This is a genomic window from Polaribacter sp. KT25b (assembly GCF_900105145.1).
In the GTDB taxonomy this organism is placed as follows: Bacteria; Bacteroidota; Bacteroidia; order Flavobacteriales; family Flavobacteriaceae; genus Polaribacter.
The window spans coordinates 2,380,001-2,437,671 of the sequence record NZ_LT629752.1 but is presented as its reverse complement, the minus strand read 5'-3'; the positions used below and the strand labels follow the sequence as shown (position 1 = coordinate 2,437,671).

Annotated in this window: 46 protein-coding genes and 1 pseudogene (1 of these 47 cut by a window edge); 33 read left to right on the top strand and 14 right to left on the bottom strand. The window is 28.3% G+C overall.

The window, feature by feature from the left end; translation table 11 throughout:
- On the bottom strand, nucleotides 1-254 hold the 5' portion of the coding sequence (locus tag BLT70_RS10525; RefSeq protein WP_091894206.1) for a putative quinol monooxygenase. 43 nt of this gene lie to the left of the window's left edge; the window shows 254 of its 297 coding nt (coding positions 1-254); the start codon lies at nucleotides 252-254; its stop codon lies off the left edge, out of view.
- 4 nt (nucleotides 255-258) lie between these two features.
- Nucleotides 259-1,119, bottom strand: coding sequence for an S-adenosyl-l-methionine hydroxide adenosyltransferase family protein (locus tag BLT70_RS10520; protein ID WP_091894204.1), 861 nt, complete (start codon nucleotides 1,117-1,119; stop codon nucleotides 259-261).
- Between the two features lie 129 nt (nucleotides 1,120-1,248).
- Between BLT70_RS10520 and BLT70_RS10515 the strand changes: the two genes are divergently transcribed.
- The 7 genes from BLT70_RS10515 to BLT70_RS10485 all read left to right on the top strand — a co-directional run bounded on the left by BLT70_RS10515 (nucleotide 1,249) and on the right by BLT70_RS10485 (nucleotide 6,331).
- The gene (locus BLT70_RS10515; protein ID WP_091894203.1) at nucleotides 1,249-2,202 is read left to right on the top strand and encodes a PhoH family protein; all 954 of its coding nucleotides are present in this window, start codon (nucleotides 1,249-1,251) and stop codon (nucleotides 2,200-2,202) included.
- Complete coding sequence (locus tag BLT70_RS10510; RefSeq protein ID WP_091894201.1) at nucleotides 2,199-2,816, top strand: hypothetical protein; 618 nt, start codon at nucleotides 2,199-2,201, stop codon at nucleotides 2,814-2,816. Before BLT70_RS10515 ends, BLT70_RS10510 begins: the two co-directional genes overlap by 4 nt.
- A gap of 8 nt (nucleotides 2,817-2,824) precedes the next feature.
- Complete coding sequence (locus tag BLT70_RS10505; RefSeq protein WP_091894199.1) at nucleotides 2,825-3,259, top strand: hypothetical protein; 435 nt, start codon at nucleotides 2,825-2,827, stop codon at nucleotides 3,257-3,259.
- Nucleotides 3,256-4,203 (top strand): phosphoribosylaminoimidazolesuccinocarboxamide synthase, encoded by a 948-nt coding sequence (locus BLT70_RS10500; protein WP_091894197.1) that lies wholly within the window; start codon nucleotides 3,256-3,258, stop codon nucleotides 4,201-4,203. Before BLT70_RS10505 ends, BLT70_RS10500 begins: the two co-directional genes overlap by 4 nt.
- 11 nt (nucleotides 4,204-4,214) lie before the next feature.
- Nucleotides 4,215-5,402 carry an enoyl-ACP reductase FabV gene (gene fabV, locus BLT70_RS10495; protein ID WP_091894195.1) on the top strand — a complete coding sequence of 396 codons (1,188 nt, stop codon included), beginning with the start codon at nucleotides 4,215-4,217 and terminating at the stop codon, nucleotides 5,400-5,402.
- Between the two features lie 85 nt (nucleotides 5,403-5,487).
- On the top strand, nucleotides 5,488-5,967 hold the full coding sequence (locus BLT70_RS10490; protein ID WP_091894193.1) for a hypothetical protein: 480 nt from the start codon (nucleotides 5,488-5,490) through the stop codon (nucleotides 5,965-5,967).
- Nucleotides 5,960-6,331 (top strand): glyoxalase, encoded by a 372-nt coding sequence (locus BLT70_RS10485; protein WP_091894191.1) that lies wholly within the window; start codon nucleotides 5,960-5,962, stop codon nucleotides 6,329-6,331. Before BLT70_RS10490 ends, BLT70_RS10485 begins: the two co-directional genes overlap by 8 nt.
- Before the next feature lie 57 nt (nucleotides 6,332-6,388).
- Here BLT70_RS10485 and BLT70_RS10480 read toward each other — a convergent pair whose 3' ends face one another.
- Nucleotides 6,389-7,201 (bottom strand): TerC family protein, encoded by an 813-nt coding sequence (locus BLT70_RS10480; protein WP_091894189.1) that lies wholly within the window; start codon nucleotides 7,199-7,201, stop codon nucleotides 6,389-6,391.
- 126 nt (nucleotides 7,202-7,327) lie between these two features.
- Here BLT70_RS10480 and BLT70_RS10475 point away from each other — a divergent pair, with 126 nt between their 5' ends.
- A complete protein-coding gene (locus BLT70_RS10475; protein ID WP_091894187.1) occupies nucleotides 7,328-8,980 on the top strand; it encodes a serine hydrolase in 1,653 nt (550 codons plus the stop codon).
- Here BLT70_RS10475 and BLT70_RS10470 read toward each other — a convergent pair whose 3' ends face one another.
- The gene (locus tag BLT70_RS10470) at nucleotides 8,981-9,760 is read right to left on the bottom strand and encodes a sulfite exporter TauE/SafE family protein (RefSeq protein ID WP_091894185.1); all 780 of its coding nucleotides are present in this window, start codon (nucleotides 9,758-9,760) and stop codon (nucleotides 8,981-8,983) included.
- 54 nt (nucleotides 9,761-9,814) lie between these two features.
- Here BLT70_RS10470 and acs point away from each other — a divergent pair, with 54 nt between their 5' ends.
- The 3 genes from acs to BLT70_RS10455 all read left to right on the top strand — a co-directional run bounded on the left by acs (nucleotide 9,815) and on the right by BLT70_RS10455 (nucleotide 14,670).
- Nucleotides 9,815-11,722, top strand: coding sequence for an acetate--CoA ligase (acs, locus tag BLT70_RS10465; RefSeq protein WP_091894183.1), 1,908 nt, complete (start codon nucleotides 9,815-9,817; stop codon nucleotides 11,720-11,722).
- Nucleotides 11,723-12,058: 336 nt separating this feature from the next.
- Nucleotides 12,059-13,825 carry an ABC transporter ATP-binding protein gene (locus BLT70_RS10460; RefSeq protein WP_091894181.1) on the top strand — a complete coding sequence of 589 codons (1,767 nt, stop codon included), beginning with the start codon at nucleotides 12,059-12,061 and terminating at the stop codon, nucleotides 13,823-13,825.
- Nucleotides 13,826-13,905: 80 nt separating this feature from the next.
- Nucleotides 13,906-14,670, top strand: a complete 765-nt coding sequence (locus BLT70_RS10455) for a DUF6503 family protein (RefSeq protein ID WP_091894179.1) — start codon at nucleotides 13,906-13,908, stop codon at nucleotides 14,668-14,670.
- Here BLT70_RS10455 and BLT70_RS10450 read toward each other — a convergent pair.
- The 5 genes from BLT70_RS10450 to BLT70_RS10430 all read right to left on the bottom strand — a co-directional run bounded on the left by BLT70_RS10450 (nucleotide 14,667) and on the right by BLT70_RS10430 (nucleotide 19,859).
- Nucleotides 14,667-15,329 carry a PolC-type DNA polymerase III gene (locus BLT70_RS10450; protein WP_091894178.1) on the bottom strand — a complete coding sequence of 221 codons (663 nt, stop codon included), beginning with the start codon at nucleotides 15,327-15,329 and terminating at the stop codon, nucleotides 14,667-14,669. The genes BLT70_RS10455 and BLT70_RS10450 overlap by 4 nt on opposite strands.
- Nucleotides 15,330-15,331: 2 nt before the next feature.
- Entirely contained in the window at nucleotides 15,332-17,248 is a 1,917-nt protein-coding gene (locus tag BLT70_RS10445) for a DUF294 nucleotidyltransferase-like domain-containing protein (protein WP_091894176.1), read from the bottom strand.
- A 25-nt stretch (nucleotides 17,249-17,273) separates the two neighbouring features.
- Nucleotides 17,274-18,050 (bottom strand): hypothetical protein, encoded by a 777-nt coding sequence (locus BLT70_RS10440; protein WP_091894175.1) that lies wholly within the window; start codon nucleotides 18,048-18,050, stop codon nucleotides 17,274-17,276.
- On the bottom strand, nucleotides 18,047-18,592 hold the full coding sequence (locus BLT70_RS10435; protein WP_091894173.1) for an NUDIX domain-containing protein: 546 nt from the start codon (nucleotides 18,590-18,592) through the stop codon (nucleotides 18,047-18,049). The genes BLT70_RS10440 and BLT70_RS10435 overlap by 4 nt, the downstream gene beginning before the upstream one ends.
- Before the next feature lie 178 nt (nucleotides 18,593-18,770).
- Nucleotides 18,771-19,859 (bottom strand): M42 family metallopeptidase, encoded by a 1,089-nt coding sequence (locus BLT70_RS10430; RefSeq protein WP_091894171.1) that lies wholly within the window; start codon nucleotides 19,857-19,859, stop codon nucleotides 18,771-18,773.
- Between the two features lie 151 nt (nucleotides 19,860-20,010).
- Between BLT70_RS10430 and BLT70_RS10425 the strand changes: the two genes are divergently transcribed.
- The 16 genes from BLT70_RS10425 (at nucleotide 20,011) to BLT70_RS10350 (ending at nucleotide 39,921) form a co-directional block, all read left to right on the top strand.
- Nucleotides 20,011-20,901 carry an ATP-binding cassette domain-containing protein gene (locus BLT70_RS10425; RefSeq protein WP_091894169.1) on the top strand — a complete coding sequence of 297 codons (891 nt, stop codon included), beginning with the start codon at nucleotides 20,011-20,013 and terminating at the stop codon, nucleotides 20,899-20,901.
- 103 nt (nucleotides 20,902-21,004) lie between these two features.
- Nucleotides 21,005-24,661, top strand: coding sequence for a M1 family aminopeptidase (locus tag BLT70_RS10420; protein ID WP_091894167.1), 3,657 nt, complete (start codon nucleotides 21,005-21,007; stop codon nucleotides 24,659-24,661).
- Nucleotides 24,662-24,665: 4 nt separating this feature from the next.
- On the top strand, nucleotides 24,666-25,328 hold the full coding sequence (locus tag BLT70_RS10415; RefSeq protein WP_091894165.1) for a lysoplasmalogenase: 663 nt from the start codon (nucleotides 24,666-24,668) through the stop codon (nucleotides 25,326-25,328).
- A 95-nt stretch (nucleotides 25,329-25,423) separates the two neighbouring features.
- Nucleotides 25,424-26,506 (top strand): esterase-like activity of phytase family protein, encoded by a 1,083-nt coding sequence (locus BLT70_RS10410; RefSeq protein ID WP_157691887.1) that lies wholly within the window; start codon nucleotides 25,424-25,426, stop codon nucleotides 26,504-26,506.
- Nucleotides 26,507-26,548: 42 nt separating this feature from the next.
- On the top strand, nucleotides 26,549-27,058 hold the full coding sequence (locus BLT70_RS10405; protein ID WP_231962683.1) for a hypothetical protein: 510 nt from the start codon (nucleotides 26,549-26,551) through the stop codon (nucleotides 27,056-27,058).
- A gap of 102 nt (nucleotides 27,059-27,160) precedes the next feature.
- Nucleotides 27,161-28,036, top strand: a complete 876-nt coding sequence (gene dapA / locus BLT70_RS10400) for a 4-hydroxy-tetrahydrodipicolinate synthase (protein ID WP_091894161.1) — start codon at nucleotides 27,161-27,163, stop codon at nucleotides 28,034-28,036.
- Nucleotides 28,037-28,378: 342 nt separating this feature from the next.
- Nucleotides 28,379-29,263: an outer membrane protein assembly factor BamD gene (locus BLT70_RS10395; protein WP_091894159.1), complete on the top strand. Its 885-nt coding sequence runs from the start codon at nucleotides 28,379-28,381 to the stop codon at nucleotides 29,261-29,263.
- A gap of 6 nt (nucleotides 29,264-29,269) precedes the next feature.
- On the top strand, nucleotides 29,270-29,590 hold the full coding sequence (locus tag BLT70_RS10390; RefSeq protein ID WP_091894157.1) for a DNA-directed RNA polymerase subunit omega: 321 nt from the start codon (nucleotides 29,270-29,272) through the stop codon (nucleotides 29,588-29,590).
- 2 nt (nucleotides 29,591-29,592) lie between these two features.
- Nucleotides 29,593-30,801 carry a bifunctional phosphopantothenoylcysteine decarboxylase/phosphopantothenate--cysteine ligase CoaBC gene (gene coaBC / locus BLT70_RS10385; RefSeq protein ID WP_091894155.1) on the top strand — a complete coding sequence of 403 codons (1,209 nt, stop codon included), beginning with the start codon at nucleotides 29,593-29,595 and terminating at the stop codon, nucleotides 30,799-30,801.
- An 87-nt stretch (nucleotides 30,802-30,888) separates the two neighbouring features.
- Nucleotides 30,889-31,779, top strand: coding sequence for a DUF4835 family protein (locus tag BLT70_RS10380; protein ID WP_091894153.1), 891 nt, complete (start codon nucleotides 30,889-30,891; stop codon nucleotides 31,777-31,779).
- A 61-nt stretch (nucleotides 31,780-31,840) separates the two neighbouring features.
- Nucleotides 31,841-33,493 (top strand): DNA repair protein RecN, encoded by a 1,653-nt coding sequence (gene recN, locus BLT70_RS10375; RefSeq protein WP_091894151.1) that lies wholly within the window; start codon nucleotides 31,841-31,843, stop codon nucleotides 33,491-33,493.
- Nucleotides 33,494-33,539: 46 nt separating this feature from the next.
- Entirely contained in the window at nucleotides 33,540-34,352 is an 813-nt protein-coding gene (locus tag BLT70_RS10370) for an enoyl-ACP reductase (protein WP_091894149.1), read from the top strand.
- Nucleotides 34,353-34,522: 170 nt separating this feature from the next.
- The gene (locus BLT70_RS10365; protein ID WP_091894147.1) at nucleotides 34,523-35,602 is read left to right on the top strand and encodes a choice-of-anchor J domain-containing protein; all 1,080 of its coding nucleotides are present in this window, start codon (nucleotides 34,523-34,525) and stop codon (nucleotides 35,600-35,602) included.
- 224 nt (nucleotides 35,603-35,826) lie between these two features.
- Nucleotides 35,827-36,219 (top strand): hypothetical protein, encoded by a 393-nt coding sequence (locus tag BLT70_RS10360; RefSeq protein WP_231962681.1) that lies wholly within the window; start codon nucleotides 35,827-35,829, stop codon nucleotides 36,217-36,219.
- A gap of 3 nt (nucleotides 36,220-36,222) precedes the next feature.
- Nucleotides 36,223-37,188, top strand: coding sequence for a glycosyltransferase family 2 protein (locus BLT70_RS10355; RefSeq protein ID WP_091894143.1), 966 nt, complete (start codon nucleotides 36,223-36,225; stop codon nucleotides 37,186-37,188).
- Nucleotides 37,189-37,542: 354 nt separating this feature from the next.
- Complete coding sequence (locus tag BLT70_RS10350; RefSeq protein WP_091894141.1) at nucleotides 37,543-39,921, top strand: polysaccharide biosynthesis tyrosine autokinase; 2,379 nt, start codon at nucleotides 37,543-37,545, stop codon at nucleotides 39,919-39,921.
- Nucleotides 39,922-40,122: 201 nt separating this feature from the next.
- Here the strand turns inward: BLT70_RS10350 and BLT70_RS10345 are convergent, their stop codons facing one another.
- Together BLT70_RS10345 and BLT70_RS17155 are read right to left on the bottom strand one after the other, a co-directional pair.
- Complete coding sequence (locus tag BLT70_RS10345) at nucleotides 40,123-42,603, bottom strand: glycoside hydrolase family 2 protein (protein WP_091894139.1); 2,481 nt, start codon at nucleotides 42,601-42,603, stop codon at nucleotides 40,123-40,125.
- Between the two features lie 135 nt (nucleotides 42,604-42,738).
- Nucleotides 42,739-42,912, bottom strand: coding sequence for a hypothetical protein (locus BLT70_RS17155; protein WP_157691886.1), 174 nt, complete (start codon nucleotides 42,910-42,912; stop codon nucleotides 42,739-42,741).
- Between the two features lie 39 nt (nucleotides 42,913-42,951).
- On the opposite strand from BLT70_RS17155, the pseudogene BLT70_RS10340 reads away from it, so the two are divergent.
- The 4 genes and pseudogenes from BLT70_RS10340 to BLT70_RS10330 all read left to right on the top strand — a co-directional run.
- Nucleotides 42,952-45,111 (top strand): annotated as a pseudogene (locus BLT70_RS10340) (GH92 family glycosyl hydrolase); the annotation flags it as partial.
- Nucleotides 45,109-45,885 carry a discoidin domain-containing protein gene (locus BLT70_RS17595; protein ID WP_368086354.1) on the top strand — a complete coding sequence of 259 codons (777 nt, stop codon included), beginning with the start codon at nucleotides 45,109-45,111 and terminating at the stop codon, nucleotides 45,883-45,885. The pseudogene BLT70_RS10340 and the gene BLT70_RS17595, both read left to right, overlap by 3 nt.
- A 5-nt stretch (nucleotides 45,886-45,890) precedes the next feature.
- The gene (locus BLT70_RS10335) at nucleotides 45,891-46,895 is read left to right on the top strand and encodes an isoaspartyl peptidase/L-asparaginase family protein (RefSeq protein ID WP_091894137.1); all 1,005 of its coding nucleotides are present in this window, start codon (nucleotides 45,891-45,893) and stop codon (nucleotides 46,893-46,895) included.
- Between the two features lie 201 nt (nucleotides 46,896-47,096).
- Entirely contained in the window at nucleotides 47,097-48,422 is a 1,326-nt protein-coding gene (locus BLT70_RS10330; RefSeq protein ID WP_091894135.1) for a sugar MFS transporter, read from the top strand.
- 297 nt (nucleotides 48,423-48,719) lie between these two features.
- Here BLT70_RS10330 and BLT70_RS10325 read toward each other — a convergent pair whose 3' ends face one another.
- The 3 genes from BLT70_RS10325 to BLT70_RS10315 form a co-directional block, all read right to left on the bottom strand.
- Entirely contained in the window at nucleotides 48,720-49,904 is a 1,185-nt protein-coding gene (locus BLT70_RS10325; RefSeq protein ID WP_091894133.1) for a hypothetical protein, read from the bottom strand.
- Nucleotides 49,905-50,109: 205 nt separating this feature from the next.
- The gene (yidC, locus tag BLT70_RS10320; RefSeq protein WP_091894132.1) at nucleotides 50,110-51,987 is read right to left on the bottom strand and encodes a membrane protein insertase YidC; all 1,878 of its coding nucleotides are present in this window, start codon (nucleotides 51,985-51,987) and stop codon (nucleotides 50,110-50,112) included.
- Between the two features lie 167 nt (nucleotides 51,988-52,154).
- Nucleotides 52,155-53,768 (bottom strand): CTP synthase, encoded by a 1,614-nt coding sequence (locus BLT70_RS10315; RefSeq protein ID WP_091894130.1) that lies wholly within the window; start codon nucleotides 53,766-53,768, stop codon nucleotides 52,155-52,157.
- Between the two features lie 225 nt (nucleotides 53,769-53,993).
- Between BLT70_RS10315 and rpmH the strand changes: the two genes are divergently transcribed.
- Nucleotides 53,994-54,155: a 50S ribosomal protein L34 gene (gene rpmH, locus BLT70_RS10310; RefSeq protein ID WP_026775082.1), complete on the top strand. Its 162-nt coding sequence runs from the start codon at nucleotides 53,994-53,996 to the stop codon at nucleotides 54,153-54,155.
- Between the two features lie 109 nt (nucleotides 54,156-54,264).
- Nucleotides 54,265-57,120: a carbamoyl-phosphate synthase large subunit gene (gene carB / locus BLT70_RS10305; protein WP_091894128.1), complete on the top strand. Its 2,856-nt coding sequence runs from the start codon at nucleotides 54,265-54,267 to the stop codon at nucleotides 57,118-57,120.
- Nucleotides 57,121-57,671 lie beyond the last annotated feature (551 nt).

Sequence of the window (57,671 nt, the reverse complement as noted above, 5' to 3'; positions counted from 1 at the left end):
TTATCATTAAAAAATGTTTTAGTTTTTGCCCAAACATTTTTAAACAATTTAGAGTTTTTATAGTTTTCTAAATTACTTTCATTTTCCCAATAAGAATAGGTGAAAAATATTTCTGGATTTGTTTTATCTTGATATAATTCTAGTAAATTACATCCTTCAGAATTTCTTATAAGTTTTTTCTTTTCTTCGAATAATATTAAAAATTCATTAATATGTTTTAAGTGAAAACTCATTTTAACAATTCTAACAAACATATTTTTAGGATAAAGATGTGTATTCTGGTTTAGATTCTGTGAAAAAATCAATAATTATAGGGTCTCTATATTCTAGTCCTAATAAACTACATGCGCCACCAACGGTTTTTAAATTACTTCTGTAAATAGCAATTTCTAAAAAACCAGCAGAGTTAAATATGGCTAATTTATTGCCATCAAACTGTTTTATGTTTTGAGAATTATCTCCAGTAATTTCATTGTATTTTGTAAAGATTTTGGTAAATAAATAACGTGATGCTGTTATCTTATAGTTACGTCCTTTACCAATTTCATTAAACATTTTTTTACTGATGTTGCTAATTACATTTCCGTAATTATCAATATAGACGACACCACCAATAATTTGTGTTTGGTTCTGATTTACTTTGGGTTGTATTTCTACTAACTTTTTAAATTCTCTAATTTCTTTACCAATAACGGTTAAATTTCCTCCTCTGGCAATAAAACAAGCAACTTGAACAAAAACATCTAATACAGGAAAACTACTTTCAACTCGAGTATGAATGTTAATTTCTACAATTCTTGTTGGTTGAATTTCTGAAGCTATCATTGAAATAATTCCGTTGTCTGGACAAACAAAAAAATGATTGTCTAGTTCAATAGCAATATGTTTGTTTTCATCACTTAATTCTGAATCTACACCAACAATATGAATTGTTCCTTCTGGAAAACTTTTATAAGAATTTTTTAAAATATAAGCAGTTTCAGTAATGTTAAAAGGCGATATATGATGTGTAATATCAACAATTTTAGCATCTGCAAGCTCAGAATATATAGCACCTTTTACAGCACCAACAAAGTGGTCTCTGGTTCCAAAATCTGTAGTTAATGTTATAAAAGACATTGAATTTTTGGCTGTTAATTAAATGTGTAAAAGTTGTTGATTATTTTACGCAAATCTAATCAATTTACTAGTTTTAATTACTATTTTTAATTTAATAATTCTTACTAATATTCTAATAAATTTAAACATTTGAACGAACGCATTTTAGAGTTAACAGAAATAAGTCCAAAAGAATTTTTTGGCACACAAAATAATACGATTGAGCAGTTAAAAAAATACTTTCCAAAAATAAAAATTGTTGCTCGCGGATCTAAATTAAAAATTTATGGAGAATCCTCCGTTTTAGATGAATTCGAAATTCGTTTTGATCGTTTAATAAAGTATTTTAATAGATATAATAAGTTAGATGATAATAGCATTGAGCGCATTTTAACATCAAACGGAAATGAAGAAAAATCTGTTGCATCAAAATTTGCTAAAGACATTTTAGTACATGGTGTTAATGGCAAATTGATAAAACCACAAACAGAAAATCAGCGTAAAATGGTTGCTTCAATGGCAAAAAACGATATGTTGTTTGCTGTTGGTCCTGCAGGAACAGGAAAAACATATACTGCTGTTGCTTTAGCTGTTAAAGCTTTAAAAGAAAAAGAAGTTAGACGAATAATTTTAACAAGACCAGCAGTAGAATCTGGAGAAAATTTAGGGTTTTTACCAGGAGATTTAAAAGAGAAATTAGATCCTTATATGCAACCTTTATATGATGCATTAAGAGATATGATTCCGCATGAAAAATTAGAAGCTTTTATAGAAAAAGGAGTCATTCAAATTGCGCCTTTGGCATTTATGAGAGGTAGAACTTTAGACAACGCATTTGTAATTTTAGATGAAGCACAAAATACAACTCATAACCAAATGAAAATGTTTTTAACCAGAATGGGAAAAAGTGCAAAATTTATTATTACTGGCGATCCTGGGCAAATAGATTTACCAAGAAAACAAGTTTCTGGTTTAAAAGAATCGTTGTTAGCTTTAAAAGATATAAAAGGTATTGCACATGTGTATTTAGATGATAAAGATATTGTAAGACATAAATTAGTAAAAGAAATTATAGCAGCATATAAAAGTATAGAAACAGAATGATAAAAATAGAAAAAGATAAATTAGGAATTCAAGATTATTTTTATATCGGGTATTTATATCTTATTATTTTAGGAATTGTAAGTGATGCTATTTTTTATGGCATTTTTGGAATTTCTTATTTAAGCTACACAACTATTTTAGATGCATTAATTTCTCCTTTAAGTTTGTTAGCAAATAATTGGAAAATTTCTATTTTTCTTGTTTTTATGTTCTGGTTAATGAGAATGTATTTTACTAAATGGATGTTTAACTTATATAAATATTTTAAAGTAAAAAAATGGTATAAAAAAATATATAATATAGAGAAATTAGATAAAAAATATGCTGAGTTAGAGAAAAAAAAGAACAATGTTGAAGGGATGATGTTTATCTTTTTTTTACTTTTTATTTCTATGAGAACAGGCATGGGAATAGGAATGAAGCAGAGATTTACTAAAGAAGAAATTATACCAAATTATACATTAATATTTAAAGATAATACAAGGTTAGATGTAAAAAAGGTTGGTCAAAATTCTGCATATTTCTTTTATTTTATACCTGGAGAAGAAATAATTACGGTAACCCCAATTGCAGATAATTTAAAACAAATAAAAGTTCTAAAAAATAAAAAGTAATTTTATTAATGGAACACAAAAATGATTTTATAGAAAGAGAAATACAGAAAATTTCATTTTTTTTAAGAAAAATGTTTTCTAGTATTAGTAGCACTGACGAAGTTTTTTCTTTGCAAGCTTTTAATGAAGATTTAAAAGAAAAATTAGATTTTGGATTTTATGAATTACTTGCATTAAATGAAGAAGAATTAAAAAATAAAATACATGGAGTTGATATTCTAATTTTAGAAGACTTATTAAAAGTATTTTATGAAATTGATAAAGAAGAAATTGTAACTTTAGAATCGTACAATTTAAGTAGAGTTTCTTTAATTTTAATAAATGAAATAGAAAATAAATCTAAAGTTTTTTCTTTTGAAAGACAGCAAATAAAAAACTACTTCAATTCTGAAAAAAAAGAAATTGAAAGCTTATTTTTGCGCAAACAACAACACAAAAAATGAATACAATTAACGAAACAAATTTTCAGTTTCCAGGCCAGAAATCTATATATAAAGGGAAAGTTAGAGAAGTTTATAATATAAACGACCAACTTTTAGTAATGATTGCTACTGATAGATTATCTGCTTTTGATGTTATTTTGCCGCGTCAAATTCCGTTTAAAGGTCAGATTTTAAACCAGATTGCAACAAAAATGATGAATGAAACTGTAGATGTTGTTCCTAATTGGTTATTGGCAAATCCAGATGAAAATGTTGCTGTTGGTCATTTATGCGAGCCTTTTAAAGTAGAAATGGTTATAAGAGGTTACATGTCTGGTCATGCAGCACGTGAATACAAACTTGGAAAACGAGTTTTGTGTGGAGTTACTTTAGCAGAAGGATTAAAAGAAAACGATAAGTTTCCAATACCAATTATTACGCCATCAACTAAAGCAGCAAATGGCGAACATGATGAAGATATTTCTAGAGAAGCTATTTTATCAAAAGGAATTGTTTCTGAAAAAGATTATGTAGTTTTAGAAGATTATACACGTAAATTATTTGAAAGAGGAACTGAAATTGCTGCAAAACGTGGTTTAATTTTGGTGGATACTAAATACGAATTTGGTAAAACAAAAGAGGGTAAAATTGTATTGATTGATGAAATTCATACACCAGATTCTTCTCGTTATTTTTATGCTGATGGATATCAAGAAAGACAAAATAAAGGAGAAGCTCAAAAACAATTATCAAAAGAATTTGTGCGTCAATGGTTAATAGAAAATGGTTTTCAAGGACAAGAAGGGCAACAAATTCCAGAAATGTCTGATGAAAAAATCATAGAGATTTCTAACAGATATATAGAGTTATTTGAACAAATTACAGGAGAAAAATTTGTAAAAGCTTCCACAGAAAATGTGATGGAGAGAATTGAAAAAAATGTGAACGCTTTTTTAGCAAACTAAAACAAACAAAAATGATTATAGAACCAAGAACAAGAGGATTTATTTGTTTAACTGCGCATCCAACAGGTTGTGAAAAAAATATTACAGATCAAATTGCATATGTAAAGTCGAAAGGAAAAATTAATGGCGCTAAAAAAGTTTTAGTTTTAGGGTCATCTACAGGTTTTGGATTAGCATCAAGAATTTCTAGTGCTTTTGGATCAGAAGCAGCTACAATTGGTGTCTTTTTTGATAAACCTTCTGCTCCTGGAAAAACAGGATCTGCAGGATATTACAATACAGCAGCTTTTGAAAAACATGCTCATGAAGCAGGTTTATATGCAAAAAGTATAAATGGTGATGCATTTTCAAATGAAATAAAAAGACAAACTTTAGATTTAATCAAAAAAGATTTAGGTCAGGTTGATTTGGTGATTTACAGTTTAGCATCACCAGTAAGAACACATCCAGACACTGGTAAACGTTTTAAATCGGTTTTAAAACCAATTGGCGGCGTTTTTTCTAACAAAACAGTAGATTTTCATACAGGAAATGTATCAGAAATTTCTATAAATCCTGCAGAAGGAGATGATGTTGCAAACACAGTTGCAGTTATGGGTGGTGAAGATTGGAAAATGTGGATGGACGCTTTAAAAGCAGAAAACTTATTATCCGAAGGAGCTACAACAATTGCATACTCTTATATTGGCCCAAAATTAACGGAAGCAGTTTATAGAAAAGGAACAATTGGTGCAGCAAAAGATCATTTAGAAGCAACTGCTTTTACAATTACAGATGATTTAAAATCAATTGGTGGTAAAGCCTTTGTTTCTGTAAATAAAGCTTTGGTAACGCAAGCTAGTTCTGCAATTCCTGTAATTCCGTTGTATATTTCTTTACTATATAAAGTAATGAAAGCCAAAGGAATTCACGAAGGTTGTATTGAGCAAATTCAGCGTTTATATAGCGAAAGAGTTTTTGGAGGAGATTTAGATTTAGACGAAAAAGGAAGAATTAGAATTGACGATTGGGAAATGCGAGAAGATGTACAAGCAGAAGTTGATAAATTATGGCCAACTGCAACAACAGAAAATTTATCAGAAATTGGAGATTTAGAAGGTTATAGCAACGATTTCTTTAATTTATTCGGCTTTAAAGTTGATGGTGTAGATTATGATGCAGATGTAAACGAAATGGTAGCAATACCTAGTGAAAAATAATTGTTTTTAAAATAAAAAAGAAGCCTCACAAGTTAAAATCTGTGAGGTTTTATTTTTTAATATATTTGGTAGAAAATTTTAAAAAATGAAAGCTGTAACCATAAAACAACTCAAAGACGAATTAACGCATAAATCTGCCAATGAGTTAAAAGAGTTGTGTTTACATTTATCAAGATTTAAAAAAGAAAACAAAGAATTACTTACTTATTTATTGTTTGAGTCTCATAATGAAGAAGGGTATATCCAGTCGATTAAAGATCAAATGGATGACCAGTTTTTAGAGATTAATACAAAGAGTTTTTTTTACATCAGAAAAAGTGTACGTAAAATTCTATCGCTTACCAAAAAGTATATTAGATACTCGAAAAATAAGGAAACAGAAACCGAATTATTGTTGTATTTCTGTAAGAAATTAAAAGCAATGAAACCTTCTATAAAAAACAGTCAGCGATTGCAAAATGTTTTTGATTCTCAAATTAAAATGATCAAAAAAGCAATTGAAAAACTGCATGAAGATTTACAATATGATTATCAATTAGAACTAGATGAATTATTAGATGAATAAAAAAGAAAGACCAATTTTATCAGATTTAGTAAACGAAGGAACTTCTGAATTAGAGAAATTTCAAAATGAAATAATTCGTCCTGTTATAAAAATGCAGCACGATTTATTAATTGCTTCGTTTAAACAGTATTTACAGAAACGAAAAATTGATTTTTCTGTTTTATCAGATCAGAAAAAGAGAAGTAGAATTTCATCTATTTTTAAAACAGATAACAATTATAAAAATATGACTTTAGGTTTTATCGTTGGTCATTTTTCTACGGATGAATTTACGTTTTATACGGCTAATGTATCCGAAGTAAATAAAAGAATTCTACAAATTATTACGCAAAGAATTAAAGATAGTATTACTGAATTATTATAAAAAAGTCGCTGTAATTTAATACAGCGACTTTTTTTATCTTTAAAATATACCTTGAATTTATTTTTTTTCTTTAGCAAGTTTCTTTTGATATTTTCCTTGAACAACATCAACAATAATAAGAATTGCAAGTACAAAATAGAATGTAGTTTTACTCATTGGCACAATTTCGTTTCCAAATAGTTTAAGATGTGCTAAATGACCACCTTCTGTAACTAACATTATTCCTACAATAAAAAGAATAAACAATCCTAAAACTTCATACATTCTATTTTTTGATAAGAAAACAGAGATTTTATCAGCCATAATTAGCATTAATAAACCGCTAATAACAATTGCAATTGCCATAATTATAAAAGCGGTTGTAGAACTTTCAATTTCACTTGTAAGACCAATTGCGGCTAAAATAGAATCAAAAGAAAACACTAAATTCATTAAAACAATACTAAAAACAACTGCTTTAGAAGATTTTGTACTTCTATCTGAAGCCATTTCAGAAACTTCGAGTCCTTTTGTAGAAATCATGTGCCAAATTTCTTTAATAGCAGTAAAAATAATAAATCCGCCACCAACTAAAACAATAATACTGTGACCGTTAAAAGCAAATTTTATGATGTTTTCAATTCCGCCAGATAAAAAAGAAAAAGGTTCTTGAAAAAAATCTATGATAGAAACAAGCACAAATAATAATACAATTCTTAAAACGATTGCAATTAAAATTCCTGTTTTTCTAACTTTTTTTTGATCTGTTTCTGGTGCTTTTTTAGATTCTAAAGAAATGTATAGTAAGTTGTCAAAACCAAGAACAGCTTGTAACATAACTAACATAAATAATGTAAATAGATTTTCTAACATGCTTTTTATTTTAAGCATCAAAGATATTTAAATCCTTAAAATATCATCTTAAAATAAATAAGTTTTTTGTTATTTATTTGTAAAGCTGTAACTTAAAGTTTTTTATGTCGTCATATAAAATATTAACCAACTTAAAAATATCAAATGAAAAATTTACTTTTTTTTAAATCGACACTATTAACAGTTATTTGCGTATTCTTTTTTAATGTAAGTCAAGCGCAAAGTTTAGCCTCTAAAATAGATAAAATATTAACCAATCAATTTAAAAATAATGAAACTGGAGTTTCTGCTTTGGTTGCTAAAGATGGAAAAGTTCTTTATAGAAAAGCTTTTGGGAAAGCGAATTTAGAATTGGATGTAGATATGACGTCAGACAATGTTTTTGAAATAGGTTCAATTACAAAACAATTTACTTCAGTTTCAATTTTGATGTTATTAGAAGAAGGTAAATTAAGTTTAGATGATGAAATCACGAAGTTTATTCCAGATTATCCAACAAACGGAAATAAAATAACAATTCATCATTTACTAACGCATACATCAGGAATTAAGAGTTATACATCAATGCAAAGCTTTGGGGAAATTGCAACAATTGATAAAACGCCTTTAGAATTTATAAATTTCTTTAAGAATGAACCAATGGATTTTGATCCAGGAGAAAAATACTTATATAATAATTCAGCGTATTTTATTTTAGGATATATTATCGAAAAAGTTAGCGGAATTTCTTATGAAAAATTTCTTCAAGAAAGAATTTTTGATAAAATAAATATGAAATCTTCTTATTATGGAAGTCATACAAAACTGATAAAAAATAGAGCTTCTGGTTATGAAAAAGGAGCCGATTTTGTAAATGCACAATATATAAGTTTAACATTGCCTTATGCTGCTGGCTCAATAATGTCTACTGTAGATGATATGTTAAAATGGCAAACAGCAATTACAAATAACGTGTTTGTAAAAAAAGAAACAATCGCAAAAGCATTTACCAATTATACTTTAAATAATGGCGATAAAATTAACTATGGTTATGGTTGGAGCTTAGATGAATTAAATGATGTGCCAACAATAGAACATGGAGGCGCAATTCCAGGGTATTTATCGATGGGTGTTTTTGTACCAAGTGAAAATGTATATGTAATTCTTTTTTCTAATTGTGGCTGTCAATCACCAACAAATACAGCTTTAGAAATCGCTGCTTTAGCAATTAATAAACCAAAGTTTGAAGCCGGAAAAGAAGTAAAATTATCAATAGAGCAATTAAATAATTGGGTGGGAACGTATGAATTTGATGCTAAAGTTTTACGCTTTATAACTTTAAAAGACGGTCAATTATATAGTCAAAGAGAAGGAAGTCCGAAATCATTTAAGATTTTTCCAACTTCGCCAACTTCTTTTACATTTGAAGAAGGGTTTATTTCGTATGATTTCTCTATAAAAGATGGAAAAAAAGTAGCACTTTTTAAAAACAGAATTAATAAAGTAGAAGGAATTTTCACAGATAAAGTAGCAACTAAAGAAAAAGAAATTATTACAGTTTCTGCGGATGTTTTAAAAACGTATGAAGGAGTTTATGAAATTCAGCCTGGTTTTGATTTAACAATTACAGCAAAAGAAAATCAATTATTTGCACAAGCAACTGGTCAAGCTCAATTTGAGTTGTTTGCAACAACTGAAACGAATTTCTTTTTAAAAGTAGTAAAAGCAGAAATTGAGTTTCATAAAAATGAGAAAGACGAAATAATTGCACTGACTTTATATCAGGGAGGAAATGCAATGAAAGCGATGAAAAAATAATTAAAAGAAATATTTTATTAAAATTCTAATTCCTACAAAGGCAATCAAAATAGCGGTTGCCTTTTTTAGTTGAATAGGAGTAAAGTAATTGTTGCTCATTCTACTTCCAATTTGTCCGCCAATAAAAACGGTAATTAATAAGATGGATGTTAAACTCCAATCAATATAAAAATCAGGATTTGAATATTGTCCAACTAGTCCTGCAATAGAATTAACTAAGATAAAAAAACTAGCTGTTGCTGCAATTTTTTTTGGAGTATCCCAATTTGTTAAATGCAAAAGTGGCGATAAAAAAATGCCTCCGCCAATTCCTACCATTCCAGAAATAAAACCAATAATTCCGCCAAAAGCAGCATTTTTCTTGGTATTTATTTTGATTTGTTTTTCATCCGAAGAAATAATATTTTTTGAAATCCACATAGTAATTGCGGCAAAAAGAAGCGTAAAACCTAACAATATAAAGAAAAATTCTTTATTTATTTTTAAGTATCCACCAATATATGCCATTGGAACACTAAATATAACGATAGAAATTATTTTTTTCCATTCTATTTTTTTTTGCTGATGAAATAAGAACATGTTACCAAAAACCACAACAATATTACATAATAAAGCAGTTGCTCTAATTTGTGTAAAAACTATGCCTGTTAATGCTAAAATTGCTAAATAACTAGAACCACCACCAAAACCTACAGACGAATATAAAATTGCGACTATAAAAAAAAATAAAATAATATTCCAGTTTTGTAAAATTGATTCAAAAATGATTTGAATACCCATAAAGCAAATATAATTTTCTATTTTTATAAAATCTAATCAATAACAAAACTAATTATGAGTAATTATCACATTAAACATTTAGAAGAATATTTTAAAGTATATAGAAAATCGATAAGAGAACCAGAGGTTTTTTGGGAAGAAATTGCCGAAGAACATTTTTTATGGAGAAAACAATGGGATAAAGTTTTAGATTGGGATTTTTCTAAACCAGAAATAAAATGGTTTCAAGGTGCTAAATTAAATATTACAGAAAATTGTATTGATAGGCATTTGGCTACAAGAGCAGACAAAACGGCTATTTTATTCGAACCGAATAATCCAGAGGAACCAGCAGAACATATTACTTATAATCAATTGCATGAAAGAGTAAATCAATTTGCGAATGTTTTAAAAGACTATGGGGTTAAAAAAGGAGATAGAGTTTGTATTTATGTACCTATGATTCCCGAATTGGCAATTTCTTTGTTGGCTTGTGCTAGAATTGGGGCTATACATTCTGTGGTTTTTGCAGGTTTTTCATCAACAGCCTTAGCAACAAGAATTAACGATTCTGATTGTAAAATAGTCATTACTGCGGATGGTTCTTACAGAGGTAAAAAAACAATTGATTTAAAAGGAATCGTAGATGAAGCTTTAGAAAAATGTGAAGGAGTAAATACTGTTTTGGTAGCAAAAAGAATCAATTCTGATATTAAGATGAAAGCTGGAAGAGATAAATGGTTGCAACCGTTATTAGATGAAGCTTCTAAAGAATGTAAAGCAGAGATAATGGATGCAGAAGATCCATTATTTATTTTATATACTTCTGGTTCTACTGGCAGACCAAAAGGAATGGTGCACACAACAGCTGGTTATATGGTGTATACAGCGTATACCTTTAAAAATGCGTTTCAATATAGAGAAAATGATGTGTATTGGTGTACTGCAGATATTGGTTGGATTACTGGTCATTCTTACATTGTTTATGGACCTTTAGCAAACGGAGCAACAACAGTATTATTTGAAGGTGTACCAAGTTATCCAGATTTTGGTCGTTTTTGGGATATAATTGACAAACATAAAGTGAGTCAGTTTTATACAGCTCCAACTGCAATTAGAGCTTTGGCAAAACATGGAACAGAATTGATAGAAAATCACGATTTATCATCCTTAAAAGTTTTGGGTTCTGTTGGTGAGCCAATTAATGAAGAAGCTTGGCACTGGTATAATGATAATGTTGGTAAAGGTAAAAGCCCGATAATAGATTCTTGGTGGCAAACAGAAACTGGCGGAATTATGATAACACCAATTCCGTATGTAACACCAACAAAACCAACATACGCAACGTTACCTTTTATAGGAATTCAACCAGCAATAATGGATGAAAAAGGAGCCGAATTAAAAGGGAATCAGGTAGAAGGAAGATTGTGTATAAAATACCCTTGGCCAAGTATTGCAAGAACAATTTGGGGAAATCACCAACGCTATAAAGAAACCTATTTTTCTGCTTTTGATAATATGTATTTTACGGGTGATGGAGCTTTAAGAGATGAAGTTGGTTATTACAGAATTACAGGTAGAGTAGATGATGTAATTATTGTTTCTGGTCATAATTTAGGAACTGCGCCAATAGAAGATGCAATTAATGAGCATCCTGCAATTGCAGAATCTGCTATTGTTGGTTTTCCTCATGATATTAAAGGAAGTGCTTTATATGGTTATATTACATTAAAAGACGCCGGTGAATATAGAGATCATGCTAATTTACAGAAGGAGATTAATCAATTAATTACAGATAGAATTGGCCCAATTGCAAAATTAGATAAAATTCAATTTACAGAAGGATTACCAAAAACACGTTCTGGCAAAATTATGAGACGTATTTTACGTAAAATAGCTTGTAATGAAATGGATAATTTAGGAGATACTAGTACATTATTAAATCCTGAAATTGTACAAAAAATTATTGATCATAGATTGTAGGAAAAACTGAATCAGATTCAGATTTTATTCAAAACTCATAGGTTATTAAATCTATGAGTTTTTTTGCGTGTTTTTGTTGAAAAAACAAAAACCGCGCTTTCCACTATATCTTTTTATGCAGAAAAAGCATAAAAAGGATGCCGTTTCTATCGCTCACGCAGCATACTTGGTAGCTAATTAATAATATAGTAAAGGAATTTAATCTTTATTCCAGACCTCACAGGTTTCTATAACCTGTGAGGTCTTTTATGTTTGTTGTAACTTTGTAAATATGTCAGACTTATTTCTATGGCATATAAATTGAGAAATAGAGTTTTCTAGATTTTAAAACAAATTATGCAACATTATAAAGAATCATCAAAAGATAAAAAGAAACCAAAAGTAACTTTAAAACAAGCTTTTAAAACCATTATTTGGCCAAGAAGAAATCTTGTTTTTTTAGGTTTAATTCTAATAATTATCAGAAGTTTATCTGGTTTTGTGCTTCCATTGCAAAGTAAAGTATTGTTAGATGAGGTTGTGCCAAATAAAGATTATAATCAATTATATACTTTAATAGCTATCGTTATTGGGGCTATTTCTGTACAAGCAATCACCTCTTTTTTATTAACAAAAGTATTAAGTATTCAAGCACAATATTTAATATCAGAATTAAGAGCAGAAGTTCAAAAAAAGGTATTAACATTACCTATCAGCTTTTTTGATAATACAAAATCTGGAGCTTTAGTTTCTAGAATTATGAGCGATGTAGAAGGAGTTAGAAACTTAATTGGTACAGGTTTAGTACAACTAATTGGTGGTTCTTTTACGGCAATTCTAACGTTGGTTATTTTGCTAAAAATGAATGTTTGGATGACGCTTTTTACTTTTGTGCCTTTATCAGTTTTTGGATTGATTGCCTTAAAATCTTTCAAATACATTAGACCAATTTTTAGAGCAAGAGGTAAAATTAATGCAGAGGTAAAAGGACGTTTAACAGAAACTTTAGGTGGAATTCGAGTTATAAAAGCCTTTAATGCAGAAGAACAAGAAAGTAAAATATTTGAAAAAGGTGTTGCCGATATTTTTATAAATGTTAAAAAAAGTATGACAGCAACTGCAATAATGACAAGCTCATCTACTTTTTTAATTGGTTTAGCAACAACTGGCGTTTTAGGAATTGGAGGTTATTATATGGTACAAGGAACGATGACTTCAGGAGATCTGTTTAAATTTACAACATTATTAGCTTTTATGGTTGCGCCAATTGTACAAATGAGTAATATTGGTAGCCAATTAACAGAAGCATTAGCAGGTTTAGATAGAACAGAAGAGTTAATGAACATGCCTGCAGAAGAAGATGATGAAGAAAGAACAATTACATTAAATAAGATAAAAGGAGAAATTATTTTTGATGATGTTTCTTTTGAGTACGAAGAAGGAAAAGAAGTGTTGAACAATATTAATTTTGATGTTCCTGCAGGTTCTGTAACTGCGTTGGTTGGTAGTTCTGGTTCAGGTAAATCTACAATTGCAGGTTTATCTGCAACTTTTTTAAACCCTAAATCTGGTACTATTACTATTGATAATAAAGATGTGTCAAAAGTAAAATTATCTAGTTATCGTAAAAATTTAGGAGTTGTTTTACAAGATGAATTTTTGTTTGAAGGAACAATTAGAGAAAATATTTTATTCCCAAGACCAAATGCTACGGAAGAAGAATTACAAAATGCTGTAAATGCTGCTTACGTAAATGAATTTACAGATCGTTTTGATGATGGGTTAGATACATTAATAGGAGAAAGAGGCGTAAAACTTTCTGGAGGTCAAAGACAACGTTTGGCAATTGCAAGGGCAATTTTAGCAGATCCAAAAATTATTATTTTAGATGAAGCAACCTCTAGTTTAGATACAGAAAGTGAATCGTTAATTCAAAAAAGTTTATCAGAATTAGTAAAAGATAGAACTACGATTGTAATTGCACACAGATTAAGTACTATAAAACAAGCAGATCAAATTTTAGTAATTGAAGCTGGAAGCATCGCAGAAAGAGGAACGCATGATGAGTTGATTGCTAAAAAAGGTAGATATTTTGATTTGTATACTTATCAATCTAAAATTTAAGAATTAAATGTCATTATTTTTGAAAGTGTTTTAGATGTATTACGACTTTTTAAATTATTAAAATCAAATTAAACATATTTATGAAAAAAGTACTTTTATTATTAATAATAGTAATTTCAGTTTCTTGTAAAAATGAAACTAAAAAAGGTGTTAAACAAGAAACAATTGTTGAAGTTAAAAAAGAAAATTTTCCGGTAGAATTGGCAAAAGTTTTTGAAAAACATGGGGGAATTGATACTTGGAGAAAAGCACAAATTTTATCATTTAATAAAGGAGAAGAAGTACATACTGTAGATTTAAAATCAAGAAAAACAGTAATTAATTCACCAAAATATTCTTTAGGTTTTAACGGTAAAGATGTTTGGTTATCAGAAGTTGAAAAAGGATCTTATAAAGGCGATCCTGCTTTTTATCATAATTTATATTTTTATTTCTACGCAATGCCTTTTGTTTTGGCTGATGATGGAATTACTTATGAAAAAACAGCAGATTTAGTTTTTGAAGGGAAAAATTATCCTGGATATAAAATGTCTTTTAAAGCAAATGTTGGTAGTTCTCCAGATGATAATTACAAAATTTATTACAATCCAGAAACATATCAAATGCAATGGTTAGGTTATACAGTTACGTATAGATCTAAAAAAGCAAGCGATAAATTTAAAATGATTAAGTATGGTAATTGGAATAACGTAAACGGATTAATTTTGCCATCAGAAATTACTTGGTATAAAACTGATGAAAATGGAGTGCCAACAGAACCTGCAAGACCAACAACGGTTTTTACTTTACCTTTAATAAGCGAAGGTAAATTAGCCGATTCTTTTTTTGAGAAACCAAAAAACTAGTAATTCAATAAATCTCTAAACTTTAAATTTCCGTTTTTATTTAAACGAGAAAGTATTTTTAAGAAAGCTATTGCAGTAATATAAGCATCTCCAGTTGCTGTATGACGATCACTTTTAGAGATATTTAATTCATCACACAAATTATCTAATGTATAATGTTGTTTTCCATTTTGATAAATTGTGTGTTTTGATTTTTTATACAAATAACCAGTATCAATAGTTTTGTTTAATAAAAGAGGTAATTTGTTTCTCCTTAAAATTTCGTTAATCATTTCTACATCAAATTTTACATGATGTCCAACCAAAACGGCATTGCCAATATATTTTAAAAAAAGTTTTAACGCAGCTAATTCTGTTATTTTTTCAATTTCACCTCCTTTTAAAATTCCGTGAATTGGTACAGTTTCTGCTTTAAATACTTTTTGTTTCACATAGACTTCAAAAGTATCATTTACGTTAATTGTGTTGTCTATTACAGATACAGCACCAATAGAAAGCACTCTATCTTTTCTTAAAAAACCAGTTGTTTCTGTATCATAAATAACAAATCTAGTTTCTTTAATCGGTAGTTTTTTTGCATTTAAAAAGCTTTCCTGATAGGCTAAAAAGTAACCTGGAAGTGGCTTTTTTTCTTTTTTTTGAAACCAATTTAATTTCATAGTTACCTAAAGTTTGCTAAATTATATCTTACAGAAAGTACTTCTTGAATTTCTCTAATAGGTTTAAAACATCTTTTAAGTTTTAACTTTTCTTCTTTTGTTAAAGATTCTAATTGTATAATTCTACCAGAATTGTTATGTAAGATTCCTTGTTTGGTTTTAAATTTTAGCACAGCTTTAAAGGCGTAAGAGCAAGATTGATATAACTCTTTATTTTGAGGTTCAATTTCTGCTAATTTTTCAAAACGTTGTGCTGTATTATTTATTTCTGATATATTATTTGATAAAACTAAAAGTCTAGCAGCATTAATTAATGGCATTAACGCTCTTTTTTTAATATTAAAAGAATCTTTGTGATCTCCATTATTTTCTACTAAAAACTGTTTAAAAAAACCTAATGGAGAAGGGCTTGCAACTGCTTCTTTCGCTAAAAAGGTACATAAAAGGTTTTTATTATTTAGATTTTCAAAAATGCTATTCGTTAATTCTTTAGGCAAATTTGGGTCGCCATAAATTGCATTAAAATCAAAAAATATCGAAGACAATAAAATGGCTTTTTCATCAATATTCATAATCCAATCTTTAAATTGGTTTTTCCATTCAGATAAAGATAAACACCACTCTGGGTTGCTTGCCATCATTTCTGCAGGACAATATTCATAGCCAATTTTATGAAGTGATTTAGTAATGTGTCCAGAAAGTTTTAAAAAGTAATTTTTTGTTTCTAGATATTTTTCGGGTGCAACATCTTCAAAAATTAAAGCATTATCTTGATCTGTGTATAAAAGTTGTTCTTTTCTGCCTTGACTGCCTAGAGCTAGCCAAGAAAATTTTACAGGAGGAGGCGAATCCATTTTTTTCAAAGAAAGTTCAATGGTTCTAATAGTTACGCCGTCATTTATTTCTGAGATAATTTTAGAAATATGAGATAACGGAATATTTTGTTCTAAATATGATTTTAAAAGTAAGTTAGCTTTGCTTCTAATTTCACGAATTTCTCTCGTTCTTTTAGCGCGTTTTATTTCTTTTAAAATAACAGTTGGGTTGTTTCCTAATGAAGCTAATACATCATGATTTGTTAAAATTCCTATTAGTTTAGAATTACTAGTTCCATCAGCAGTAATACAAACATGACCTACTTTATGCTTAATCATTTGTAATTGTGCATCTAAAACTGTAAGATTTTTAGATTGCGTTATTACAGGAAAAGACATAATATCTTTTACTGAAGTTTCTATAGAAAAAAGACCTGTGGCTATTTTGTTTTTAATGTCGCTATTTGTAATGATTCCTATAGGAACGCATGCATCATCAACCACAACAATACAACCAATTTTTTGAGCACTCATTTTTATGGCAGCCTCTTTAATTGTAGATTTTATGGTACATTTTAAAGGTTTTTTTGTGTAATTAATAGATTGTAAATTAGATTCTGCTAAGTTTTCTTTAGCAATATAATCTGTAAAAATATTGTTGTTTTGCTCGCTTGTGTAAGGATCAAAAGAAGTGGAAGCAAATGAGGTTAACAGGTATTTATTAATTTTTAAACTTTTTTCTGATAATGCTTGAAAAATTGCAATAGGAATTCCATAAACAATAGATTCTTCATTGGCAATAGCATCTAATAAATAATTTTCTTTACTGATTAATGGTCTTAATCCAAAAATATCTCCAGCATCGCAAATATCTATAAGCGTTTTATCGTTTTCAGAATTTTTATACATACTAATTCCGCCATTTCTTACAATATAAAAATGTTCGTGATTTGTATCATTCTGATTAAAAAGAATCTTTCCTTTTTCTAAATATATAATTTTTACTTCGGATGCTATTTCTGCTATTTTTTTAGCAGTAAGTAAATTAAAAGGAGGATAATTTTTTAAGAAATCGAAGACACGTTCAGAAATTGTATTTTTCATCTTTTTTTATTTACTGATGAGGGTTTTATTCACTTTTGCTAACTGGTGTTTTTTCTAAATCTAAAATAGCTGTAGAGATATTAATTTGAAACCAGTTTTTAAACATTTTGTAATTTCGTCTTTGCGGCCATTCTTTTTTATTTGTGTGCCAGCCTTCTAATTCTCTTTGAAAATAGTTGTCAAACTTCTTTTTTAAGTGTGCTTCTACATCTTCATAATATGTTGCATTGCTAATTAAATAAATATTTACATCTTTTAAATCTGTTTCATCAATTTTAGAATCTGTGTAAATAGTATTATGCCAATCTATAAAAGGTTGTAGAGGTTTTAACGAAATTGCAGATCTGTTAATAAAATTCTCTTCAAAATCATCTTCCGTGCTTTCTTTAGGGAAATTTATTTCTAGCATCTCAGAAAGGTAGTCATCTTCAGTTTGTGTTGTTACTTTTAGTTTTTGACTTCCTTTAACTTCAAAGAAATCAAAATCAACTATAAATTCTGTAAATTCTTTAAGATGTTTAACTTTATAAGAGGTCATTTTTTCTAATAAACGATAATCTTCACCATTGTCTTTTGCTAACGAAATAATGTTTTTAAATTCAGCTGTATCTATAATAGATCGCATATTTCCTAAGTTCCAAGCGTTTTGGGCAAACTCATAAGCGTCTTCTTGAGACTCAAACTCTTTAAGTTTATTAATAAATTGTTCAACAAATTTATCTAATAGAGTAGAATAATTTAGCGCTGTATTTTGAAGGTTATTCTTATCTCCAAACAAATTTACAACCTTGTTTTTTTTCATTTTGATGTAATTTTTATAATTTCATTATAGACAGAACAATAATACCCATGAAACCTTGATAATAAAACGTTTTGATGTTTTTCTGTATTTTTAAGTATTTCTAAGTCGAATAATTGAACGGCATCAACTTCTTCTTTTTGAATAGTTAATTCTGATAAAGGTTTTTTTAATTCGGCAATAAAAACATGATGGTGTTCGTTATCTTGAATTCCGTTTTTATGAGAAACTTGATGAATTCTTGTTCCTATTTTGATGAGGTCTTTTTCTTCTAACTGTAAGCCAATTTCTTCAAAAATCTCTCTTTTTGCTGATGTTAAAATTTCTTCGCCAGCAGCAATATGACCTGCAACAGAAATATCCCACAAACCCGGAAAAACTTTTTTAGTCATTGCTCTTTTTTGAAGCAAAATTTTTTCATCAGAAGTAAATAACCAAATATGCACAGTTGCATGAAACCAACCGTTTTTGTGAGCTTCAGATTTTAGTGCAGTTTTTCCTGTTAATTTTCCTTCTGGAGTTAAAATATCTATAAGTTCATCCATATTTGTAATAAATGATTTTCACTAATTACTACTAATAAAAAGTCAGTTGTCATTTCGACGATAGGAGAAATCTCATGATTCTAATCTCTAATTATGAGATTCCTCAATCGCCTAAAAAGGCTCATTTCGGAATGACAGATTCTATATCGCAATTAGTGAAAATTCGTGTCATTTAAATCTATTCAAAATAAGAAAAAGTTTCCCCGTTTTTGATGTTTAACAATGTTTCATAAATCATTTTAATTACGCTTTCTACATCTTCTCTGTGAACCATTTCTACAGTTGTGTGCATGTATCTTAAAGGTAAAGAAATCAACGCAGAAGCAACGCCTCCATTACTATAAGCAAAAGCATCTGTGTCTGTTCCTGTTGCTCTAGAAAGCGCAGAACGTTGAAAAGGAATCTTATTAGCTTCGGCAGTTTCTGTAATTAAATCACGTAATTTTTGTTGAACTGCAGGTGCATAAGCAATAACAGGACCTTTACCTAATTCCATAAGTCCTGCAGTTTTTTTGTCAATCATTGGTGTTGTTGTATCGTGTGTAACATCAGTAACAATAGCCACATTTGGTTTTATGGTTTGTGTTATCATTTCTGCGCCACGTAAACCGATTTCTTCTTGAACAGAATTTGTAATGTATAAGCCAAAAGGAAGTGTTTTATCGTTTTCTTTTAATAAACGTGCAACTTCTGCAATCATAAAACCACCCATTCTGTTGTCTAAGGCTCTACAAACAAATTTGTCGCCGTTTAAGATGTGAAATTCATCTGGATACGTAATTACACAACCAACATGAATACCTAATTTTTCTACTTCTTCTTTTGTTGCACAACCAGTGTCAATAAAAATATTGTCTGGTTTTGGTGCTTCTTCGTTAGCTTTATTTCTTGTATGAATTGCTGGCCAACCAAAAACACCTTTTACAATTCCGTTTTTAGTATGAATATTTACAATTTTACTTGGCGCAATTTGATGATCAGAACCACCGTTTCTAATCACATAAATTAAACCATTGTCAGAAATATAATTTACGTACCAAGAAATTTCATCTGCATGCCCTTCAATTACAACTTTGTATTTTGCGTCAGGATTTATAACTCCAACTGCGGTTCCATAAGTATCAGTAATAAAAGTATCTACATAAGGTTTTAAATATTCCATCCAGATTTTTTGACCTTCCCATTCGTAACCTGTTGGCGCTGCGTTATTTAGGTATTTTTCTAAAAATGTAAGCGATTTTTTATTTAAAATTGATTTTTTAGCCATTTTATAAATTTATGTGAGAATTCTATTTTGTATAAGTTTCTGTAAAAATAAAACGATTTTTTATCATTTCTATTAAAAAAAGCACAAAAAAATGTAACAAAACTCCTTACTTTTACACTTATCACTAAGAAAAACTTAAAACCAAATCAGAATGAAGTTAGTTATTAAAAATTTAACAAAGACTTATAAAAACGGAGTAAAAGCAATTGATGATTTAAGTATTGAAATTGGCACAGGAATGTTTGGTTTGTTGGGACCAAATGGAGCAGGAAAATCATCTTTAATGAGAACAATTGCAACATTACAAAGTCCGGATTCTGGTTCTATAATGTTTGGTGATATTAATGTTTTAGAAGACAATATGTCTTTGCGAAAAGTGTTGGGGTATTTGCCACAATCTTTTGGGGTTTATCCAAAAATGTCTGCAGAAGATTTGTTAGATTATTTTGCAACTTTAAAAGGTGTGAGTAACAAATCCGAAAGAAAAGCAATTGTAAAAGAAGTTTTAGAAATTACGAATTTATATGACGTAAGACACAAATATGTTGCTGGTTATTCTGGTGGAATGAAGCAACGTTTCGGAATTGCGCAACTGCTTTTAAATAACCCTAAATTAATAATTGTTGATGAACCAACTGCTGGTTTAGATCCTGCAGAAAGACATCGTTTTTTAAATGTTTTACGAGAAGTTGGTACTAATTGTACCGTTATTTTTTCTACACATATTGTAGAAGATGTTAAGGAATTGTGTAATGAGATGGCGATTTTAAATGGTGGAAAAATTTTAAATCACACCACGCCACAAGAAGCTACCAAACAAATTGAAGGTGCTATTTGGAAGAAAATTATCAACAGAGAAGATTTAGAGGAAAATGAAAAAATGTATAACATTTTGTCATCAAACTACAATCAAGATAATACATTAAATATTAGAGTACACGCTATAGAAAAGCCTTCGGATGATTTTGTTGCTGCAACTCCGCAATTAGATGATGTGTATTTTATTGCTTTAAAACAAGATAAACCAGTTTTAACAAATTAAGAGTTTTTAAATATGAGTTTCAAGTTAAAATTTACTACAAATTTTAATTATAAAATTCAAACAAACTAATCACTTAAAACTAAACACTTAAAACTTTTTTAGTATGTTTTCAACAATTTTTAAACAAGAATTAAAATACTGGTTTCAAAAACCGATTTTTTATATTTATATATCCATATTTTTTCTAATTTCTCTTCTTTTATCAGCAACTGCAGCAGGTATTTGGGATGGAATTACAGGAACAACTGGTTCTTCTAGAATTGTAAACTCGCCAATTGGTGTAACTGGGTTATTAAATGGGTTAACTATTTTAATATTTTTCCTATTTCCATCAATAATAGGGGTTTCTATTTATAGAGATTTTAAAAGCGAAATGCACACAATTTTGTATTCGTATCCGTTTACAAAAGCCAATTATTTATTTGCGAAGTTTTTTAGCGGAATTGTAGTTGTTTCTGCAATCGTTTTGGTAATTGCATTTGGTATGAGTATTGGTTTTAGATTTCCTGGAACAAATTCTGATATTGTTGGCGATTTCAATATCATGACGTATTTGCAAACATATTTAGTTTATATTTTGCCAAATGTGTTATTTTTTGGCGCTGTTGTTTTTGCCATTGTTACTTTTTCTAGAAATATTGCAGCAGGTTTTATTACCGTTATAATTTTGTTTTTTGCACAAGGAGCATTATCAAGTATTTTTTCTGATCCAGAACAAGCAAGTTTACTAGCAATTTTAGATCCTTTTGGTTCTGCTGCTGCAGATTATTACACTAAATATTGGACCATTTTTGAACAAAACGAATTACAGATACCAATTAAAGAATTAATTATTTACAACAGATTATTGTGGTTGGCGATTTCATCTTTAATTTTTGGTTTGGTTTATAAATTCTTTAAATTTAATCAGAATGCAATTTCTATTTCTTTTAGAAAAGTAAAATCAGAAAGAGTAACCAAAAATAATTTTAGCGGAATTACAAGAATTACGTTGCCAAAAGTAACGCACGATTATTCTTTTAGTCAGAATTTAAAAACGATGTGGAGATTATCTAACCTCGATTTTAAATACATTTTTACGAGTTTGCCATTTATTTGTATTCTAGTTGTTGGTATTTTATTATTAGTAGGTACGTTATTTACAGTTGGTGAAATTTTTGGTACAAAAACGCTTCCAGTAACTTGGCAAATGCTTGGAGGTGGAAATATTTTTAGTGCATTAATAATTAATTTATGTACTTTTTTATACGCAGGTATTTTAGTACAAAGAGCAAATACTGCCAAAATAAGTCATTTGGTAGATAGCACACCGATTCCTAATTGGACGTTGTTGTTTTCTAAACTGATAGCCTTGTTAAAAATGCAATTGGTTTTATTGGCAGTAATTATGGTTTCCGGAATGTTGTTTCAAGCATATCAAGGATATTATGATTTTGAAATTGGTCATTATTTAAAAGAATTATATGGTTTAAAATTCTTGAACTATGTAATTTGGGCATTATTGGCAATATTTATTCAAACGTTGGTTAAAAATCAATATTTAGGATTTTTTATTTTGTTGATATTGGCAATCGGAATTCCGTTTTTATCTTTAATAGGTATTGAATTATCAATCTTTAAATACAACGAAGGTCCAGGTTATAGTTATTCGGATATGAATGGTTATGGTTCTGCATTGTCTAGATATTTATGGTATAAATTATATTGGATTTTAGGCGGAACATTGCTTTTAATTGTAAGTATGTTAATGTGGGTTAGAGGTTTGCCAAATTCTTTTGCAGAGAGATTTTATGTAGCAAAACAGCGTTTTAAAACACCGATTAAAATTAGTTTTATGGTTGTTTTAGTAGCTTTTTTAACTTTAGGAGTTACAATTTATCAAAAAACAAAATCTGATAATAAAAACTCATCTTCTAAACAGGCAGAATTAGATGCTGTAAAATGGGAAAAAACCTATAAGAAATACGAAAATTACAAACAACCAAGAATTACTGCTGTAAATGCAGAAATGCACATTTATCCGAAGAAAAAAACGTATAAAGCAAGTGCAATTTACACGATGATAAATAAAACAAACCAAGCAATTGATAGTGTTTTTTTAAATCATAATTCATTAGAAAGTACTTTTGAGTTTAATAAACCAAATAATTTAGTTTTAGAGGACACTGTTTTTAATTTTGATATTTACAAGTTTGATAAAAAAATTCAACCTGGAGATACTTTACAATTGACAATTCATGTAAAAAGTAACGAAAATAGCATGTTTCAGTTAAAATCTCCAATTTTAGAAAACGGAACTTTTATTAGTAATTCTTCTTTATTTCCTTCTTTAGGGTACAACTCTAGAGGTGAATTAACAGACGATAAAACACGTGAAAAATATAAATTACCAAAAAATAATTTACGTCCGGCGCCAACAGATTCTACAGCTTTAGGAAATACATATATTTCTAAAGATTCAGATTGGATTGATTTTGAAGCAACGGTTTCTACATCAAAAGATCAAATTGCAATTGCGCCAGGTTATTTACAAAAAGAATGGACAGAAGGAGATCGTAAATTTTTCCATTATAAAATGGATAGCAAAATGTTGAATTTTTACGCCTTTAATTCAGCAAGATATGAAGTTAAAAAAGAAATGTGGAAAGGCATTAGTTTAGAAATTTACTATCACAAACTACACGATTATAATTTAGACAGAATGATGAAAGGGATGAAAGCTTCCTTAACTTACAACGCTAAAAACTTTAGTCCTTATCAGCATAAACAACTAAGAATTATTGAGTTTCCAAGAATAAAAGGAACTTTTGCGCAATCATTTGCAAATACAATTCCGTTTTCTGAAGGTTTTGGTTTTATTGCGGATGTTGATGAAAAAGATGAAAATGGTGTAGATTATCCTTTTGCAGTAACTGTGCACGAAGTTTCGCATCAATGGTGGGCGCATCAAGTAATTGGAGCAGATGTTTTAGGAGCAACAATGTTATCAGAAAGTTTATCTGAATATGTTTCCTTAAAAGTTTTAGAACATCAACATGGAAAACCTAAAATGCGTACATTTTTAAAAGAAGCTTTAGATAGTTATTTAATGCAGCGAACTTTTGAAGCTAAAAGAGAAAAACCATTAATGTATAACGATGGTCAAGGGTATATTCACTATCAAAAAGGGTCTTTAGTATTTTATGCTTTAAGCGATTATATTGGCGAAGAAAACTTAAACGGAGCGTTAAAAAAATATGTAGAAAAAGTAAAATTTCAAGATTCGCCATACACAACTTCTACAGAAATGGTTAATTATATTAGAAAAGTAACGCCAGATTCTTTACAGTATGTAATTAAAGATATGTTTGAAACGATAACGCTTTATAAAAATAGAATTGTAGGTGCAAAAACTACGGAGTTAGAAAACGGTAAATATCAAGTTGATATTGAATTTGAAGTTTCTAAATATAGAAATGATGAAAAAGGGAAGAAGTTTTATGGCGAAAAAGTGGGAGATACGTTGAGCTATAAATCAGAAAAAATGAGCAAGTCAATTTTATCTGTTCCGTTGCAAGATTATATAGATATTGGTGTTTTTACAGAGGAAGAAGTTGATGGTAAAAAGAAAGAAAAAGAACTGTATTTACAAAAACATAAGATTACACAAATCAATAATAAAATTACAATTATTGTTGATAAAAAACCTAGAGAAGTTGGTGTAGATCCTTACAATAAATTAATTGATACACAATCTAACGACAACAGAAGAAAGTTATAAATTGATGACAAAACAAATCAAAATAACAACAGCTTCAATTGCTTTTTTAGCAGTTGTTATATTACATATTTTAGGGTTATTATTTCATGATAAAACTGCTTTTTTAAGCAAACCTTTTATAATTACGTCTTTAGTAATTGTGTATTTAGTAGCTGTTAAAAAGCCAAATTTTTGGTATGTTTCTGCGTTGTTTTTTTCTTTTTGGGGAGATGTTTTGCTGCTTTTTAAAGATCAATTTTTTGTCTTTGGATTGGCGTCATTTTTAGTTGCTCATATTTTGTATATTAAAATAGCAGCTGGTTTTATTAAGAAAGAAAGTGTTCGAAAATTAATTTTAGCAAGTATTCCTTTTGTAGTTTTTTTGATTTTTCTGTTTTATTTGATTCTTGATAATCTAGGCGAAATGAAAATTCCTGTAATAGTTTATGGAACTGTAATTTCTACTTTCGGAGTCGTTTCTTTGTTGAATTATATGCAAAAGAAAAGTACCGAAAATTTATGGCTTTTTTTAGGAACAATTATTTTTATTCTTTCTGACACTTTAATTGCGCTTCATAAATTTTACGAGGCAAAAGAAATTTATTCAGTAAGTATAATGGTCACTTATATTGTAGCACAATATTTAATTTGTAAAGCAATAATTGCTAAAGACTCTCTTAAAGAATAGTTTTTTTGTTTTTTATGATTTTATTTTTAGATGAATTGTATAATACTTAGGTGTAAAAACAATAAAAAGATATCTTTGTTGTTTACTTTTTTATGATGAAAAACTTTTACTTTTTAGCTGCTTTTTCTTTGTTGATTTTTTCTTGTACAAAGAAAACAGAAACCAAATTAACTTTTTTAGATGAATATGATTTAGCAGATTCTATTCAATTTAAAAATACAATTATTGGTGGTTTGTCTGGCGTAGATTTTGTCAATAATCAATATTATTTTGTTGTTGATGATGAAAGAAATCCAAGAGTTTTATCAGCAAATATTAGTATTTCTGATGATAAAATAAAATCGGTAAAATTTAATGATGTAATACTTTTAGCAGATACAACGAATAACTTTTATCAAAAAAATGCATTAGATCTAGAGTCTGTTTTTGTAGATGAAACAACCAATGAAATCTATTTAACTAGCGAAGGTTCTATAAAAAATAATAAACTGCCAAGTGTTTTTAAATCTGATATAAATGGACGATTTTTAGAAGAAATTCAATTACCTGAAAATTTATTAAACATAAAAAGTATAAAGCATAATGCAGCTTTCGAAGCTTCATCAAAAAGTATTGATAATAAAGGTTTTTGGGTTGCTATGGAAGCGCCGTTAAATGTAGATGGAGAAGAACCAACTTTTACAAAAACATCATCACCAATTAGAATTACTTATTTTGATAAATCAACTAAAAAAGCTACAAAACAGTTTGCATATCAATTAGAACATATTACAAAACCAGCAAAAGGAAATATCAATTTAAATGGTGTAACTGCAATGTTAGAGTATAAAGAAAATCAATTTTTAGTAGTTGAAAGAACCTATCAAAGTGGTTATGGAAGTCACGGAAATATTGTTAGAATTTTTGATGTTATAGTTGATGAAACTGCTACTGATATTTTAGAAATTGATGCATTAAAAACATCAGAATTTACACCTCTTAAAAAAAGATTAGTTTTTAATTTTGAAGACGTAGAAGGTGAATTAACAGATAAAATTATTGATAATATTGAAGGGATTGCTTTTGGACCAGAATTGTTAAATGGAAATAAATCGTTACTTTTAATCTCTGACGATAATTTTCAGTTTTATGGTAAACAGTTAAATCAATTTATTTTGTTAGAATTGCAAGCTAATTAATAGTATTTTTATAAAAAATAAAAAAGCCCAACTTTAGTATATATGATTCCATTTAGAAGATATTTTTTAAAAAAGCAGTTTAAAAAGAAATTGATTGAGAATGAAATTCATAGAGTTGTTAGCGATGAGCAAATAAAAACAGTTGGTATAATTACTACCGATGAAATTTCTAAATGGGTAAATGTAAAAGAAGAAGTAGAAAATATACTAAATCTTAAAAATGCTCAAATATATAGTTTTGGCTCTCATAAAGATGATCGTTCTTTTAAATCCTTTACCGAAAAGGATTTTAACTGGAAAGGAAACATTTATAAATCTAATTTTAAGATTTTTATAGATGAGCCTTTCGATCTTTTAATAGGTTATTTTAATAAAAATAATTTATATATAGAAAGTGCAGTTTTAAATTCTAAAGCGAAGTTTAAAGTTGGTATTTCTGGTGTAAATCAAGAATTGTATGATATAGAAATAGCAGAAACGCCTAGTAAAACAGATCGTTTTTTCTTAGAATTAAAGAAATACTTAGTAGTATTAAAAAAACTAGAAAATTAAACTTGAGATAAAAAGTTGTGTATTCTTTATAAGAAATTAGTATTTCACTTTTTAATTAATTTGAATAATGTAATTTTACATTCGTAAAAATTTAAAAAAATAATGCAAAAATTTATTGGAACAGGTGTTGCTTTGGTTACTCCGTTTAAAGAAGATTTAACGGTTGATTTTGATGCGCTAATTAAATTAGTAAATTTCAACATAGAAAATGGTACAGATTATTTAGTAATTAATGGTACAACAGGCGAAAGCGCAACAATTTCTAGGGAAGAAAAGGAGCAAATTATAGATGTTATTGTAAAAACAAATAACAAGCGTTTACCTTTAGTTTTAGGAATTGGTGGTAATAATACGTTAGCAGTTGTAAAAGAAGTTAGCACAAGAGATTTATCACAAATAGATGGTATTCTTTCTGTTGCTCCTTATTATAGTAAGCCAACTCAAGAAGGATTTTATCAGCATTATAAAGCAATTGCAGAAGCAACAGAAAAGCCAATAATTTTATATAATGTTCCTGGAAGAACAGCTAGAAATATGGAGCCAGCAACCACTTTACGTTTGGCAAAAGATTTTAGCAATATTGTGGCTGTTAAAGAAGCAGGTAATAATCAACAACAATACAATACTTTATTAAAAGACAAACCAGCAGATTTTTTAATTATTTCTGGTGATGATGATTTGGCTTTAGGTGTTGCTTTGGCAGGAGGTTCTGGAGTAATTTCTGTAATTGGTCAAGCATTTCCGAAAGAGTTTTCTAAAATGATTAAATTAGGATTAGAAGGTAAAAATGTTGAAGCTTATAAAATCCATTTTAAAATGATGGATATTATTGATTATATTTTCGAAGAAAATAATCCTGCAGGAATTAAAGTAGTTTTAAAAGAATTAGGTATTTGTGCAGGTACTGTACGTTTACCTTTGGTAAAAGCGAGTGCAGAATTACAAGCTAAAATAGCAAAATACGTTTCTAACTTTTAGGTTTAGAATCTATTATAATAATAACGAATACAACTTTTTTAAAGGCTAACTTTTTAAAAGTTGTATTTTTTTATGAAATAACCTTAACAAACTTTTAGTATCATTTTGGGTGTTTTTTAAGTCTTTTTTGCAGAATATTGCAGAACACAATATAATGTGTAAAAAAGTGTTTTAATTTTAATAGATTTTTAGAAATGTAAAACATTTCTATTTTTTGTTGAAATAGTGATCCTAAGCGCACTTATACTGAACATTCTTCAGTATTTAGGAACCAAAAGAAAAGAATTTTTTACTTAAAAATAAATTCTTTTATTATCCATAATTAATTAGTAATTTTGCCCGATGCAAAAAATTAAAAATTTAGCGTGTTTATTGGTGTTAAGCCTTTTGTTATTTTCTTGTGGAGAATATCAAAAAGTGCTTAATAAAGGTACGGTTGAAGACCAATATAAAATGGCCGTAAAAATGTACGAAGGTAAAAAGTACGGTAAAGCTTTGCGATTATTTGAAAAAGTAACACCAGCGTATAGAGGTAAACCTCAAATGGAACGTATTCAATTTATGGTAGCTCAATCTAATTTTAACGAAAAAAATTATATTGAATCAGGTTATTATTTTGATCGTTTTGTTAATAATTATCCAAAAAGTTCTAAAAAAGAAGATGCAGCATTTTTGTCTGCTTATAGTTATAAATTAGCTTCTCCTGTTTTTAGTAAAGATCCAACAGAAACAAATAAAGCACTAAATGCATTTCAAAGTTTTATAACTACATATCCAAATTCTGATAAAATAGAAGAAGCAAATAAGCATTATAAAGATATACGTTATAAATTACAAAAAAAATATTTCGAAATAGCAAAAACATATTACACAACTGCAGACTATGATGTAAGAAATTACAAAGCTTCAATTCAGGCTTTTGATAATTTATTATCAGATTATTTAGGCTCAGAGTTTAAAGAAGAAGCTTTGTATTATAGATTTAAAGCTGCTCATGATTTTGTTTTAAGAAGTACTGATAGAAGAAAATTAGAGCGTATTAAAGATGCAGTTGAAGCTTTTGAAAAACTAGAAAGAAATTACCCAGAATCTACATATATGGTAGAATCTAAAGAAATGTTATCTACTTTGCAAAAAGAACAAGTTAGAGTAGAAGCTTTAATAGAAAAATTAAAGGCAAAACAAGAATTATTAGAAAGAGAAAAAGAAAACTCAAAAGAGAAATAACAAATTATGGACTATAAAGATACACAAGCTGCTATAAGTACAGTAACTTATAACAAAAACAAAATTGAAGCTCCTACAAACAATATTTATGAAGCAATATCTATTATTGCTAAAAGAGCCAATCAAATAAATTCTGATTTAAAAACTGAATTAGTTGATAAATTAGATGAATTTGCAACTTATAATGATAGTTTAGAAGAAGTTTTTGAAAATAAAGAACAAATTGAAGTTTCTAAATTTTACGAGCGTTTACCAAAACCAACTGCACTTGCTGTTGAAGAATGGTTAAACGACAAAGTATACTTCAGAACTCCAGAAACAACATAATAATGTCTGTTCTAAGCGGAAAAAAAATTCTGTTAGGCATTACAGCTGGAATTGCCGCTTACAAAACAGCTTCATTAGTTCGTTTGTTTATAAAATTAGGCGCAGATGTCAAAGTAGTTATGACGCCTGCGTCTAAAGATTTTATAACACCTCTTACACTTTCTACACTTTCTAAAAATCCTGTCCATTCTACTTTTTTTGATGTAGAAGACGAAAATGAAATTTGGAATAGTCATGTAGATATAGGACTCTGGGCAGATTATTTTTTAATTGCGCCTGCAACTGCAAACACAATGTCTAAAATGGCAAATGGAACTTGCGACAATTTATTGTTAGCAACTTATTTGTCTGCAAAATGTCCTATATATTTTGCGCCAGCAATGGATTTAGATATGTATATTCATCCATCAACTAAAGAAAGTTTAGATAAATTACAAGATTTTGGTAATATCATAATTCCTGCTACTTCTGGCGAATTAGCAAGTGGTTTAGTTGGCGAAGGTAGAATGGCAGAACCAGAAGATATTTTATCTTTTATAGAAAATGATATACTTTCTAAATTACCACTTCGTGGAAAAAAAGTTTTAATTACTGCAGGTCCAACTTATGAAGCTATAGATCCTGTTCGTTTTATAGGAAATCATTCTTCAGGAAAAATGGGATTTGCAATTGCAAAAGAAGCAGCAAATTTAGGTGCAGAAGTTATTTTAATTACTGGTCCAACACATCAACAAATAAACCACTCTTTTGTAAATAGAATTGATGTTATTTCTGCGGATCAAATGTATACTGAAGTTCATAATTATTTTAATGATGTAGACATTGCAATATCAGCAGCAGCAGTTGCAGATTATAAGCCAAAAAATGTTGCAAATCAGAAAATAAAAAAGAAGGATTCTTCGTTAACTATTGAGTTAGCACCTACAAAGGATATTTTGGCATCTTTAGGCGCTATTAAAAAACATCAATTTTTGGTAGGTTTTGCATTAGAAACTAATAATGAAATTGAAAACGCAAAAAGTAAGATTAAACGTAAGAATTTAGATGCAATTGTTTTAAATTCGTTACAAGATAAAGGCGCTGGTTTTGCTGCAAACACAAATAAAATTACTATTATTGATAAAAATTTGAATGAAAAACCATTTGAATTAAAATCTAAAACAGCAGTAGCTAAAGATATTATTAATGAAATTGTAAATAGTATACGTTAAATATTCCTTGTATTCTTTAGATTAGTCGAGAGGTTTATTGTATGATTTATACTACGCTCGATAAAACGAAAATTATAAAAATCCACTATGTGTAAACATGTTTTTCTTTTTGCTTTATTTTTGATAACATTCAATATAAATTCACAAGAATTAAATTGTTTAATAACTGTTAACGATCAACAAGTTGATGGTTCAAATAAACAAGTTTTTACAACTTTACAAAAGTCGTTAACAGAGTTTATCAATCAAACTAAATGGACAAATAGAGTTGTTAAATCTGAAGAAAGAATAGATTGTGCAATGACAATTATTATTACAAATAGGCAAAATAATACGTTTACAGCCACTTTACAAGTGCAATCTACAAGACCTGTTTTTGGATCTAGTTATGCAACTCCTGTTTTAAACATAAAAGACAACGATTTTACATTTAAATACAATGAGTTTGATCCTTTAATTTACAATAAAAATTCTTTTGACAGTAATTTAATTTCTACAATAGTATTTTATGTATACACAATTATAGGAATTGATGCAGATACATTTACTCAATTTGGTGGAGAAACAGAATTAAAAGAAGCACAAAATGTAATGTTGCAAGCTCAACAAAGTGGTTTGTCTTCTTGGCAAAATGTAGTTGGTAAACAAAACCGTTTTTTAATGATAGATAATTTGTTATCACCTAAACTAAAAAGTTACAGAAGTACATTGTATGATTATCATATAAAAGGGTTAGACAATTTTGCTTCTAACAAAGATTTTGGAAAACAAGCTGTTGAAGATGCAGTTTTATCCGTAGGAAATATTTATAATAAAACCGTTGGTAATTACTTAATAAGAATGTTTTTTGATGCGAAAGCAGATGAAATTGTAAGTATTTATTCTGATGGACCAAGAACCAAAAATGCCGAACGTTTAACAACTTCTTTAAAAAATATTTCTCCGAATAATAATTCTAAATGGAAAAATATTGAATAAACTTTTTCTTTATTTTTTCTGACTTTAATTCACTAATTTTATTCACTAAAATTTAGAGAACTTGCTTACACAATTATCCATACATAATTACGCGTTAATCAATCATTTATCTATTGATTTTTCATCTGGTTTATCTATTATTACTGGTGAAACTGGTGCAGGAAAATCCATACTTCTAGGAGCTTTAGGCTTGGTTTTAGGTAACAGAGCAGATTTATCTTCATTAAAAGATACTTCTAGAAAATGTATTGTAGAAGCTAAAATTGCAGTTTCTAATTATGATCTAAAAGATTTTTTTGAAGAAGTAGAATTAGATTATGAAGATATTACTATTTTAAGACGAGAAATTTTACCTTCAGGAAAATCAAGAGCTTTTGTAAATGATACACCAGTAACTTTAACGGTTTTAAATGAATTAAAATCGAAGTTGATAGATGTGCATTCTCAGCATCAAACCATGCAATTATCTGATGTAAATTTTCAATTTACAGTTTTAGATGCTTTAGCTAAAAATAATGCAAAAGTTGGTTCTTATAAAAGAGGTGTCTTAAAGTTAAATAAGCTAAATAAAGAATTAGAAAAACTAGAGAAAACGCAAAAAGAAATTAATTTACAATATGAGTATAACTTGCATTTATTTAACGAGTTAGAGGTTGCTAAGTTAAAGGTTGATGAACAAGAAACTTTAGAAGAAAGTTTAGAGAGGTTAAATAATATAGAAGATATAAAATTAAATTTATCTGAAGCTTTAGAAATTTCTTCAAACGAAGAAATTGGTGTACAAGATTTACTACATACTTTAGAAAATAGATTATCGAAAATTGCTTCTTTTTCTAAGGAATATCAAGAAATATCAGAAAGAGTTACAAGCGTAAAAATAGAAATTGATGATATTGTTGCTGAGTTAGAAAATGCCAATGAAAACGTAGAATTTAATTCAAATGAAGCAGAAGAAATCAATGATAGATTGCAACTAATTTACAACTTACAAAAAAAACATGCTGTAAATACGAATCAAGAATTGTTGCAAATCTTAGAAGCTTTATCAGAAAAAGTTAATGAAGTAGAAAGTGCTGATGCTACCATCAGTAAAAAGAAAAAAGAAATTGCAGAAGTATCAGAAAAATTAGATGCAATTGCTTTAAAAATTTCTAATGCTAGAAAAAATGTTATTCCTAAATTAAAAAAGGAATTAGAAGAATTATTATCAGACTTAGGAATGGAAAATGCTCGTTTTTCAATCAAAATAATACCTACTAAAAATTATTTTTATAACGGAAAAGATGAATTAGAATTTTTATTTTCTGCGAATAAAGGTGGTAATTTTGGAGAACTTAAAAAAGTGGCTTCTGGTGGAGAATTATCTAGAATTATGTTATCCGTAAAGAAAGTTTTATCAGAAAACATACAGCTTCCAACTATTATTTTTGATGAAATTGATACTGGAGTTTCTGGTGAGGTTTCTAATAAAATTGCGGCTATTATGCAGCAAATGGGTATGCACATGCAAGTAATTGCAATTACACATTTACCACAAATTGCTGCTAAAGGAATAAATCATTACAAAGTATATAAAGAAGAAATTAATAATGTTACTACAACAAATTTAAAGCAGTTAACGACTGAAGAAAGGGTTGTAGAAATTGCAGAAATGTTAAGTGGAAAAGATATTTCTGAATCTGCAATTACACACGCAAAAGAATTGTTGAATTAGTTTTTTAAAAAACTAGAAACAAGATAATTAATAAAGCCAAAACAATATGTACAATTTATTAAAAGGTAAAAGAGGAATTATTTTTGGAGCATTAAACGAGCATTCAATTGCTTGGAAAGTTGCAGAAAGAGCTCACGAAGAAGGAGCAACTTTTGTGTTAACTAATGCGCCAATTGCTTTAAGAATGGGCGAATTAAATGAGTTAGCTGCAAAAACGGGGTCTCAAATTATTGGTGCAGATGCAACTTCTATTGACGATTTAAACAACTTAGTAGAAAAATCTATGGAGATTTTAGGCGGCAAAATTGACTTTGTTTTACATTCAATTGGTATGTCTATAAATGTTAGAAAAGGAAAACATTATACAGATTCTAACTACGATTTTACTACCAAAGGTTGGGATATTTCTGCAGTTTCATTCCATAAAGTAATGAATGTTTTATATAATAAAAAAGCGATGAGCGAGTGGGGTTCTATTGTAGCGTTAACATATATGGCAGCACAAAGAGTGTTTCCTGATTATAATGATATGGCAGATAATAAGGCATATTTAGAAAGTATAGCGCGTAGTTTTGGTTACTTTTTTGGTAGAGATCATAAGGTTAGGGTAAATACAATTTCTCAATCTCCAACACCAACAACTGCCGGAAGTGGTGTTAAAGGTTTTGATGGTTTTATTGAATATGCAGAAAAAATGAGCCCGTTAGGAAATGCAACAGCATTAGAATGTGCAGATTATACAATTACAATGTTTTCAGATTTAACGAAGAAAGTAACTTTACAAAACTTATTTCACGATGGTGGATTTTCTAATATGGGAGTTAGTGATCCCGTTATGGAGAAATTTACAAAAGAGTAAATGTATTATCTTTAAAAAAAGTTCTTTAGGATGTCATTATGTAAATGATGTCCTTTTTTTTTTGATGATAATTTAAATATTTTCTTAAAATGAATGTTTATTACTTTGTAATTAGATAAATCATTGTAAAAAATGTAATTTTATTCACTAATTATTAAAGATATATTCATATGAAAAAAATTACTTTACTACTTCTATTTTTATCTATAACTTTTTCCGTAAGAGCACAGTTTCCAGAAAGTTTTGTCGATGGTGTTATACCAACAGGTTGGACTACTTTTATTGGTGCAAATGGTTTAGGAACAACAGAAAATTGGTCTGCTTCTACCGGAGGTTATATGCTTTGTTTTGATGAAAATGCAGGTGATTTTACTGAAGATTGGCTTGTAAGTCCTTCGGTAAATATTACTTCAATAAATTCATTATTAAGTTTTTATGAGCAAACTCTTTACACAGATGTATATGAGCCTTCAAACATGAGTGTTCGTGTTTCAACAACTTCTCAAACAGATATAAGTACGTTTACTTCGTTAAGTTCGTTAACTGCTACAGAAGTATTTAATGGATCAAATTCAAGAAGTATAGATTTATCTGCTTATGAAGGAAAGACAATTTATATTGCTTGGGTTTTAGAGCAAAATTACGGAGACGGATGGCTTATTGATGATATTTCTTTAAATAACCAAAATGCTACGGCACCGAGTTGTGCAGAAAATTTATTACCTGCTAATGGCAATACAGATGTTTATCTTACTGATGGTGAGGTTTCACTATCTTGGGATGCCCCTTCTACAGGTGATGCGCCAACTGAATACGAAATTTTTTGGGGAACTACTTCTGGCAGTTTAACTTCTTTAGGTTCATTAGTAGGTACTAGTGTAAATATTATTAATGTAGATTATTCTACCACATATTATTGGAGTATTGTTCCAAAAAATGCAGGAGGAAGTGCAACAGGGTGTGCAGAATTAAGTTTTACCACGCAAGCAGATCCAACTTTAGGTATTAAAGAAAATAAAATAGAAGGTCTTTCTTTATTTCCAACAATTATAAATCAAAATTTAAGTATTACTTCGCTAAAATCTTTAGATGCTATAAATGTTTTTAATTTATTGGGGCAACAAGTATATAGTAGTAAACCGAATACTACAAATTTATCTGTAGATTTATCTTCTTTAAAAGCTGGAATTTATTTGGTTAAAGTAAAAGTAGGCGATTCTAAAGGAACCTATAAGATTATTAAGGAATAATTTTAAAATTAAGTTTATATAATTTAAAAATGCAAATCAATTTTGATTTGCATTTTTTTTATAATTTATTTTTTGATGATCATTATATTTAACGAATTTTATATGGAGTAAAAATTAATAAGTTATTTTTTTTATCCTATTTTTACTAACGAATTTAATTTTTGTGCATGGGTTTTTTTAAGAAAATTGACAAAGTATTTAGATCATCAGAAAATTTTAATCTGATGGAACGATCAGAAGTAGATATTCAAATTGAAGATAATATTAAAAGTGTAGGTATCAATAAGTTTGCAGAATCAGATTATGGAGATTTATATGTAAGAGTAAACGAATTAGGTGGTTTTTTAATTTTGGAAACAATTATTGTAAGTGCTACCAATTTAAAAAGTAAAAAAGGAAGTAAACTTACTTTTAAAAACCAAAATGAGACGTTAAAATTAGAATCTGATGAAAATAAGATTGAATCAGATTTTTCTAATGCTGTAAAAAAATCGGTAACTAAAATCGATTATAACATTTCTGTTGAAGAAGCAGAGAATTTTAAAGAAGAAAAATACAATGAAGTTCATTTTGAAATAAACGGGAAAAAAATTTTATTTTCTGTTCTAAGATCTTAAATATTGAAATTATTATTTTCCATTATAATCCCAGTTTATAATCGTCCCAATGAAATTGACGAATTGTTAGAAAGTATTACAAAACAAGATTTTTCTAATGATTTTGAAGTTTTAATTATAGAAGACGGCTCAACTCAAAAAAGTAATTTAATTGTTGAAGCATATAAAAATCAGCTTAATTTAAAATATTATTTTAAAAAAAATAGTGGAGCAGGAGCAAGCCGTAATTTTGGAATGCAAAAAGCTTCAGGAAATTATTTTATCATTTTAGATTCTGATGTTATTGTGCCTAATCAATATTTATCCGAAGTAGAAAAAGCTTTAGCAAACAATTTTACAGATGCTTTTGGTGGACCTGATGCGGCACATAAAAGTTTTACAGCACTTCAAAAAGCTATTAATTATTCTATGACTTCTGTGTTAACAACTGGCGGAATTCGTGGTAAAAAACAAGCTGTTGGTAAGTTTCAACCAAGAAGTTTTAATTTTGGATTGTCGGAAAAAGCTTTTGCTAAAACAAACGGCTTTTCAGATTTAAAAATAGGAGAAGACATCGATTTAACCTTTCGTTTATGGCAAAACGGTTTAGAAACTCAGTTAATAGAAAAAGCTTTTGTATATCATAAAAGAAGAAGTAGTGTTCAGCAATTTTTTAATCAGACATTTGCTTTTGGAGCAGGAAGACCAAAATTAAATAAACGTTTTCCTGGATCTGCAAAACCAACATATTGGTTTCCTAGTTTGTTTATTTTAGGAATTATTTTCAGTCTTTTTTTAGCTTTTATTGGATACCATGAATTTTTATATTTCTACGGATTTTATTTTCTTCTAATTTTCTTAGATTCTTTAAATCAGAATAAAAATTTAAATGTTGCTTTTTTAAGCATATTAACTTCTTTTGTACAATTTCTAGGTTACGGTTTGGGTTTTTTAAAAAGTCAAATTTTTATTAAAATATTAAAACAATAAAACTTTAAAGTTTTATTTATCATAATTATCTTTTTAACTTTTGCTATTTATTAAAAGTAGACTGTCATTTTCTTTAGATGAAAAGTTACTTTTAAGTTTAAAAGCAAATTCAAATATATTATTAAATAAACTATGTGTTTCTAACTCTTCATTTTAAAATAATAATAATATATTTGGAAATTGTAATCGATAAGTTTAAAAAATGATTAGTAAATTTTTTTATAAAAAAGAACTTACAATTAATATCACTAATTTGTAAAATCTAAAAATTAAAAAAGAGAGTAATTCTTCTTTATTATTGATTAAAATATTGATAAAAAAAAGCTATAAGACCCCAAATTAGAACAATAAAATATGAAAGAGTTTCAAAAAAATAATCAAGAGATTATTTTTGAAGATAATGATAAAATTAATTTAAAAGAAGAGTTTGATAAATACGTTTACTATTGGAGATGGTTTGTTTTGGCTTTATGTATTTCTTTTTGTTGTGCTTATTACTATATAAAAAAGACGCCACCTTTATATAATGCTTCGGCTTATATAATGATAAAAGACAATTTGAAATCTGGTATTTCAGATGAGTTAAAGGCTGTTTCAGATTTGGGTATTGTAGGAAATAACTCTACAAATAATCCTGAAAACGAAATTTTTATTATTAAATCTAGAAAAATAGTTAGTAGAGTTGTAGATTCTTTAGAACTTAATATAAGTTACTTTGATGAGCAAGGAAGAAACGCTATTGAAGCTTATAAAAACAGTGCAATTAAGGTTGATTTTTTAAATGATAATACTATAAATAGTATTATTGATACATCTTTTGTAGTTTCCTTTACAGAAAAAAATAGATTTTCTATTAAAGATTCTGAAGGCGAAATATTAAAAAGTGCTTATTTTGATGAAATTATTACTAGTGATAATTTAGGTAGTTTTAAGATTACTAAGAATTTATTAGATAAAGACATTGACACTGATCAAAAGGATATTTTAGTTGTAGTAAGACCAAAAAAAAATGTAGTTAGTAGTTATGCTTCTAGAATAATAGTTAGTGCAGTTAGTGAGTTTTCAAGTATATTAAAACTAGAAATAAAGGACGCTAACAAGTCTAAAGCAGAAGATATTTTAAATGAATTAATAAAACAGTATAATCTCGATGCTTTAATAGATAAGAATGAAATATCTAAGAAAACCAAAGAATTTATAGAAGAAAGACTTCAAAATATGAGTGTTGAGTTAGGGGTAATTCAAGACAAATTAAAAGACTTTAAAACCGATTTTGGAATAAGTGGTTTTTCTAAGCAAGCAGAAATTGCTTTTGAATCAATTTCAAGTTATGACGAAGTAATAGTTCGGTTAAAAACGCAATTAACTTTAGTAGAGTGGGCAGAAAATGATTTAAAAAAGCACACTAAAAGCTATGAAATACTTCCTGAAAATTTAGGTTTTTCTGATGAGATTACTTCAAAAGCTATTAATGAATATAATCAGCTAGTGCTAGAACAGCAAAGGTTACGTATAAAAGCAGGAGATAAAAATCCAAGTTTGGTGTTATTACAAAATCGGATACAAGTTTTAAGAGAAAACGTTTATAGAAATCTTGAAAATTTAAAATCTTCAATTAATATTCAGCTTAATAAATCTCTTAAAGAATCTAAAGTAGCTCAAACAAAAGTAGCTCAAATACCTTTAATAGAAAGAGGTATGATTGATATTCAAAGGCAAAAAGCTATTTATTCTGAGTTATATTCTTATTTGTTACGAAAAAAAGAAGAAACAGCTATTTCTTTAGCTGTTACAGTATCAAATGCTAAGATAATTGATGTTGCATATAGTTCAGATGGTTCTATTTCTCCTAAAAAGAAAATTATTTATTTGATTGCATTGGTGGTAGGTTTAATAATTCCTTTTTTATTAATTTATTTGAAGTTTATATTAGATACTAAAATTCATAACAGAAAAGATATTGAAAGTAATTTGAATATTCCTTATTTAGGTGATATTCCAAATTCTGTTTCTTTAGAAAAAATTATTGTTAAAAAAGAAACTAGAACAAGTACAGCTGAGGCTTTTAGACTTTTAAGAGCAAACTTAAGTTTTATGTTACCTAAAACAGGTGCAAATTCTAAAGGTAAAACTATATTTATTACTTCTACTATTAGTGGAGAAGGTAAATCTTTTGTCTCTTTAAATTTAGCAGCAACAATGGCATTAACTAATAAAAAAGTGTTGTTATTAGGTTTAGATTTAAGAGCTCCTAAAATTACAGATTACTTAGAATTACCAGACAGAAAAGGAGTAACTAATTATATTTTAGACGATAAATTAACTTTAAAAGAACTTATATTTAATGTTTCTGATATAGATAATCTTGATATTATTTCATCAGGTCTTATACCTCCAAATCCATCAGAATTACTTTTAAATGATAGGGTTAAAAATTTATTAGAAATTGCTAAAAATGAGTATGACTTTATAATAGTAGATACAGCACCTGTTAGTCTTGTTTCTGATACATTATTAATAGGAGATTTAGCAGATATGTTTTTATACGTTACAAGAGCAAATTATTTAGATAAAAGAATGCTTATTGTGCCAGAAACTTTATATAAGGAAAAAAAATTACCAAATATGGCTATTGTATTAAATAGTACAGATAGCAGTAGAGGTTATGGTTACGGTTATGGATATATAGAAAAAGAGAAGAAATCATTTTATAAAAGAATTTTAGGAAAGTAAATGCTGATATACTTTTTCATAATCTATAAATAAAGTTTAACAGTCAACTCTTAAGAAAATTTTTCTGTATCATAATTTATCTTAAAATAAACAAGTTTCTTTTTTAGTATGAAAACTTATTTTGTGTAATTATAGGTTATAAATTTTTGAATTTTGGCTTCCTAATATTTTTTTTGAATTTAAAGTGTTTGAAAAATTACACTATATTTCATTTAAGCTTTTTAGCTTTAAGTCATTTAATGAATTTGTACTTGTTTCAAAGTAAATTGTTTTGGTTTCATTTGGCAATAAATCAAAATAATTATCAGAAAAATGACCTTTTTTATTTGTAAATAAAAATACATCTTTTTGCAAAACACTACTTTTTAAAGTGATCAAAAAACCATTTTCTGTTTTTATAATTTCTTTATTGATTTCTCCTTTTGGTAATAGAAGTTCTTTTGGTTTTACAAAGTAGAAATTCGATTTTTGATTGTTAAATTCAGTAACTAAAACAGTAGTTTTTTTATCAATATTTTTTATGGAAAAGCGATAGAATTCTTTACTGCTATTTTCTAAAGCTTTAATTTCTATAGAATCAGATTTAATTTCATTTCCGTAAAAATCAATTACTTTTATTTTTAAATTTCCTCTAATTGTATCAAAAGAGTCATTAATAATATAAGTTTTTACTTTATTTTTTTCTTTTTTTGATGAAATTAAAACATTTTCAAAAGCTTTTTTAGCTTTATATTGTAAGGCTTTCCAATTACCAAAATAATCAATACTAGACCATGAAATTGAAGGCCAACAATCATTTAATTGCCAATATAAAGTTCCCATATTTTTAGGTTTGGATCTTCTATGTGCTTCTATACCCATTACAATTCCTTTGGCTTGTAATAACTGACTTACATATACATAATCTTCGTCATTCGTAGGTTTTTTATAATCACGAATCATATATTCATCAATTAATCTAAAACCTTTATTATGTTTTTGATGTGCTTTTACAGCATCAGTATTTAAGTTAATTGTATCATTTTGATTAATGTATTTCAACGCTTCGTAACTTGGTAAAGATTGAAATCCGAATTCACTCATAAACCTTGGAACTCTTTTCTCTAAATATTTAAAATGATATTCATCGTGCCAAACCCACCAATCATGAGCATCGCCTTCAAATTCATATAAAGGATCTCCTCTTCCGTATTTAGGAGATGTTTCCCAATAATCAGTTTCACTAAATTTTGAAACTGTATTAGGTAAAATTGAATCGAAAACAACTAAATAATCGTTCCAGATTTCTTGCTTTTCTTTTTCTGTTCTATTGGTTTGCCAACCCCAACGCTTCCAACCTTCAGAATTTTCATTATTTCCACACCATAATGTAATTGAAGAATGATTTCTTAACCTTTTTACTTGTTGCTCTGCTTCTTCTTTTATGTTTTCTAAAAAATCTTTATCTCCAGGGTACATTGCGCAAGCAAACATAAAATCTTGCCAAACTAATATTCCTTTTTCATCACAGATATCATAAAAAATATCATTTTCATAAATTCCGCCACCCCAAACACGTAACATGTTCATGTTAGAATTTACAACATCAGATAACAGTTTTTCATAATGTTTATTGGTTACTTTATTCTGAAAACTATTTTGTGGAATGTAATTTGCGCCTTTAGCATACACAGGTTTTCCATTTAATTCAAAATAGAAAGATTCTCCAATTTTATCTTTTTTGTTGATTAATTTTATAGTTCTAATTCCTTTTTTTATTTCTTTTTCATCTTTTATTTTACCATCAGAAATCAATTGAAAATTAAAACTATATAAATACGGATTTCCTAAATTATGTGTCCACCACAATTTCGGGTTTTTAATTTCTAAAGGAATTTTATAAGTATGCATTCCTTTTTTGATGTCAATTTCTTTGGTAATTTCTATTCCGTCAAAAATTATTTTAATTTCTGATGTTACTGTTTCGTCTGTTTCTAAAATTAAATCACGTTCAATATCTATTTCTGCTACAAGTTTTACTTTTTGATCTGTTAGTTTTTCTTGACGAATAAAAATGTCATCAATCTTAAAATCATTCCAAGCATTTATAGAAACCTCTTTCCAAATGCCAGATGTGTTTAGTTTTGGTCCCCAATCCCAACCATATTGAAATTGCGCTTTTCTGGTGTAAACTCTTTTTCCTTCTGGTAATTTATACGGATTTTTATTTTCTAATTCAATTTCAATTGTATCAGTATTTGTAAATATGATTGTAAGTTTATTTTCTTTTTTTGCTATTTTTTTAATATCAAAACTAAATTTCTGAAACGCATTATTTGTTTTTCCTACTAAAGAATCATTTAAAAAAATAGATGCATAAGTGTCTAAACCATCAAAATTAATTTCGATGTTTTTTCTATTAAAAGTTTCATCAGAAAGGGTAAAGTTTGTTTTGTAAATCCAATTTTTTTTAGAAACCCATTGTACTTTTTCTTCGTTATTTTTTACAAACGGATTTTCTATAATTTTATGATCTAATAAATCTGTAAATATATTTCCAGGAACAGTTGCCGATTTCCAATCTAAAGTGTCAGTTCCTTTAAATTGCCAATTTGTATCAATAGAAATATGCAAAGGAATATCTTTTTTTGATTTACTATTCCAAATTACGATCAAACTTAATATTAATAAAATTTTACGCATTTTTTATAATTTTTAATTCATAACCTTCATCATTTTTAATGCTTTTATCAATATTAAAAATGATTTCATTCTTATTTTTATCCGAAGAAATTTCTAAAGAAAAGCTTTCTTTTAAAAATAATTTACAACATCATTTTATTCTGATGGCGAAATTATTTTTACATTTTTATTCAAAATAAAAACACCTTTTTTTATTGTTTGTGATAATGGTTTTGGAATAATGTTAGGTTCAATAGGTTTTTTGATGTCATTCTTACATCCAAAGAAAATTAAAATAAAAACTTGTAAGAAATATTGATGAATTTTCATTTTCTGTTATATTTGATACGAATTTAAGAATCTATTTTAATGAAACGATATTTTTTACCTTTTTTTATTGTGCTATTCGCAATGTTTTCTTGTGTTTTAAATACAGATAAATCTGCTGTAAAAAAAGATAAAAGTTTAATTTCTTATGTAAATCCGTTTATTGGTACTGGTGGTCATGGACATACTTATCCTGGAGCAACAATGCCTTTTGGAATGATGTAATTATCTCCAGATACACGTTTAGATGGTTGGGATGGTTGTTCTGGATATCATTATTCTGATGATAAAATCTACGGATTTTCTCACACACATTTAAGTGGAACAGGAGTTTCTGATTTTGGAGATTTTTTATTAATGCCAACAAATAAACAAGTTTTTAATAATGGAGCTGATGGTAAAGAAGGTTATAGATCTAATTTTTCTCATGAGAATGAAGTTGCAGAACCTGGTTTTTACAAAGTACATTTGGATGATACTAATATTGAAGTTGAGTTAACCGTTTCTAAAAGAAGTGGAATGCATAAATATAAATTTCCATCAAAAGAAAATCAGTTTGTTATTTTAGATTTGGTTCATAGAGATAAAGTTTTAGATGCTAAAATTGAAAAAATTTCTGATACAGAACTTTCTGGATATCGTTTTTCTGAAGCTTGGGCAACAGATCAAAGATTATTTTTTAACATAAAAACTTCACATCCTTTTACAGATGTTTTACAATCGCCAGAAAAAGAAGGAATGACAGGTGCACAAAAAATAGCATTGAATTTTATCAATCCAAATAACGAGCCAGTAATTATAAAAATAGGAATTTCTGCTGTTGATGTAGAAGGCGCAAAAAAGAACTTAAAAGGAGAAATTGGAAATCAAACTTTTGATGAAATAAAAAAAACAGCGCAAGATTTCTGGGAAAAACAATTAGAAAAAATTGTTGTTGAAGATAGTAATCAAGATAATAAAGTTAATTTTTATTCTGCACTATATCATACAATGATTGCTCCAAATTTATATCAAGACGTAGATGGTAGGTATAGAGGAATGGATTTAGAAATACATGAAACAAAAGATTTCGATTATTACACAGTATTCTCATTATGGGATACTTACAGAGCTGCACATCCTTTATATACAATTATTGAGCAAGAAAAAACCAACGATTTTATAAATACTTTTTTAGCAAAATATGATGAAGGAGGAATTATGCCAATTTGGGATTTAGCAGCAAATTATACGGGTTGTATGATTGGTTATCATGCTGTACCAGTAATTGCTGATGCGTATTTAAAAGGAATTAAAAATTACGATGTTGAAAAAGCGTTTACAGCAATGAAACATTCTGCAACTCGCGATAAATTAGGTTTGGATTCGTATAAATACTTCGGATTTATTCCTGTGGAAAAAGAATCAGAATCTGTTTCTAAAACGTTAGAATACGCTTATGATGATTGGACAATAGCACAAATGGCAAAATCTTTAAGAAAAGAAGAAGATTATAAAAACTATGCAGAAAGAGCTCAATATTATAAAAATGTTTTCGATCCTAGTTCTCGATTTATGAGAGGTCGTTTTAGAAATACTTGGTTTGCACCTTTTGATCCTTATGAAGTAAATTTTAATTATACAGAAGCAAATTCTTGGCAGTATAGCTTTTATGTTCCTCAAGATATTTCTGGGTTTATGAAGTTGCTAGGAGGAAAAGAAAAATTAGAAAATCAATTAGATAAATTATTTTTGGCAGATGATAAAACTTCAGGAAGTCATCAAGTTGATATTACTGGTTTAATTGGGCAATATGCTCATGGTAATGAACCAAGTCATCACATGGCATATTTATATAATTTTGTAAATAAACCATCAAAAACGCAAGAAAAAGTTCGTCAGATTTTAACAGAATTGTACACAAATACACCAGATGGAATTTCTGGAAACGAAGATTGCGGGCAAATGAGTGCTTGGTATATTTTCTCTTCTTTAGGCTTTTATCCTGTAACACCAGGTTTAAATCAATATATAATTGGAAGTCCTTTATTTAATAAAGCAACCATTAATTTAGAAAACGGAAAAACTTTTACTGTTGAGGCTAAAAATCAATCCGCAGAAAATAAATATATTAAATCAGTAAAACTGAATGGTGATAATTATGAGTATTCGTATATCAATCATCAAGATATAATAAATGGTGGAAATTTAATTTTCGAAATGATAAATGTGCCTTCAAATTGGGGAACAAAAGATGCGTTTATTCCATCAACAGAAATAAAAGAACACGTAATTGTTGCTTCACCATTTATTGCAAAAGGTGAAATTGCTTTTAAAGGAAGTACAGAAGTTACTTTAGAAAATGTAGACAAAGAAGCTATTATTTATTATAGATTAGGTTATAAAGGTGGTTTTAAAAAATATGAGAAACCTTTTATAATCGATACATTTATCAACCTTTCTGTTTACGCAGAAAAAAATGAAGTAAAAAGTCCTGTAATTACCACAGATTTTTACAAAATAGATCCAAATATTAAAATAGATTTAAAAACTGATTATGCAAATCAATATAATGCTGGAGGTAAAAATGCATTAATTGATGGTATTATTGGTGCAGAAGATTTTAGAACAGGAACTTGGCAAGGATATTTTGATAAAGACTTGATTGCGGTTGTAGATTTGGGAAAAGAGAAACTTATTTATAATGTAAAAATTTCTTTTTTAAAAGATCAAAAAAGTTGGATTTTTTTACCAAAGGAAGTTGAGATTTATACTTCGCTTGATGGGCAAAATTTCCAAAAAGTAGTAAATAGGAACTTTAAAAAACCAGAAAATTCTGATGAAGTAAAAATCGAATCAGTTGCAGTTTCAAAGCTAGGAAAAGCAAGATACATAAAAATCATTGCAAAAAAATTAGGCAAACTTCCAGAATGGCATTTAGGGTATGCTCATGATGGTAGAAGTTGGTTGTTTGTAGATGAAATTCAAATTAAATAACAAGTATGAAGCGTAGAAATTTTATAAAAAAAGCATCAGCAACAAGCTTAGGAATCGTTGCTGTTTCATCAACTTTAATGAGTTTTGATGAAAAATCAGAAGATAAAAAAGCAGTTATTTTATCAACTTTAAAACCAATTAGACCTTTAGTAATTGCAACTTGGAATACGCCTTTAGCTGTAGAAACAGCGGCAAAAATATTACAAAATGGAGGTTCTGCTTTAGATGCCGTAGAACAAGGTTGTATAATAGAAGAAGCTAACGAGAAAAATCAAACTGTTGGTAAAGGAGGTTTACCAGACAGAGATGGAGATGTAACTTTAGATGCTTGTATTATGGATAATAAAGGAGATTATGGTTCTGTTTTAGGAGTTAAAAATATTACACATGTTATCTCTTTAGCAAGAAAAGTAATGGAAGATACGCCACATGTAATGTTAGTAGGTGAAGGAGCAGAAAAATTTGCTTATGAAAAAGGATTTAAAAAAGAAAATTTACTTACAGAGTCTTCTAAAAAAGCTTGGGAAAATTGGAAAATAAAATCAGAATACAAACCAATTATCAATATTGAAAATCACGATACAATTGGCATGTTGGCAATTGATAAAAAAGGTAGTATTTCTGGAGCTTGTACTACAAGTGGATTGGCTTTTAAAATGGCAGGCAGAATAGGAGATTCTCCAATTATTGGTGGTGGTTTGTTTGTAGATAATGAAATTGGTGGTGCTTCTGCAACTGGTTTAGGAGAAGAAGTTTTAAAAACGGTTGGTAGTTTTTTAATTGTAGAATTAATGCGACAAGGAAAAAGTCCGCAAGAAGCTTGTGAAGAAGCAATTGGCAGAATTGTAAACAAACCTGGTAAAGATTTTAAAAATTTTCAAGTAGGTTATATTGCAGTAAATAAACAAGGAGAAACTGGCGCATATTCTATTCATGAATGGTTTAGTTACAATCTTTTTAAAGACGGAGAAAACAAAAATATTAAGTCAGATTATTTTAATAAAGCATAGTTTTTTTAGAAGCTATTTCCAGCTTTCTGCACTCGCTTTTTTTATTCAGAAAAAGAATAAAAAAGAGCTCAAACAAATGCTTCAATCTGGGCTAAGTTTTTTACAAACTTTATTTATAAACGATTTTTTTATTATAATTTTTATTTTTTTTAGACTTTTATAATCAACAGTATCTAACTAAACTATTTTAATCAATTAAATATGTCATCAGTAACTACAACTAAATCATACAAAAGTGCCTTTATTTTTTTAACAACTTTATTTTTTCTTTGGGGTTTTATTACAGTTTTGGTAGATAGTTTAGTGCCAAGATTAAAAGATGTTTTCGAAATGTCGTATGCAAAAACAGTTTTAGTTCAGTTTGCATTTTTTGTAGCATTCTTCGTTTTTTCATTACCATCAGGATTTATTTTATCTAAAATTGGTTACAAAAAAGGAATCGTTTTAGGTTTATTAACCATGGCTTTAGGTTGTTTGTTATTTTACCCTGCAGCAGCTTATAGGTTGTTTCCTGTTTTTTTAATAGGATATTTTACACTTGCTGGCGGAATTACAATTCTGCAAGTAGCTGCAAATCCTTATGTAGCTTTGTTGGGTAGTGAAAATGGTGCTTCAAGTAGATTAAATTTATCACAAGCATTTAATTCTTTGGGAACCACAATTGCACCTGTTGTTGGTGCTTTATTTCTATTAAGTAATTCTGTAAAAACATCCGAAGAAATTGCAGTTTTAAGTGAAATAGAAAAGACAAATTATTATATAAATGAAGCAGCCACAGTACAAACTCCGTTTTTATTAATTGCTTTTTTAATTGCAGTTTTAGCAACCATTTTTGCTTTTATAAAATTGCCAGAAGTAATGCAAGAAAGTCCAAAAAGAGGGTATTTTACCTTACTTAAAAACAAAATAATGTTAATGGGCGCTTTAGGAATTTTTGTTTATGTAGGTGCAGAAGTTGCCATTGGTAGTTTTTTGGTAAACTATTTTTCTGATATGAATTTAGCTACAGTAGTTTTGCAAAACGAAACCATGATGAACATTGCAAATACAATAGCAAGTACTTTTAATAAAACATTTTCTGGATCAGATTCAAAGTCTTTATTAGGGATATTTGTTATTTTTTATTGGGGAGGCGCAATGATTGGCCGTTTTGTTGGTGCTTATTTAACTAAAATTATGGCTCCAGGAAAAGTCTTAGCAATATTTGCAAGTTTAGCAATTGCAATGATTTTAATATCTATAAATACTACAGGTTTGCTTTCTATGTGGTCTATTTTAGCAGTTGGTTTATTTAATTCAATAATGTTTCCTACAATTTTTACTTTGAGTTTAGAAGGTTTGGGAGATTTAAAAGCGCAAGCTTCTGGTTTGTTGTGTATGGCAATTGTTGGAGGTGCAATAATTCCGTTTATTTTTGGTGGTTTAATTGACGATTTTGGTTTTAAAACAGCCTTTGTTTTAACTATTATTTGTTACGGATATATTTTGTTTTATGGACGTTTCAAAGCGAAGAAAAATCTAAATTAATTTTCTTAAATGAAAATATATTTTAAAATGTAAGCCCAGATAATTCTGAGAATATTAGAATGAAATTAAGGATTTATTAAATTGTTATTTTTTTTGCTAACGTTCTTTTTTATTATAAGTTTAATCAACTAATTTGTAAATACATATAAACGAAATAGAAACATCCTGATGATTTTTTAGTAAGTAGGCTAATTGCAAGCAATAAATTCTAACTGGTGTTGTGTAACTTTTTTGTTTTTACTAAATGTGGAGATTAGTTAATTTTTTTTTAATAAATATTACTAGAATCAATAATTTTTAAAAAATGGAATACCCAAATATTATTGATGCCGTTTTATAATCTGAAGTCCAAGTTACATAATCTGTTAAAATATCTCTGCTGGTATGATATCTAAACTCCACACTATACTTATTATTATATTTATAACCTACGCCAAATGCGAAATTACCACTATTAGATTTAGCATCCAGACCTCTTACTTTTGAGTTTATTGCTAAGTCATAAATATAAGAACCATTTATAAAAAATTTAGATGTTTTGTTTAAAAACACATAGTGTCTTATTCCTATAGGAAGCTCAATTGATTGGTAATCTGCATTATTAAGACTATAATTTAGAACTTCATTGTTTGTTTTATAGTATTGGTATGTTGGCTCAATAAGTAAAGCCCATTTATTATTGTTAAAGCCCATAATAAATTCTAACTCTAACCCTAATCTAAAATTGAATTCATTGTCGTAGTCTTCGTTTCTTGAGTTTGCTGCACCATTTCTAATGGATAAAGACGAACTATTTATACCTGGTCTAATAGTAAAATTAAAAGAATCTGATTTCCTCTTTTCTTCGAAATTTATAAATTCTGAGTTTTTACACGTATTATATTTTGTGAAGAAATTTAATAATTCTTCTTTTTTATAATCAACATCGTTTACGTCATTTATTGTAATATCATTACATTTTAAATTAGTATATAATTGATTTCTAAATTTGTTATTTGTTTCAATTTTATTATTAGCTGATTTATATTCTTTAAAAACGAGTTGATTAATATCTTTATTTGGTGTTTGATAAAAGTATCTTCTAAGACTTTTGTAATTATATAAAAATAAACTTGCATCACCTTCAATCAAAACCTTTAAAAACAGTTGCTCTTGTTTAAATATTGGGTCTTTTTCGTTGCTTAATTGGTCTAATTTTCTACTAGACATATCAATATTAACAACTGCTCTTATATATTTTGAAACATTATTTATTCCAAATTCTTTTACAGTTTTAATTGTTAGTGTTTTATCTTCTGCTTGTTCTGTTGTTTTATATTTAAATTTTTGTGGATTGTTTTTCCAATCAATATCTTTAATTAAGCAGTTAATCTTTTGGTTAGAGTTGTTAATATAATATCCTTCAACATAGGATATTTGAGAATTACAATTTATTGAATAAAAAAGTCCAATGGCTAGAAATAAAATGTGAATTTTGTTCATTATTTTCTTAAATATTTTACAATGTTATGCTAATATAATGTCAATTTTAATATTTACTTAAGTTCTGTAAATGTAACTTTTATCAGAAGTTAGCTAATTTCGGTTTTTAAAAGCACAAAGTGAACAAGAAAATGCCCTTTTTTTAATAAAAAAACCGAATCAATTAAGTTTCGGTTTTTGTATTTTTATTTTGGATAACTGCTAACTACTTTTTTTTCTGTTGTTTAGCTTGTTGTTCTTGTGCTTGTTTCATTGCGTCGTCTATTCTTTGACGGAATTTACTCTTTGCTTTTTCTGGTTTCTTTTTGTTTTCTTCTATTTGTGCGTGAATTTTATCTTCATCAATAACATAATGCTTAATTACTAACATAATTGCAATTGTAAGTAAGTTAGAAATAAAGTAGTATAAACTTAAAGAACTGGCATAATTGTTAAAGAAAAACAACATCATAATAGGAGAGAAGTAAATCATATACTTCATCATTTTCCCCATATCTGGCATACCTTCTTGCGTTGGCGCTTGCATATTTGCTTGCTGACTTTGATTCATTTTCATGTAAAAGAAAATGGCAACAGAAGCCAAAATAGGAAATAAACTTACGTGATCTCCATATAAAGGAATGTAAACAGGAAGTTTAAAAACAATATCATAAGAAGATAAATCTGGCGCCCATAAAAAGCTTTGTTGTCTTAATGCTAAATTTGTTGGAAAAAATTTAAACAAAGCAAAGAAAACTGGCATTTGTAACAATGCAGGTATACAACCAGATAACATACTTACACCAGCTTTACGCTGAATAGCCATGGTTTCTTGTTGACGCTTCATTGCATTTTCTTTTCCAGGAAATTTCTCGTTTAATGCAGTTAATTCTGGTCTAATTACCTTCATTTTTGCACTAGATAAATAAGATTTATAAACCAACGGAGACATAATAATTCTTACAACAATTGTCATCAGAATAATAATTAATCCGTAGTTTGATAAAAATCCTTTTAAGAAATTAAATACAGGATAAAATACAGTTCTGTTTAAGAAACCAAAAATACCCCAACCTAAATCTGCAGTTTCGTCTAAACTTGTACCTTCGTATTTCTTTAATAAATTATAATCACTTGGCCCGTAAAACCATTTCATGTTATAATTTAATTCACCTGCAGTTAAAGCTAAAGGTGTTTTTAATTCGTATTTTTTTGTGTAAATTGTGTCTATTTCTTCATTTTTTACTAAATCCGTAGAAATGATAGTTGCATTATTAAAAGGAGTATCTGTTAATAAATTAGAAGCAAAAAAGTGTTGTTTATAAGAAACCCAATCTACATCATTTAAAATTTCTGATTTGCCAGCGTTTATATAATCTACATCATCTTCTGCCTTATAATAGAAGTGAGAATACATTGTGTTCTCTGTTTTTATACTCTTTTCATGTCTGTAACCATTTAAAGACCAATCTAAATTAATTGGGTTAGATGAATTTATAACATTATTTAAACCTTGAGAACGAATAGAGAAATCAACCATATATTTCTTTGGTTTCATTTCATATCTGTATTCTAAAAATTGAGAATCAGAAACTTTTAATTTCATAGACAATATTTGACTGTCTCCATTTTTAGTAAGTGAAGGTTCAAAAAATAAATCTTGCGTATTTAAAATTCTGTTATCAGTTGTTCCAAAATTAATATTAAAAGACGAGTTGTTGTCTTTTATCATATATAAAGGAAGAGAATCGTGCGTTTTATAATTCTTAATTAAAGCTTCAATAATTTGTCCACCTTTATTATCAATCGTTAATTTTACTAAATTATTTTCTATTACAGAAGTTCCTTCAGCGCCATTAATTGCGCTTAAAGCAAAAGCACCTAATTTATTTTGATATGCTACTTGTTGTAAAGAGTCATTTTTAATTACTGGTAATTTAGTAATTGTTTGCTGAGTATCATTTTTTACAGTATCTGTAACTTGTTCCGTGGTAATATCTTCAGGATCAATTTCAGGTTGATTTGTGTTAAAATACCAAAGCATAATTCCTCCAAGAAGAATCATTCCTATAAAAGAATTAAAATCGAATTTTTTTTGTTCCATATGTAAATTTAAAATGTCATTTTGTCAATTTTTATTTTCATTCTTGATGAAAAACCGACAAATGTAGCAAAAGCGTATTGTTTTTAGCTTATTTTACTAATGTTATTGTTGATAGACTTAATAAGTCAAATAGTATTCCCTTTTTTTTAAAAATTAAATAATTTGCTTTAAGCTTTAGATTGTTTTAGTGCAGCTTTGATAAAAGCCACAAATAAAGGATGCGGTTTTAACACAGTACTTTTATACTCCGGATGATATTGCACACCAACAAACCAAGGATGACTAGGTATTTCTACAACTTCTACCAAACCAGTTTTTGGGTTCATTCCAGTTGCTTTCATGCCTTTTAATTCAATTTGTTGTAAATATTCGTTGTTAAACTCATATCTATGTCTGTGACGTTCGCTAATGTTTTCTGTTTGATAAGCCTCAAAAGCAAGCGAGCCTTTTTCAAGTTTACAATCCCAAGCACCTAAACGCATCGTTCCGCCTTTTTCTGTAACATCTTCTTGACTTTGCATTAAATTGATAACAGGGTTTCTGCAATCGCTTTTCATTTCTGTAGAAAAAGCATCAACAAGACCAAGTACATTTTTAGCAAATTCAATAACTGCCATTTGCATTCCTAAACAAATTCCAAAGAAAGGAATATTGTTTTCCCTAGCATATTGTACTGCTTTAATTTTACCATCAATTCCTCGATCACCAAAACCTGGAGCAACTAAAATACCGTTTACACCCTTTAAATGTTCTTCTGTATTTTCTGGAGTTAAACTTTCAGAATGAATCCATCTAACATTTACTTTCGTTTCGTGAGATGAACCTGCATGAATAAAAGCTTCTGTAATAGATTTGTAAGAATCTTGTAGTTCTATATATTTACCAATTAAAGCAATTTCTACTTCGTATTTTGGATTTTTATGTTTCTGTAAAAAGCTATTCCAAGTAGTTAATTTTGGTTCTTGTTTCGACGTTAAGTTAAATTTCTTTAAAACAACTGTGTCTAAACCTTCTTTTAGCATTAAATTAGGAACATCATAGATAGTTTCTGCATCTATAGATTGTATAACATCTTCTTGTTTTACATTACAAAAGAGTGCTAATTTTCTTTTAATATCATTAGAAATTTGATGTTCTGTTCTACAAACTAAAATATCTGGACTAACACCACTTTGCATTAACATTTTAACAGAATGTTGTGTAGGTTTTGTTTTTAACTCGCCAGCAGCAGCTAAAAAAGGAATTAATGTTAAATGAATAACAATAGCATTTTCATGCCCTTTTTCCCAAAGTAATTGTCTTACAGATTCTACATAAGGTAAAGATTCTATATCGCCAACGGTTCCTCCAATTTCGGTAATAACAATATCGTAATCGCCAGTTTCGCCTAAAATTTGAATTCGGTTTTTAATTTCATCAGTTATATGAGGAATAACTTGTACAGTTTTTCCTAAAAACTCGCCTTTTCTTTCCTTATTAATTACCGATTGATAAATTCTACCTGTAGTTACATTATTGGCTTGACTTGTTGGTATGTTTAAAAAACGCTCATAATGACCTAAGTCTAAATCGGTTTCTGCACCATCATCAGTAACATAACATTCTCCATGTTCATAAGGGTTTAAAGTTCCTGGGTCTATATTAATGTATGGATCTAGTTTTTGAATAGTTACAGTAAATCCTCTCTCTTGTAGTAGTTTAGCTAATGAAGCAGCAATAATTCCTTTTCCTAAGGATGATGTTACGCCACCAGTTACAAAAACATATTTAGTATTATGCATGGTTGTTTTAGGTTTGCGCAAAAGTACTAACTCTCGTTTTTATCACAAATAAAAAACAAGAAAACATTTAAAAAAATCGTAGTTTTGTAGTTAGAAAAAATATTTTAATTTTTTTTCAAATACTGTTTGCCTAAAATAAAAACTGTTGTATATTTGCAAACGCTTTTAACGAAGTAAAAGTTAAGCGATAAAAAATAATATAGAAGATATTTAAAAATACACATAATGCCAAAAAGAACGTACCAACCATCAAAGAGAAAGAGAAGAAACAAACATGGTTTCATGGAAAGAATGGCTTCTGCTAATGGTAGAAAAGTATTAGCTCGTAGAAGAGCAAAAGGAAGAAAGAAAATTTCTGTTTCTTCGGAAACTAGACATAAAAAATAAATGATTAACAAATGTTAATATGTTAAGGTGTTACTTTTTTAAAGTAACGCCTTTTTTTATACCCAAAAACTAATTATTTTTACAAACTCATAACATACAACTATTTAACATGCCAAAAAGAAAAGACCTCAATTCTGTTTTAATTATCGGATCTGGACCAATTGTAATTGGGCAAGCTTGTGAATTTGATTATGCTGGTTCTCAATCTTTACGTTCTTTAAGAGAAGACGGGATAGAAACTATCTTAATTAATTCGAATCCAGCTACAATTATGACTGATCCTTCAATGGCAGATCATGTTTATTTGTTGCCTTTAACAACGAAATCTATCATTCAAATTCTAAAAGAACATCCTCAAATTGATGCTGTTTTGCCAACAATGGGTGGGCAAACAGCTTTAAATTTATGTATTGAAGCAGATACAAAAGGAATTTGGAAAGATTTTGATGTAAAATTAATTGGTGTTGATATTGATGCTATTAATATTACAGAAGATAGAGAGCAATTTAGAGAATTAATGTTAAAAATTGGTGTGCCAATGGCGCCTCAAGCAACAGCAACATCATTCTTAAAAGGAAAAGAAATAGCACAAGAGTTTGGTTTTCCTTTAGTTATTCGTTCTTCGTATACTTTAGGAGGTGCAGGCGCTTCAATCGTTTATGAATCTAATGATTTTGATGAATTATTAAGTCGTGGTTTAGAAGCATCACCAATTCACGAGGTGATGATTGATAAAGCAATGATGGGCTGGAAAGAGTACGAATTAGAATTGCTTCGTGATAAAAATGATAACGTTGTTATTATTTGTTCTATCGAAAATATGGATCCAATGGGTATTCATACAGGAGATTCTATTACAGTTGCACCAGCAATGACTCTTTCTGATACTACATTTCAGAAAATGCGTGATATGGCAATTCTTATGATGCGATCTATTGGAGATTTTGAAGGTGGATGTAATGTTCAGTTTGCTGTTTCTCCAGATGAAAAAGAAGAAATTATTGCTATCGAAATTAATCCACGTGTTTCTCGTTCATCCGCTTTAGCGAGTAAAGCAACTGGTTATCCTATTGCAAAAATTGCTACAAAACTTGCGATTGGTTATACTTTAGATGAATTGGAGAATCAAATTACTAAATCTACATCTGCTTTATTTGAACCAACTTTAGATTATGTGATTGTAAAGATTCCTCGTTGGAATTTTGATAAATTCGAAGGTTCAGACAGAACTTTAGGATTACAAATGAAATCTGTTGGTGAAGTTATGGGAATTGGTCGTTCTTTTCAAGAAGCATTGCACAAAGCAACTCAGTCTTTAGAAATTAAGAGAAATGGTTTAGGTGCAGACGGTAAAGGATATACAGATTACAATCAGATTATAGAAAAATTAACGTTCGCAAGTTGGGATCGTGTTTTTGCTATTTACGATGCAATTGCTATAGGTATTCCTTTAAGTAAGATTCATAATATCACAAAAATTGATATGTGGTATTTAAAACAATATGAAGAATTATTTCAACTTCAAAAAGAAATTTCTACTTATAAAATAGAAACTATTGAAAGGGATTTGTTGTTAGAGGCGAAACAGAAAGGTTATGGAGATAGACAAATTGCACATATGCTTGGTTGCTTAGAAAGCCAAGTTTATAATAAAAGAGAAGAGTTTAAAATACAAAGAGTTTATAAGTTAGTTGATACTTGTGCCGCAGAATTTAAGGCAAAAACTCCTTATTATTATTCAACTTTCGAAAACGAAATTGAAACAGCAGGCGGAGAAATTATTATAGCGAACGAAAGTATTGTAACACCTAAAAAGAAAATTATCGTTTTAGGTTCTGGACCAAATAGAATAGGTCAAGGAATTGAGTTTGATTATTGTTGTGTTCATGGAGTTTTAGCTGCTGCAGAATGTGGTTATGAAACGATTATGATTAACTGTAATCCAGAAACCGTTTCTACGGATTTTGATACTGCTGATAAATTATACTTTGAGCCTGTATTTTGGGAACATATCTATGACATCATCCGTCATGAAAAACCAGAAGGAGTTATTGTTCAGTTAGGAGGTCAGACTGCTTTAAAATTAGCAGAAAAATTAACAAAATACGGAATTAAAATAATAGGAACGTCTTTTGAGGCGCTAGATTTAGCAGAAGATAGAGGGAGTTTTTCTTCCTTATTAAAGGATAATAATATTCCTTATCCAGAATTTGGAATAGCAGAAACTGCAGATGAAGCTTTGGCTTTAGCAGATCAATTAGATTTTCCTATTTTAGTGAGACCTTCTTATGTGTTAGGAGGACAAGGAATGAAAATTGTTATCAATAAAGAAGAATTGGTAGAACATGTAGTAGATTTATTGGGTAGAATGCCAGGTAATAAATTATTGTTAGATCATTATTTAGATGGTGCTATTGAGGCTGAAGCAGATGCAATTTGTGATGCTGATGGTAATGTGTATATTATAGGAATAATGGAGCATATAGAGCCTTGTGGTATTCATTCTGGAGATTCTAATGCAATGTTACCTGTTTTTAATTTAGGTGATTTAGTTATGCAGCAAATTAAAGATCATACACATGCTATTGCAAGAGCATTAAAAACAGTTGGTTTAATAAATATTCAGTTTGCAATTAAACATGATATTGTGTACATAATAGAGGCAAACCCTAGGGCATCTAGAACAGTTCCTTTTATTGCAAAAGCTTACCAAGAACCGTATGTAAATTATGCAACTAAAGTAATGTTAGGACACAATAAAGTAACCGATTTTAATTTTAATCCACAATTATCAGGTTATGCAATTAAGCAGCCAGTTTTCTCTTTTAATAAGTTTCATAATGTGAATAAGAAATTAGGACCAGAAATGAAATCGACAGGAGAAAGTATTTTGTTTATTGATAGCTTAAAAGATGATGAATTTTATAACTTATACGCAAGACGTAAAATGTATTTGAATAAGTAAAAAATAATTATGTAATAAGTTAAAAAGCAACCATTTATTGAGGTTAATTCAATAAATGATTGCTTTTTTTAATATATGAGTATCTTTATTTAAAAGTATATTTTATATAACTCATCATATACTAAGTAGGGAACTGAACTATTTAATAGGTAATATTATATTACTGTTAATTAGGTTTTTAATTTTTTCAGTGTTTAGAATTCGCTAAATAAAACTCTAATTATTCTCACTGAGTAGGTTATGAATGGGAAAAGAGCCGAGAAGAAAATGATATCTATGATTCCATCTTTTAAAGTATCTAAATCATTCATATTTATTACATAGATTCCAGATAAGTAAACTATTATCAATGTAATAAAAAAAAGTGTAAAGTGTTTTAATGAATCTCTGTTCATAATATGAGGGTTAATTATTAATGTACTAAATATTATACGCTCTTATGAAACATAGTTATTTGAAAAGTCACATCTTTATAATTTTAAATTTTAAAAGGGGTATTATGTGTTAACTATTTAGAACTTTAAAAAAAAATATAGTAAAAAGAAAAAGTA

What these genes read in the sequence shown, in the direction of transcription:
- BLT70_RS10520 (WP_091894204.1), bottom strand. Translation starts at nt 1,119, where the DNA reads ATGTCTTTTATAACATTAACTACAGATTTTGGAACCAGAGACCACTTT.
- BLT70_RS10510 (WP_091894201.1), top strand. Translation starts at nt 2,199, where the DNA reads ATGATAAAAATAGAAAAAGATAAATTAGGAATTCAAGATTATTTTTAT.
- BLT70_RS10505 (WP_091894199.1), top strand. Translation starts at nt 2,825, where the DNA reads ATGGAACACAAAAATGATTTTATAGAAAGAGAAATACAGAAAATTTCA.
- BLT70_RS10500 (WP_091894197.1), top strand. Translation starts at nt 3,256, where the DNA reads ATGAATACAATTAACGAAACAAATTTTCAGTTTCCAGGCCAGAAATCT.
- fabV (WP_091894195.1), top strand. Translation starts at nt 4,215, where the DNA reads ATGATTATAGAACCAAGAACAAGAGGATTTATTTGTTTAACTGCGCAT.
- BLT70_RS10490 (WP_091894193.1), top strand. Translation starts at nt 5,488, where the DNA reads ATGAAAGCTGTAACCATAAAACAACTCAAAGACGAATTAACGCATAAA.
- BLT70_RS10485 (WP_091894191.1), top strand. Translation starts at nt 5,960, where the DNA reads ATGAATAAAAAAGAAAGACCAATTTTATCAGATTTAGTAAACGAAGGA.
- BLT70_RS10480 (WP_091894189.1), bottom strand. Translation starts at nt 7,201, where the DNA reads ATGCTTAAAATAAAAAGCATGTTAGAAAATCTATTTACATTATTTATG.
- BLT70_RS10475 (WP_091894187.1), top strand. Translation starts at nt 7,328, where the DNA reads ATGAAAAATTTACTTTTTTTTAAATCGACACTATTAACAGTTATTTGC.
- BLT70_RS10470 (WP_091894185.1), bottom strand. Translation starts at nt 9,760, where the DNA reads ATGGGTATTCAAATCATTTTTGAATCAATTTTACAAAACTGGAATATT.
- acs (WP_091894183.1), top strand. Translation starts at nt 9,815, where the DNA reads ATGAGTAATTATCACATTAAACATTTAGAAGAATATTTTAAAGTATAT.
- BLT70_RS10460 (WP_091894181.1), top strand. Translation starts at nt 12,059, where the DNA reads ATGCAACATTATAAAGAATCATCAAAAGATAAAAAGAAACCAAAAGTA.
- BLT70_RS10455 (WP_091894179.1), top strand. Translation starts at nt 13,906, where the DNA reads ATGAAAAAAGTACTTTTATTATTAATAATAGTAATTTCAGTTTCTTGT.
- BLT70_RS10450 (WP_091894178.1), bottom strand. Translation starts at nt 15,329, where the DNA reads ATGAAATTAAATTGGTTTCAAAAAAAAGAAAAAAAGCCACTTCCAGGT.
- BLT70_RS10445 (WP_091894176.1), bottom strand. Translation starts at nt 17,248, where the DNA reads ATGAAAAATACAATTTCTGAACGTGTCTTCGATTTCTTAAAAAATTAT.
- BLT70_RS10440 (WP_091894175.1), bottom strand. Translation starts at nt 18,050, where the DNA reads ATGAAAAAAAACAAGGTTGTAAATTTGTTTGGAGATAAGAATAACCTT.
- BLT70_RS10435 (WP_091894173.1), bottom strand. Translation starts at nt 18,592, where the DNA reads ATGGATGAACTTATAGATATTTTAACTCCAGAAGGAAAATTAACAGGA.
- BLT70_RS10430 (WP_091894171.1), bottom strand. Translation starts at nt 19,859, where the DNA reads ATGGCTAAAAAATCAATTTTAAATAAAAAATCGCTTACATTTTTAGAA.
- BLT70_RS10425 (WP_091894169.1), top strand. Translation starts at nt 20,011, where the DNA reads ATGAAGTTAGTTATTAAAAATTTAACAAAGACTTATAAAAACGGAGTA.
- BLT70_RS10420 (WP_091894167.1), top strand. Translation starts at nt 21,005, where the DNA reads ATGTTTTCAACAATTTTTAAACAAGAATTAAAATACTGGTTTCAAAAA.
- BLT70_RS10415 (WP_091894165.1), top strand. Translation starts at nt 24,666, where the DNA reads ATGACAAAACAAATCAAAATAACAACAGCTTCAATTGCTTTTTTAGCA.
- BLT70_RS10410 (WP_157691887.1), top strand. Translation starts at nt 25,424, where the DNA reads ATGAAAAACTTTTACTTTTTAGCTGCTTTTTCTTTGTTGATTTTTTCT.
- BLT70_RS10405 (WP_231962683.1), top strand. Translation starts at nt 26,549, where the DNA reads ATGATTCCATTTAGAAGATATTTTTTAAAAAAGCAGTTTAAAAAGAAA.
- dapA (WP_091894161.1), top strand. Translation starts at nt 27,161, where the DNA reads ATGCAAAAATTTATTGGAACAGGTGTTGCTTTGGTTACTCCGTTTAAA.
- BLT70_RS10395 (WP_091894159.1), top strand. Translation starts at nt 28,379, where the DNA reads ATGCAAAAAATTAAAAATTTAGCGTGTTTATTGGTGTTAAGCCTTTTG.
- BLT70_RS10390 (WP_091894157.1), top strand. Translation starts at nt 29,270, where the DNA reads ATGGACTATAAAGATACACAAGCTGCTATAAGTACAGTAACTTATAAC.
- coaBC (WP_091894155.1), top strand. Translation starts at nt 29,593, where the DNA reads ATGTCTGTTCTAAGCGGAAAAAAAATTCTGTTAGGCATTACAGCTGGA.
- BLT70_RS10380 (WP_091894153.1), top strand. Translation starts at nt 30,889, where the DNA reads ATGTGTAAACATGTTTTTCTTTTTGCTTTATTTTTGATAACATTCAAT.
- BLT70_RS10370 (WP_091894149.1), top strand. Translation starts at nt 33,540, where the DNA reads ATGTACAATTTATTAAAAGGTAAAAGAGGAATTATTTTTGGAGCATTA.
- BLT70_RS10365 (WP_091894147.1), top strand. Translation starts at nt 34,523, where the DNA reads ATGAAAAAAATTACTTTACTACTTCTATTTTTATCTATAACTTTTTCC.
- BLT70_RS10360 (WP_231962681.1), top strand. Translation starts at nt 35,827, where the DNA reads ATGGAACGATCAGAAGTAGATATTCAAATTGAAGATAATATTAAAAGT.
- BLT70_RS10350 (WP_091894141.1), top strand. Translation starts at nt 37,543, where the DNA reads ATGAAAGAGTTTCAAAAAAATAATCAAGAGATTATTTTTGAAGATAAT.
- BLT70_RS10345 (WP_091894139.1), bottom strand. Translation starts at nt 42,603, where the DNA reads ATGCGTAAAATTTTATTAATATTAAGTTTGATCGTAATTTGGAATAGT.
- BLT70_RS17155 (WP_157691886.1), bottom strand. Translation starts at nt 42,912, where the DNA reads ATGAAAATTCATCAATATTTCTTACAAGTTTTTATTTTAATTTTCTTT.
- BLT70_RS17595 (WP_368086354.1), top strand. Translation starts at nt 45,109, where the DNA reads ATGATAAATGTGCCTTCAAATTGGGGAACAAAAGATGCGTTTATTCCA.
- BLT70_RS10335 (WP_091894137.1), top strand. Translation starts at nt 45,891, where the DNA reads ATGAAGCGTAGAAATTTTATAAAAAAAGCATCAGCAACAAGCTTAGGA.
- BLT70_RS10330 (WP_091894135.1), top strand. Translation starts at nt 47,097, where the DNA reads ATGTCATCAGTAACTACAACTAAATCATACAAAAGTGCCTTTATTTTT.
- BLT70_RS10325 (WP_091894133.1), bottom strand. Translation starts at nt 49,904, where the DNA reads ATGAACAAAATTCACATTTTATTTCTAGCCATTGGACTTTTTTATTCA.
- yidC (WP_091894132.1), bottom strand. Translation starts at nt 51,987, where the DNA reads ATGGAACAAAAAAAATTCGATTTTAATTCTTTTATAGGAATGATTCTT.
- BLT70_RS10315 (WP_091894130.1), bottom strand. Translation starts at nt 53,768, where the DNA reads ATGCATAATACTAAATATGTTTTTGTAACTGGTGGCGTAACATCATCC.
- rpmH (WP_026775082.1), top strand. Translation starts at nt 53,994, where the DNA reads ATGCCAAAAAGAACGTACCAACCATCAAAGAGAAAGAGAAGAAACAAA.
- carB (WP_091894128.1), top strand. Translation starts at nt 54,265, where the DNA reads ATGCCAAAAAGAAAAGACCTCAATTCTGTTTTAATTATCGGATCTGGA.